We start from the raw sequence: 43,222 nt of genomic DNA, 5'->3' as shown, positions 1-43,222 counted from the left end.
GCGGGTCGCGGAGGCGCGGGCACCGCCTCCGGCGCCGGCGGGACGGAGGGCGGCACGCTCGGTGGCGGCGGCGCCTGGGTCAGGGGCGGCGCGGGCGGCGGCGGGAGAGGCAGGGCCTCGGCCGGGGGCCGTGCGACCGGCGGCGGTGCCGGCGGCGAGGCGGGGGTTGGCGGCGCACCGGGCGGCGGCACGGCCTCGACGCTCGGCGGCGCCGGCGGGACGGGGATGCCCTCGGCGGCCTCGCCGACGGGGCGCTCGGGCTGGCCCCCCTCGAACACCACGTCGAAGGCGGGCGGCGGGAGCTCGCGCGGCTCCTCGAACCACCGCATGCTCCAGAGCACGGCGGCTGCGATGACCGCGGCATGCACCAGCAGCGAGGCGACCACCCAGGGCCGGCGCGCCTTTGGCGGCGGGCCTGGCGGGCCGAGCCTCTCCCGCGGCGGCGAGGGACGGGGCGCGAGGATCGGCTCGCGCCGCGTCGTCACGCGCCGGCGTGCCTGGCGCGCGCCGGTCCGGAGTCGGCGGAGGGGGCGGGAGCGGTCCGACAAGGCCGGCCCGGGATAGACGATCCGCGCCTGCGCCGCGAGACGCCGGCGGTTACGGAATGTTCCCGCCGGTCGTCACGATGATTCGCCGGGCAGCGGCGGCGTGCCGTGGGTTTGGAAGCTCTCGATCGTCTTCAGGCCCCAGGCTTGGCCCTTTCGGCGCTCCGCCTCGGTCCAGGTGATGGTCCTCCAGTCCGGCGCCAGGATCAGCCGCGCGCCGGCATGCGCGACCTCCACCCGGTTGCCGCCGGGCTCCCAGACATAGAGGAAGAAGGTCTGCTGCACCGCGTGCTTGTGGGGCCCCGTCTCGATGTGCACGCCCGCCTCCAGGAAGGTGTCCGCGGCCTGCAGGATCGCCTCGCGGCTGTCGAGCGCGAAGGTGACGTGGTGGAAGCGGCCGGGGACGCCATGCGCCTCCTTCGTGAAGGCGAAGTCGTAGCTCTTGTTGTTGGAGGTGAGCCACATCCCGGCCTCCTCGCCGCTGTCGAGCTCGATGCGCTCGGTGCAGCGCAGGCCGAGGTTGCGCTGGAAGAACTCGCGGCAGGCGCGCACATCGACGGCCAGGCAGTTGAAATGGTCGATGCGTCGCACGTTCACGCCGCGCGCGGGGTAGCGCTCGGCCTGGTTCTTCAGCGACGGCCGGCGGTCTTCCGGCGCCTGGTACCACTGCGTGTCGTAGTAGAGCTCGAACACATGCCCGTCCGGGTCGCGGAAGCGCCAGCCTGTGCCGTGGCCGAAGCTGTCGCTTTGCTCCCACACCTCGGTCTCCGCGCGCAGCGCGGCGAGGCGGCGTTGCAGCGCCTGGGGGCTGCGGGTGCGGAAAGCGGCGTGGCCGAGGCCGGAGCTGTGCGAGGCCGACAATTGCAGCGAGTAGGTCTCGTAGTCGTCCCAGCCGCGCAGGAAGACGCTGTCGCCCTTCCGGCCGCTGACCGTCATGCCCATGACGTCGCGGAAGAAGGCGAGCGACTCCTCCGGCTTCGGCGTCAGCAGCTCGACATGGCCGAGATGCGCGATGTCCATGATCGGCTCGGGCGCTTCCACGTCGTGTCCTCCGTTGTCCATCCCTAACCTCGCTGCGCGCGCCGCGTCGTATCGCGCTTTCCGCGCGAGCTGTCGGCTTTGCGCATATCACCGAAATCCCGCGCCGCGATGTCGGCGACATGCGCGCGCAGCGCCGCGACGAAGGCGGCGGCGGCCGGCGAGGGCGGCGGGTCGGCCGCGCGGATGATGCCCGCCGGCCGTGGTGGTGCGGGCACCGGCAGCGGCACGACCCGCAAGGCACCGCGCAGCAGGTCGCCCACCATCATGGAGCGCGGCATGATGGAGATCGCATCGGAGGCGAGCAGCGTCTCCCGGATGAAGCCGTAGCTCGACGACCGCAGCGCGACGTCGCGCGGCAGGCCGAGCAGCGCGACGAGCTGGTCGATCTCCTGCCCGACGCGCTGGCTGACGGTCGGCAGCACCAGCTCCTGCCCGGCGAGCTTATCGGCCGTCACGGGCTTCTTCAGCAGGGGGTGGCCGGCGCGGGCGAGGACGCTGATCGGCTCCTCCCACAGCGGCTCGCGCAGGAAGCCGTCGGGCACGGCCGGGGCGTAGAGGCGGCCGACAATCAGGTCGATCTCGCGCGCCGCCAACAGCGGCAGCAGCTCCTCCGTGCGGCCTTCCTGCAGGCGCAGGCGCAGCGTGGGGTGCGTGCGCCGCAGGCGGATCAGCGCGCCCGGCAGCACGCCGACCGACGCGACGGGCAGCACGCCGACCGCGACCGACCCGCCATCCGCCGCGCCGACGGCGTCGAGCTCCTCCTCCGCGCGGCGGAGTTCCGCCAGCAGGCGGCGCGCCAGGCGGATGACGACGACGCCGGCCTCGGTCGGGCGCACGCCGCGGGCATGGCGTTCGAAGAGCGGCGCGCCGGCGATGTCCTCGAGCTCCCGCAAGCTGCGCGACAGCGCGGGCTGGCTGAGGCCGAGCGCGGCGCCGGCCTTCAGCAGGCTGCCATGCGTGTCCAGCGCATCAGCGAGCCGGAGCAGCGAAAGCTTGAGCCTGCGGTCCAGCCAGCGCCGCGGCACGCGCTACGTGTCCACGACCAGCAGCTCCTGGAAGCCGTTGGTCAGCTTCTCGCCGCCGTTGGGGCGGGCGACGATCACGTCCTCGACGCGCGCGCTGAACGACCGATCCTGCAGGATGGAGGGCTCGACGGTGAACATCATGCCTTCGCGCAGGACGGCGTGGTCGGACTTCGTGAGGAAGGGCGGCTCGTGCACGTCCCAGCCGATGCCGTGGCCGAGGCGGTGGCGGAAATTGGGGCCGTAGCCCGCATCCTCCACGACCTTGCGCGCGGTCGCGTCCACCTGCGCCGCCGTCGTGCCGACCTTGAGCGCGGCGATGCCGGCGGCCTGCGCCTGCATCACCACGCGATGCACCTTGATCTGCTCGGCGGAAGGTTCTCCGAAGCTGACGGTGCGGCCGTAGTCGTAGCAGAGCCCGTCGAAGGACGCGCCGAAGTCGAAGAGCACGGAACAGGGCGGGTGGATCGGCCGCTTCCAGGATTCCAGGCGGCGCCCCATCAGCAGGGGATGGTCCGGCCCGGTGTTGTAGAGCGAGGTCGTGAAGGTCTGGCCGAGGCTGCCCTGGCGCTGCATCTGGTGGTTGATCTCGGCGATGGCGTCGAGCTCGGTCATGCCGAAGCGCAGATGCTTCAGGGTCTCGGCGAAGGCGGCCTCCGTCCGGCGGCCGGCTTCGCGCATCGTCTCGATCTCCTCGGCCGACTTGATGACGCGTAGCTCGCGCAGGATGTCGGTGGCGGAGAGGAAGACCGCGTCGGGCAGGATCGCCTGGAGGGCGACGAGGCTCTCGCCATGCGCGCGGTCGCTGACCGCGACGCGCGGCTTCGCCGGCAGGCCGAAGCCCGCCAGGATGTCGCGGCAGAGCGCGGCGGGATCGTCATGGTCTCCGAGGACGCGGATGCCGATGCCCTTGCTTTCGCCGCGGCCCTTGAACTCCGCGGTCATGCGGGGAAGGGCGAGGACCGGCGCGTGGCGCGGCGTGAGCCAGGCGCCTTCCAGCCAGCCGCCGGGATGCAGCGTCGCGCCGTAGTTCGGGATGTCGCGCGGGATGCCCGCGAGATAGTGCAGGTCGGTGCCAAGCGGGATGAAGGCGAGGTCCGCGCGTCCTTCCAGCAGGCGCTGGAAGGCGGGCAGGCGATCGGCGGCGGTGGGGGCGGGGTGCATCAATCCACCGTGGCGCCCGAGGCGATCACCAGGGGCCGCCAGGTCTCGACCTCCTGCGCGACGAAGGCCTGGAACTCGTCCATGAAGCGGTCGCCGACATCCTGGGCGAGCTCCCGGTAGCGCGCCTGCACCGCCGGCAAGGCCAGCACCGCCTTCGTCTCGTCGGCGAAGCGCTGCTGGATCGGGCGCGGCGTCGCGGCGGGGAAGGAGAAGCCGGCCCAGCCTTCCGCCACCAGCTGCGGGAAGCCGGCCTCGACGAAGGTCGGCATGTCCGGGAAATCCGGGTGGCGCGCCGGGCCGGTCAGGCCGATCCCGCGGATCTGGCCCTGGCGGAGGAAGCCGACCGAGGCCGCGATGCCGTCCAGCGTCACCGGCACCGTGCCGTTGATGGTGTCCTGCACCGCCTGCATGCCGCCGCGATAGGGGATGTGCTGCATCTCGATCCCCGCGATCTGGCAGAAGCGCAGCATGACGAGATGCGGCAGCGATCCCACGCCGGAGGTCGCGTAGTTCAGTCCCGGCCGCCGCTTCGCCTCCGCTGCCAGTTCCGCGGGGTTGGCGAAGGGGGAGCGCGCATTGGCCATCAGCGCGTAGTAGCCGCGCTGGATCATCGCGACATGCGCGAAGCTGCGCACGGGATCCCAGTTGATGCGGCCGCGATAGAGCGTCGCACCGACGTTGAAGGCAGAGACCGGCGACAGCAGCACCGTGTAGCCATCCGCCGGCGCGTCGGCGACCAGGCCGGTGCCGAGCGTCGCCCCGGCGCCGCCGCGGTTGTCCACTACGATGGGCTGGCCGAGGCGCTGCGAGAGCTGGTCCGACAGCAGCCGCCCGATCACGTCGGTGGAGCCGCCGGGGGCGAAGGGGATCACCAGCCGGATCGGCCGGTTCGGCCAGGGGGCGAGGTTCTGGGATTGCGCGAAGGCGGGCGCGGCCAGCAGCGAGGCGGCGCCGGCCAGCAGGGTGCGGCGGGTGGTCATGGTTCTCTCCCGATCGTGGGTTGCCGGGATGTCATCATGCGCCGGGGCCAGGGGCAAGGCGCCCGTCAGCCCGTGGTCTTCCAGTGTCGCGGGTCGCCGCCGGCCCGTTTGAGCAGGAGGAAGAGGCAGCGCAGCACCGCGGGATGCCGGTAGCTCCCCTCCTTTACGATTTTAGGCATCAGATCCGCGAGCCCTTCGGACAAAGTCGTGCTCGGCAGGAAGGCGGGGTGGCTCGGCAGGGCCGATTCCAGGCCGAGCTGCGTCGGCAGCGCGAAGGGGGAGGCCATGACGCGGAAGGCGCGGCGGAAGGCGCGGGCGATGAACCAGGCGATGCCGAGCAGCGGCTCGTCCGGCCGCGCAGTCGCCGGCCCGATGCGGGCGAGCATGGCATGCAGCTGGCGTGCGGCGGCGGCGCGGCGCAGCGCACGGTGGGCGCTGTCGGCACGCCCGAATTCGGCCGGCATCCCGCGCCAGGGGCCCTTGGAGCACGCGACCCAGAAGATGCCGTCCCAGCGGCGCCTGGCATCCGCGGGCGGGCGGCCGGTGGCGGCGCGCAGGATGGACGCCAGCGCGCGCCATTCGGCATCGGTCAGCGGGCGCCAGGGGATGGCGGGGGTCGGACGGAGGCGGAAGCGCGGAAGGGCGGGGATGCTCATGCCTGAGTGTGCAGGAATATTGTCCTTGATTGCAAGGATGGAATGCCGGCTCACTCCGCGACCGAGCGGTTGAAGACCAGCGCGCCGAGGGCGCGGGCGGTCGCCTCGGTGCAGGACGCGGGGCCGAGCAGCCCGGCCTCGGCCAGGCGCGGCGCGGCGGCGGCGAGCGCGGCCATGTCGGTGATCTCCGGCACGCGGGCATGGGCGACGCAGGCCGCGCCATCGGGCGTCCAGCCCGCTTCGAAGGGCATGCCGGCCTCGTTCTCGGGGTCGTTCACCCCGGCGAAGTCGAAGATCTCGATCCGCATGCCGTTGCGGGTGTGGAAGCGGCCGTCGCCGGCGTATTCCGCGGGCAGCATGCGCAGGCAGGCCTGGTGGAAGGGCGCGAGCGCGCGGCCATCCGGCGCGCTGCGCCAGGGCGCGTAGCCCATGCGGATGCATTTCGCGGTGTTGACGTTGGCGCAATGCGGCTCGAGCGCGCCGGGCGACGCTTCGAGGAAGATGACGGCGCGGACGCCGTCATGCGCGGGCTCGCAGGCCGGGACGGTCCAGGCGCCGGTCGGATCCTGGCGGCGGAGGTCGTAGAGCCAGGTTTCGCCGGTGCGGTCGAGGCGATCGGGCCGTGCCTCGGCGATGCGGAGCAGGCCGTAGCGCGGGCCCAGATCGAGCGTGGCGCCGGCAAGGTCGGCGCCGCGGCGCATGGTGCCGTCGGGCAGCGCCGCCACCAGCTCGCCCCCCGGGGCATGGAGGCCCATGGGGAGCCCCGGTGCCGGCTGCCCCTGGGCGGGCAGCGCGGCGAGCAGGGCGAGCAGGAGGACGAGGCGGCGCATCGGCTCAGCGCGCGGGCTGGAGGCGGGTGCCGTTGCCGTCTTCGAGGATCAGCGACCGGATCAGCGGCTGGCCGGGCTGCACGGCGCCCTGGGGCTCGACGCCGTTGGCGATGGGCAGGCCGTTCGGGCTCTGCATGCCGTTCTCCGTGCCGAAGCCGTTGGCCGCGGGAATGCCGTTCATGTTTCCAGCGCCGTTGACGCCATTGAGGCCGTTCCTGCTGTCGATACCGTTCCTGCTGTCGATACCGTTCGAGGCACCGACGCCGTTGCTGTTGCCGAGGCCGTTGGACGTGTTGAGGCCGTTGCCGACTTCGAAGGCGGCGTGGGCGGGCATGGCGGCCAGGCCGAAGGCCAGGGCGGCTGCGATGACGACGGGGCGGATCATGGTAGTCTCTCCTGGGTGCGGGATGGCATCGGCGCCTTCCGTGACCCGGACGATGCCCGCGCCGTGTTTCACCGCGACGTCGCGGGGCCGTTACGTTGCTTCGCGCGTCGTTTCGATTGCTTCACGCCGCCCGCGCGCGCCGCGGGGCGACGCGGGCGACGCTCTCCCGCGTCGGCGCGTCGCTGACGAGGGCGCGGCCGAGTCCCGCGGCTTCCAGCGCCGCGGCGACCAGCGCCTCGGGCGAGGCCAGCTGGCGGGTGCCGTCCCGCCAATACGGCACGTGGTCGCCGACCTGGTTCAGGCAGGTCACGCCGAGGGTCGCGGCGATGCGAACGCCGGCCGCCTGGGCGAGGTCGGCGTGGATGGTGCGGGCCAGCAGGTCGAGGTCGAGCCAGCCGAAGCGGAGCGTCCCCTGCCAGGGATTCGGGCGGTTGGTCGCGTCGGCGAAGGCGAGGCCCGGTTTCTCCCGCGGGAAGGGGCCGGCGCCGTGGCGGGTGAGGTAGGCACGGGTGGCGTAGGTGACCTCCAGCCGGTCGATACCGGCTTCGCGCGCCAGGGTCAGCACGTTCGTCAGGCCGGTGCGGCTGCGCGTGACGTGGGGGAAGAACTCGTGCCGCTCGTCGAGCAGCAGGCCCTGGGCGCCTTCGAAGACGAGGCCGCGCGAAGGGGGCAGCGCGCCGAGGCGGGGCAGCAGCGTCGCCTCGCCGGCGTCGAGGAACCACTCGATGGTGGCGGGATCGGCGATGCGACGGCGCCAGGTCTCGTCGGGGATGACGTTCAGGGCCGCGAGTCGGGCGGGCAGGTATTCGTCGCGGATTGCGACGATCTGCCGCCGCAGCGCGTCGCGGTAGGCCAGGTCGCCGGCGCGCGTCGCGAAGCGCGTCGCCATGCGCGTCACGGTCTCGTTGATGCCGAGGCCGGTCGAGCCGTGGCGCGCGGCGCCGCGGGCTTCCTCGGCCATCTGGTTCGCCATCATGTCGAAGGGCGTGGTCAGCGGCGCGGCGGGATCGAGCGCGATCGCCGGCGCGACGCCGAGCCCGGCCAGCGCCTGCAGCTCGCGCTCCAGCACCAGCGGGTTGGCGATGAAGAAGCGCGAGAGGAAGGTCCCGGCGCCGGCGAAGGCGCCGGCGCCGACATGGTGGAAGACGTGGCGCCGGCCATCGGCGAGCGTCACGGTGTGGCCGGCCTGCGCGCCGCCATTGAAGCGGATCACCGTCGTGCCCGCGCCGAGCCGCGCGGCGTGGAAGTCGGTGAAGAGGCCCTTGCCCTCGTCGCCGAAATTCGCGCCGATCACGACCTCCGCGGTGCGGGGCGTGGTCACAGCCAGATGCTCCTGCCCGCGGGAATGACGGCCTGCGAAGGGGCGCGCATGGCCTGCCTGCCCTCGATGGTGGCGAGCACGATCTCGCCCAGGCGGGCGACGTCGTGGACGGGGATCAGCCGCTCGCCCAGCAGGAATTCCCAGCGGTCGGTGGGGTAGCTGCCGGGGTTGACCAACAGATGAAAGACCTCCCAGTCCTGCTGCACGCGCGCCAGGATCTCCCGGGACGACAGGTCGCGTGGTGCGGGGTCGCCGAAGACGCGGCCGATGGCGCGGGCGGGCAGGACCTCGTGCGGTGGCTCGTCGCCGATGGTGAAGAGCCAGCCCTTGGCCCGCTTCTTCGCGATCGCGTCGGCGCGGACATGCATCGCCGCGAAGTACCAGGCGGCGTTGTAGGACTCGCCGCCATTGCCGCCGCCGCCGCCTTCCAGGAACAGGCGCTGGGTCTGCTCGACCAGGCGCATGTCGGCCTCGAACTGGGTGACCTGCAGCGGGGCCTGGTCGCAGAAGACGTCGCCGGTGGCGCCGACCAGGACATGGGGGTCGGTGACGGGGCGGCGGTCGTAGATGCCCTGCATGATGACGCCGAGGCCCTGCTTCACGATGACCTCGGCCGTGACGCCCATGGATCCCGTGACGTCGCAGGTGACGACGATCGGGGTGGATTGCGGGTTCTCCGCGGAGTCCACGGATTCGCGGACGCCGCCGGTCATGAACTTCGGATCGAGGCCGGGATCCATCGCGCGGGCGCCGAATATCTCGGCGCGCGAGCGTCCCGCGGCGTGGCGCGCGTGGCGGTCCCAGTCCGCGCTGTTCCAGTTGCCGTGGCCCATGGAATGTCTCCTTCGTTCCGGCCTGCGGACAGGATGGGCGCGCGCGGGCCGGTCCGCCAGTTATTTTTCGCTACACGCGATAAAATAATTGCGGCTGGACGCCGCCTCTGCCATGCTGCAATGGGGACGTCGCTGCCACTCATGCGCGGGGTGCGATGAGATTGGAGTTCGCCTCGCCGATCGCGACCGTGGACGTCGTGCTGCTGACGCTGGCCGGTGGCGTGCTGTCGGTGGCGCTGTTCCGCCGCGACAAGCCGCCCTTCGAGGGCAGCCTCGCGCTCCCCGGCGGCTTCGTGCATGTCGAGGAGGATGAGGACCTCGTCGCCGCCGCGCGGCGCGTGCTGCGCGACAAGGCCGGGCTGGCGGCGCCCTATCTCGAGCAGCTCGCGACCTTCGGCGGGCGCAACAGGGACGAGAGGGGCTGGTCGATCTCGGTGGCCTATATCGCGCTGGTGCCGGGGATCGATCCCGCACCGGGGCGCGAGGTCATCGCGGTGGACGACCTGCCGCATCTGCCCTTCGACCACAGCCGCATCGTGGAGGCGGCGGTCGCGCGGGTGCGGAACAAGGCGAGCTATTCGTCCCTGCCGGCCTTCCTGCTGGGGGACGCCTTCACGCTGGACGAGCTGCAGGAGACCTACGAACGCGTGCTGGGCCATGCGCTGGACCGCGGGAGCTTCCGGCGCCAGGTGGAATTCCAGGGCTTCGCGGAGCCGATCCCCGGCGCGCTGCGGCACCCGCCGGGGAGGGGGCGGCCGGCGCAGCTCTATCGGCTCGCGGGGAAGCGGCTGAAGGAGTTCGGGCGGCGGATGCTGGCATGAACCCTTGCGCGTTTCGTCGCCTTGGCGGATCAACGTTGCCGGAGACTCACCGGGAAGGAGCCTCGCCTTGGCCTATGCGCTGCAGCAGCTGATCAACGGGGTCAGCCTCGGCATGATCTACGGCCTGATCGCCGTGGGCTACACCATGGTCTACGGCATCATCGGCATGATCAACTTCGCCCATGGCGACATCTTCATGGTGGGCGCCTTCGTCGCGCTGATCTCGATCGTCATGCTGGTCTCGGGCGGGCTGATGGACGGGCCGGCGGCGATCGTGATGGTGCTCGCGATCTCCATGTGCTTCACCGCGCTCTATGGCTGGACGGTGGAGCGCGTGGCCTATCGCCCGCTGCGCGGGTCCTTCCGCCTGGCGCCGCTGATCTCGGCGATCGGCATGTCCATCGTGCTGCAGAACTTCGTGCAGGTCAGCCAGGGCGCGCGGCCGAAGCCGATCAACCCGCTCGTCACCGGCGGCTTCGAGATCATGCGCGAGGGCAATTTCGCGGTGCAGCTGTCCAACATCCAGCTGCTGATCATCCTGACGACGCTCTTCGTCCTCGTCGTCTTCACCTGGCTGGTGACGCGGACGCCGCTGGGACGGGCGATGCGCGCCTGCGAGCAGGACCGCAGGATGGCGAGCCTGCTCGGCATCAACACCGACCGCACGATCAGCCTGACCTTCGTCATCGGCGCGGCGCTGGCCTCCGTCGCGGCGACGCTCTACCTCCTGCGCTACGGCGTCGCTGATTTCTTCATGGGCTTCATCGTCGGCGTGAAGGCTTTCACGGCCGCGGTGCTCGGCGGCATCGGGTCGCTGCCCGGCGCGGTGCTCGGGGGGCTGCTGATCGGGCTGATCGAGACCTTCTGGTCCGCCTATTTCAGCGTGCAGTACAAGGACGTCGCGGCCTTCAGCATCCTGGCGCTGACGCTGATCTTCCTGCCGACCGGGCTGCTCGGGCGGCAGGAGGTCGAGAAGGTATGACGGCGCTGCCCCCACCCCACCGCTCCCCCGCAAGCGGGGGAAGGAGAGTAGTGGCGGCCATACGCGACGCGGCGGTCGCGACGCTCGTCGCCTTCGGGCTCTTCGTCGTGATGGTCGGCCTGCGCAGCGACGTCGCGCCGAACGGCGCGCTCTATCTCCGCCAGCGCTGGGCGGATGTCGCGATCCTCTGCGCGCTGGTCTTCGCGGGCCGGCTGGTCGTCTCGGTCTGGGGGCTCAGGCCGCAGTCGCTGGCGCCCTCGCCGCGGCGGGCGGCGGCGATGGCGACGGCGGGCCGGCTCTTCGCGCCGGTGATGCTGCTGCTCGCGCTCGCGCTGCCCTTCTTCCCCGGCATCGGCCGGTCGCAGCTCGACCTCGGCATCCTCGTGCTGACCTATGTCATGCTGGGCTGGGGGCTCAACATCGTCGTCGGCCTGGCGGGGCTGCTCGACCTCGGCTACGTCGCGTTCTACGCGATCGGGGCCTATTCCTACGCGCTGCTCGCCAAGGAATTCGGGCTCAGCTTCTGGCTCTGCCTGCCGCTGTCCGGCATCCTCGCGGCCTTCTGGGGCATCCTGCTGGGGTTCCCGGTGCTGCGGCTGCGCGGCGACTACCTCGCGATCGTGACGCTCGCCTTCGGCGAGATCATCCGTATCGTGCTGCTGAACTGGACCAGCCTGACCGGCGGGCCGAACGGCATCACCGGCATCCCGCGCCCGTCCTTCTTCGGCCTGCCCTTCGACAGCTCCGGCGGGCCGGGCAGCTTCGCGCATTTCTTCGGGATCGAGCCGAGCCCGGTCCAGCGCATCATCTTCCTCTACTACCTGATCCTGGCTCTGGCGCTGCTGACGAACTGGGTGACGATCCGCATCCGCCGCCAGCCCATCGGCCGCGCCTGGGAAGCGCTGCGCGAGGACGAGATCGCCTGCCGCGCGCTCGGCATCAACATCACCGCGACGAAGCTCACGGCCTTCGCGCTGGGGGCGATGTTCGGCGGCTTCGCCGGCGCCTTTTTCGCGACGCGGCAGGGCTTCATCTCGCCGGAATCCTTCACCTTCATCGAATCCGCGATCATCCTCGCGATCGTCGTCCTCGGCGGCATGGGCAGCCAGGTCGGCGTGGTCGTCGCGGCGCTGGTGATGATCGGCGGGTTCGAGCTGTTCCGCGACCTCGAGGAATGGCGGATGCTGGTCTTCGGCGGCGCGATGGTGGTGATCATGGTGCTGCGCCCGCGCGGCCTGGTGGGCACGCGCACGCCGACCATCGCGCTCGGCGAGCGGAGAGCCATCGGCGCCGAGCACGTCGCGGAGGGCCGCGGCTAATGGGCGAGACCCTGGCGCACAACGCGATCCTCGAGGTCGAGGACCTGACGATGCGCTTCGGTGGCCTGGTCGCGGTGGACGGCGTCGGCTTCGCCGCGCGGCGCGGCGACATCACCGCGCTGATCGGGCCGAACGGCGCGGGCAAGACCACCGTCTTCAACTGCATCACCGGCTTCTACCGTCCGACCGCCGGCGTGCTGCGGCTGAACCGCGGCGGCGGCGACGTGGCGGAGCTGCAGGTGCTGAAGGACCACAACATCGCGCGCGCCGGCGTCGCGCGGACCTTCCAGAACATCCGCCTCTTCCCCGGCATGACGCTGCTGGAGAACCTGCTCGTCGCGCAGCACGTGAAGCTGAACGCGCAGACCGGCTATGGCGTGCTGGCGCTGCTGGGCCTCGGCGCCTATCGCCGGGCGGAGGCCGAGGCCATCGCGCGCGCCACCGCCTGGCTGCGCGCGACAGGGCTGATTGAGCGCGCGGACGATCCCGCCGGCGCGCTTCCCTACGGCGCGCAGCGCCGGCTCGAGATCGCGCGGGCGATGTGCACCCAGCCCTCGCTGCTCTGCCTCGACGAGCCCGCGGCGGGGCTGAACCCCCGGGAATCCGAGGAGCTCGCCGCGCTGCTGCGCGCGATCCGCGACGGCACCGCGGCGGAGGGCGCGGCGGCGACCTCGATCCTGCTGATCGAGCACGACATGGGCATCGTGATGAGCATCTCCGACCACGTCGTCGTGCTGGACCACGGCCGCAAGATCGCCGACGGCACGCCGGCCGAGGTCCGCGCCGACCCGCATGTCATCGCGGCCTATCTCGGCGAGGGGGAAGATGAATGACCGCGCTCCTCCGGAGTGACGCGTGAGCATCCTGACGGTCCAGGACCTCGTCGCCGCCTATGGCGCCGTACAGGCGCTGAAGGGCGTGTCGCTGCATGTCGAGAAGGGCGAGATCGTCACCCTCATCGGCGCCAACGGCGCGGGCAAGTCCACGCTGCTGATGACGCTCTGCGGCGATCCCCGCGCGCGCTCGGGCCGCGTTGTCTTCGACGGGCAGGACATCACCGACCTGCCGACGCATGAGATCATGCGCCTCGGCATTGCGCAGTCGCCGGAAGGCCGCCGCGTCTTCCCGCGGATGTCGGTGATGGAGAACCTGCTGATGGGCGCGCAGGCGCTCGGCCACGATCCCGGACCCGAGCTCGCCAAGGTCTTCGCGCTGTTCCCCCGCCTGCAGGAACGCGAGGCGCAGCGGGCGGGGACCCTCTCGGGCGGGGAGCAGCAGATGCTGGCGATCGGCCGCGCGCTGATGTCGCGCCCGCGCCTGCTGATGCTGGACGAGCCGTCGCTGGGTCTCGCGCCGCTGATCGTGCGCCAGATCTTCGCCGCGATCCGCGCGCTGAACGAGAAGGAGGGGCTTACGGTGCTGCTGGTCGAGCAGAACGCCAACCAGGCGCTGCGTCTCGCGCATCGCGGCTACGTCCTGGTGAACGGGCGGATCACGATGGAGGGCAGCGGCGCGGAACTGCTCGCGCGGCCCGAGATCCGCGACGCCTATCTCGGCGGCGGGCACTGACCAGCGCATGCAGTCCCGCGCGGCGACCACTCTACTCGCGCTTTCGTGAGTAGCCGCGTCAGCCAGCACATGACGAGGTTGGCGTGAAGCTGCGGTGTCGCGCGCGTCCTGGTTGCAGCGACGCCAGGACGCTTGTCGGGACTGCACGCGGGACCAGAGAAAGGGGGATCAAGGCATGGCGGCGGATCACGACAGCGGCCGGCTGAACCGGCGCGCCATGCTTCTGGGCAGCGTGAGCGGCCTGGCTGCTGGGCTCGCCGCCCCGGCGGTCGCGCAGCAGGCGCAGCCCGCACAGGCCCAGCAGCCGGCGCCGGCCACCGGCCAGCAGCAGCGGCCGAACATCCTGGTGATCTTCGGCGACGACATCGGCATCTCGAACATCAGCTTCAACAGCCGCGGCCTGATGGGCTACCGGACGCCGAACATCGATCGCATCCACAACGAAGGCATGACCTTCACCGACTACTACGCCGAGCAGTCCTGCACGGCGGGCCGCTCCGCCTTCATCACGGGCCAGTCGCCCGTCCGCACCGGGCTGACCAAGGTCGGCGTGCCCGGCGCCGATCTCGGCCTGCGGCCGGAGGACCCGACCATCGCCGCGCTGCTGAAGCCGCTGGGCTACGCGACCGGGCAGTTCGGCAAGAACCACCTCGGCGACAAGGACGAGTTCCTGCCGACCGCGCACGGCTTCGACGAGTTCTTCGGCAACCTCTATCACCTGAACGCGGAGGAGGAGCCGGAGAACCCGGACTACCCGCGCGACCCCGAGTTCCGCCGCCGCTTCGGCCCGCGCGGCGTGATCCGCAGCTTTGCCAATCCCGACGGCACGCAGCGCATCGAGGACACGGGACCGCTGACGCGCAAGCGCATGGAGACGGTGGACGACGAGACGGTCGCCGCCGCCGCCGACTTCATCGAGCGACAGCAGCGTGCCGGCCGGCCCTTCTTCTGCTGGTACAATGCGACGCGGATGCATTTCCGCACCCATGTGCCGGAGAGCTACCGCGGGCGCACGGGCCTGAACTTCTACGCCGACGGGATGGTGCAGCACGACGACACCGTCGGCGTGCTGCTGAGGAAGCTCGACGAACTCGGCATCGCCGACAACACCATCGTCCTCTACACCACCGACAACGGACCGCACTTCAATGCCTGGCCGGACGGCGCGATCACGCCCTTCCGCAGCGAGAAGAACACGAACTGGGAGGGCGCCTACCGCGTCCCCTGCGCGATCCGCTGGCCAGGCCGCATCCGGCCGGGCAGCATCACCAACGAGATCGTCGCCTCGAACGACTGGATGCCGACGCTCTTGGCCGCCGCCGGCGTGCCGGACATCAAGGAGCGGCTGCTCCGCGGGCACCAGGCCGGCAGCCGGACCTACCGGGTGCATCTCGACGGCTACGACGTCCTGCCGCTGCTGACCGGGCAGACGCAGGAGAGCCCGCGCAAGGAGTTCTTCTACTTCGATGACGACGGCGAGCTCGTCGCCATCCGCAACGGCCGCTTCAAGATCCTCTACATGGAGCAGCGGGCGCACGGGATGGCGGTGTGGCGCGATCCCCTGGTCCGCCTGCGCGGCCCGCTGATCTTCGACCTGCGCATGGACCCCTTCGAGCGCGCCAGCGTGGACAGCAACACCTACAACGACTGGGTGCTCGACCGCGCCTTCCTGATCACGCCGACGCAGGTGACCGCGATGCGGTTCCTGCAGACCTTCCGCGACTTCCCGCCGCGGCAGCGGCCGGCGTCCTTCAACCTCGACGAGGTGATGCGCCGCGTGCAGGAGCCTGCGAACCGGTGACACGCCGAGGGCGGACGTGGCCGCGACAGCGGGGACGCTGAGCGGGCGTTGCGGGGTCCGGCGCGCTACAGATCCAGCGCCCAGTACTGCCCGACCAGATCCTTGCCGAAGCTGTGGTGGCGTTCCTCCCGCACCAGCGCGAAGCCCTGGGCGATGTAGATCCGCCGCGCCGCCACCAGCACGTCGTTGGTCCAAAGCGTGAGCTGCCGGTAGCGCAGGGCGCGCGCGGTCGCGACGCATTCCGCGACGAGGCGCGCCCCGATGCCGAGACCCCGCGCGGAGGGCTCGACATAGAGCAGCCGCAGCTTCGCGACCTCCGGCGCGTCGCCCTTCACCAGGAAGACCGAGCCGGCCACCGCGCCGTCCCGCTCGGCGATCCAGCAGCGCTCGCGCGCGGGGTCGAGGTTCCGGATGAAGGCGGCGGCGATCTCGGCCAGCAGCGCCTCGAACTCCGCGTTCCAGCCGTATTCCTCGGCATAGAGCACGGCCTGGCGGTGCACGACCCAGCCCATGTCGCCGACGCGGTGCGGGCGGAGCAGCCAGGGCGAGCGCGGCGCCTCGGGCCCGGCGAGCAGGCGCTCGGCCTCGCCGAGCGCGGCGACGAGCCGGCGCGCGCCTTCCGAACCGAGCGTTGCGAGCAGGGCGCCGACCTCCTCCCGCGAGCGTGCGTCGAGCGCCGCGAAGACGGCGCGTCCCTCCGGCGAGAGGGAGAGCAGGCTCTGCCGTCCGTCCGCCTCGCTGGCGCGGCGGGCGAGCAGGGCGCGGGCCTCGAGCGCGCGCAGCACGCGGCTGAGATAGCCGGCGTCGAGGCCGAGCGTCGCGGCGAGGCGGGTTGACGTGGTCTCGCCGCGGGAGAGCTCGAAGACGACGCGGCCTTCGGTGAGGGACAGGCCGGATTGCAGCAGGCTGTCCTGCAGGACGCCGATGCGGCTGGTGTAGAGGCGGCTGAAGCGGCGGACGGCTTCGATGCGCGGGTCGGGGTCGTGCATGGGGGCATGGAAGCGCCGATGCTTGCCTTTGGCAAGCATATCGATGCCTAAGGCAAGCTTCCGGCAAAAGAAACCCGGCCAGCGGCGGGCCGGCCGGGCACAAGGTCGGGGAGGAAGCGCACGGGGCAGAACCTGCCGTGCCAGGGACCTGCCGTCTGGGACCCGGGAGCCCCGATGCAGTGTCAAGCCATGCTTACAGCTTCCGTCTGTCGTATGTCAAGCCGCATTGACAATCCGCGCCAGCCCGCCCGTTTACGCCTTTTCCACCGCTGCCGGCGCAAGGTCGCGCGATACAGGCCGCCGGAGCGGGCATGGACGACCTCATCGCGGATTTCCTGACCGAGACGCATGAAGGACTGGCGGCGCTCGACGTCGCGCTGGTCCGGCTGGAGCGGCAGCCCGACGACAGGCCGACCCTGTCGGAGATCTTCCGGGTCGTCCACACCATCAAGGGCACCTGCGGCTTCCTCGGGCTGTCGCGGCTGGAGAAGGTCGCGCATGCCGGGGAGAACGTGCTCGGCCGCTGGCGCGACGGCACGCTCGCCGTCACGCCGGACGGGATCACGCTGATCCTGCAGGCGCTGGACCGCATCAAGGCGATCGTGACGGGGATCGAGCAGGGCGGCGCGGAGCCCGCGGGCGACGACGCCGCGCTGATCGCGGCGCTCGATGCCGCGGCGGAAGGCGAGGCACCGGCCGCCGCCCCGGCGCCGGTACGGGCCGCGCCCGATCCCGTGGTTGCCGCCGAGCACGAGGCGCCGGCCGAGGCCGCCGCTCCTGTCGCCGCCACTGCCGCCACTGGCGCCGCGCCGCAGTCCATCCGCGTCAGCGTGGAGGTGCTGGAGGACCTGATGATGCTGGTCAGCGAGCTCGTGCTGACCCGCAACCAGCTCATGCAGCTCGCGCGCACGCGCAACGACCAGGCCTTTTCGGTGCCGCTGCAGCGCCTGTCCCACATCACGTCGGACCTGCAGGACGGCGTGATGAAGACGCGCATGCAGCCCATCGGCAATGCCTGGGCGAAGCTGCCGCGGCTGGTGCGCGACCTCGGGCGGGAGCTCGGCAAGCGGATCGAGCTCGAGATGCGCGGTGCGGAGACAGAGCTGGATCGCCAGGTGCTCGAGCTCATCAAGGACCCGCTGACGCACATGGTCCGCAACAGCGCCGACCACGGGCTGGAGAGCACTGAGGAACGGCGCCGCGCCGGCAAGCCCGAGACGGGGCGGATCCTGCTGAACGCCTTTCACGAGGGCGGGCATATCCTGATCGAGATCGCCGACGACGGTAAGGGGCTCAACACCGCCCGCATCCGCGAGAAGGCGCTGGCCCAGGGCCTGGCGACGGAAGGCGAGCTCGCGGGGATGAGCGAGCAGGATGTGCACCGCTTCATCTTCCGCGCGGGCTTCTCGACCGCCGCCGCGGTGACCGCGGTGTCGGGGCGCGGCGTCGGGATGGATGTCGTGAAGACGAATGTGGAGCGGATCGGCGGCACGATCGACGTCAGCTCCTCAGCGGGGAAGGGCACGCGCTTCATCATCAAGATCCCGCTGACGCTGGCGATCGTCTCGGCGCTGGTGGTGGAGGTGTCGAACGAGCGCTTCGCCATCCCGCAGATCGGCGTGCTGGAGCTGGTGCGCGTCGGCGGGACGTCGGGGGCGAAGGTCGAATGGATCAAGGACGCGCCGGTGCTGCGGTTGCGCGACCGGCTGCTGCCGCTGGTGCGGCTGGCGCGCGTGCTGGGGCTGGATGAAGCCGATGCCGCCGGACGGGACGTCGGCTTCGTCGTGGTGACGCAGGTCGGCTCCGCGCTGTTCGGCATCGTGGTGGACCGCGTCCACGACACCGAGGAGATCGTGGTCAAGCCGGTGCCGCCGATCCTGCGCCACATCGGCGTCTTCAGCGGCAACACCATCCTCGGCGACGGCAGCGTGATCATGATCCTCGATCCCAACGGGATCGCGCGCGCGGCGTCGGTCGGCGCGGAGGGCGGCGCGGCGCGGGCCGCGGAGACGGCGCCGGGCTTCCGCTCCTCGGACCGGGCGGCGCTGCTGCTGTTCCGCGCAGGCGATGCGACGCCGAAGGCGGTCCCCCTCGGCCTCGTCGCGCGGCTCGACGACCTGCCGATCGACCAGATCGAGCATTCCGGCGGCACGGCGGTGGTGCAGTATCGCGGCCAGCTCATGCCGCTCGTGCCGATGGGCGGCGTCGGGCTTTCGCCGGATGCGGAGACGCGCGGGCGGCAGACCGTGCTGGTCTTCAGCGAGAACGGCGGCAGCCTCGGGCTGATGGTGGATGCCATCCTCGACGTGGTGGAGGAGCGGCTGGAGGTGCAGCCCGGCGCGGAACGGCCGGGCTTCCTGGGCTCGGCGGTGGTGGCGGGGAAGGTGACGGATGTCATCGACACCGCCTGGTGGCTGCGCCAGGCCGGGGGCGACTGGTTCCGCCCGTCCGCGGCGGCGGCCGCGCGCCGGCTGCTGGTGGTGGAGGACAGCGGCTTCTTCCGCGACCTCGTCGTGCCATCGCTGTCGGCGGCGGGCTACGACGTGACGGCGGTCGCCTCGCCGGCCGAGGCGCTGGGCCTGCGCGAACGCGGCGCGGGGTTCGACGCGATCGTCTCCGACATCGAGATGCCGGGCATGGACGGCTTCGCCTTCGCGCGCGCGGTGCGCGACGGCGGCGCCTGGGCGGGGCTGCCGCTGGTGGCGTTGTCCGGGCGCAGCGATCCCGCGGCGCTGGCCGAGGCGCGGGAGGCCGGCTTCACCGACTTCGTCGCGAAGTACGACCGCGACGCGCTGGTCGGCAGCCTGGCCGCCTGCCTCGGCGCCGTCGCCGGCTAGGAGAGCGTGATGGGCATGACCGAGAACCACCGGAGCCTCGGCGCGACGGAGCTGGTGCTGACCTTCACCGTCGGCGGCCAGGCCTGCGGCGTCCCGGTGCTCGCCGTGCGTGACGTGCTGGGGCCGCAGAGCATCACGCCCATCCCGCTGGCGCCGCCGGAAATCGAGGGCGCGATGAACCTGCGCGGGCGGATCGTGACGGCGGTGGATCTGCGGCGGCGGCTCGGCCTGCCGGCGCGGCCCGGCGGGTCGGCGCCGATGAGCATCGTCGTCGAGCAGGGCAGCGAGCTCTACGCGATGCTCGCCGACGAGGTCGGCGAGGTGCTGCCGCTGTCGCCCTCGGATTGCGAGCCGAACCCGCCGACGCTCGACCTGACCTGGCGCGAGGTGTCGCGCGGGGTGCAGCGGCGCGACGGGCAGCTGCTGATCCAGCTGGAGGTGGACCGGCTGCTGGCGATCGGGGAGGACCGATGAGCTTCGAGATCCTGGAAGGCCAGGGGCGCGACTGCCTGGTGGTGGATGACAGCCGCGTGGTGCGCAAGGCCGCGCGCCGCCTGCTGGAAGGCTTCGGCTTCGCCGTGCGCGAGGCCGAGGACGGCCGGAAGGCGCTCGAGGCCTGCCGCGACACGGTGCCGGACCTCGTGCTGCTGGACTGGAACATGCCGGTGATGGACGGGCTCGCGTTCCTGCGCGCGGCGCGGGCCGAGATCGGTGAGCGCAGGCCGGTGGTGATGCTCTGCACGACCGAGAACACGCAGGAGAGGATCCTGCAGGCGCTCGAAGCGGGCGCGCAGGAATACGTGATGAAGCCCTTCGACGCGGAGATCCTCGGCGGCAAGCTGGCGCAGCTCGGCCTGCTCAGGGAAGCCGCGTGACCGCCCTGCCGGCGGAGCGGCCGGACGCGGCGGCGGACGCGATCCGGGTGATGCTGTGCGACGACAGCGCGGTGGCGCGCGGCGCGCTGCGGCGGCTGCTCGCCGCCCCGCCCGGCATCGCGGTCGCGCATGAGGCGCGCAACGGGCAGCAGGCGGTGGAGATGCTCGCGGCCATGGCGCCGGCGCAGCGGCCGGAAGTCGTGCTGCTCGACCTCGAGATGCCGGTGATGGACGGGCTTACGGCGCTGCCGCTGATCCTTCGCGCGGCACCCGGCGTGCAGGTGATCGTCGCCAGCGCGCTGAGCCAGAAGGGCGCGGACGCCACGATGCGGGCGCTGCGCGCGGGCGCGGTGGACTATGTCCCGAAGCCCTCCGCAGCGGCGGGCGGCGTGTCCGACCCGCGCTTCGCCGAGGACCTGCGCGCCAAGGTCGCGGGCTGGGCGCGGATGCGCCGCCGGCCGCGTCCCGCGCCCCTCGCGTCGCGGCCCGTGACGTCCGCGCCCGCGGCGCGGCTGCCGGCGGCGCCGATGCTGCGCGCGGCACTCCGGCCGGGCAGGCCGCGCGCGCTCGCGATCGGGAGTTCCACGGGCGGGCCGCAGGCGCTGGCCTCGCTCATCGGCGCGCTGCGCCATCCGCCATCGGTGCCCGTCCTTGTCGTGCAGCACATGCCGGCGGGCTTCACCGCGCTGCTCGCCGACCACCTGGACCGGCTCAAGCGCCTGCCCTGCGCCGAGGCGAAGGAAGGCGAGGTGCTGCATCCCGGCCGGCTCTACCTCGCGCCGGGGGACCGGCACCTGCTGGTGCAGGCGGCCGACGACAAGCTCGTCGCCAGGCTGTCCGACGGGCCGGCGGAGAATTTCTGCCGCCCCGCGGTGGACCCGATGCTGCGCAGCCTGGTGGCGGCCTGCGGCGGGCGCGTCGTCGCCGCGATCCTGACCGGCATGGGCCAGGACGGGCTGGAAGGCGGCCGCGCGCTGGTCGCCGCCGGCGGGACGGTGATGGCGCAGGACGAGGCGAGCTCGGTGGTCTGGGGCATGCCGGGCGCGGTGGCCAGGGCCGGCGTCGCGAGCCTTCTCGCGCCGCCCGAGGAAATCGCGGCGCGACTGCTCGCCGCCTGCGAAGGAGCTTCGTGATGCAGCCGGGTTTCGCCGAGGTGGCGGCGCTGGTGCGCAGGCGCGCCGGCATCGTGCTGACCGACGACAAGGCCTATCTGCTGGAGACGCGACTCGGGCCCGTGCTGCAGCGCTTCGCGCTGGGCTCGATCGCGGCGCTGGGGCAGAAGCTGCGCGCCGCGCCGGAGGAGGCGCTGGAGCGCGCGGTGACGGAGGCGCTCTGCACGCATGAGAGCAGCTTCTTCCGCGACGGCCGCCCCTTCGACCACCTCAGGACGATCCTGCCGGGGCTGCTCGCCGGCCGGCCCGACCGCGTGCGGATCTGGTCGGCGGCCTGCTCCTCGGGGCAGGAGGCGTATTCCGTGGCGATGCTGGTCTCCGACACGCTGGGCGCCTCGGCCGGGCGGGTGGAGATCGTCGGCACCGACATCTCGCGCGAGGTGGTGAGCCGCGCGCGCGACGGCCTGTTCAGCCAGTTCGAGGTGCAGCGCGGGCTGCCGATCCGCGCGCTGATGGCGCATTTCGCGCAGGAAGGCGGCGGCTGGCGGGTGAAGCCGGCGCTGCGCGGCATGGTGCGCTTCCAGGAAGGCAACCTGCTGGCGGATTGCGCGGGGCTCGGCCGCTTCGACGTGATCTTCTGCCGCAACGTGCTGATCTATTTCGACACGCCGACCAAGACGCGCGTGCTGGAGATGATGGCGAGGCAGCTGGCGCCGGGCGGCGTGCTCTATCTCGGCGCGGCGGAGACGGTGATCGGGCTGACCGAGAAGCTGGTGCCGGTGCCGGGCGAGCGCGGGGTCTATGGCCTGGCGGCGAAGCGGATGGCGGCGTAGCCCGACCCCTTCAGTTCGCGGACGCGAAGCGCACGCGCCGCGCGCCCTCGGCGCCGCCGAATTCCAGCGTGCCGCCCGCGACAATCCATCGCGTGCCGCGGCCGAGGCTCTCCCGCGCGACGCCGAGCTGCGCGCGCCAGGCGCGGTCGGGATAGCGCGCCTCAAAGCCGGCGACGCGGCCGTCCTTCAACGTGAGCACGAGCTCCGTGCAGGCGCCGGCGCCGCGGCCCTGCGGCGCGTCGGTTTCGGCATCGGGGCAGAGGCCGCGGGGCAGGGGTCGGAAGCGGCAGGACACGGCGTCGCAGCGCGTACCGGGGATCTCGGCCTGCAGCGCCGCGGCCGGCATGCCGCGGGGGAAGGCCATGCCGTTCGGCAGGCCGCCGCCCGGCCAGTCCGACCGCGCGGTGCAGCGATGCACCTCCGCGCCGATCACGCCTCTGCGGCCGTGGCAGAGCCCGAAGCGGACGATCTCATCGGCCAGCGCGTCGCGGCGGGCGCAGGCTTCGCGCTGGGCGGGGCTGGCGGGCGCGCCGCAGGCGGCCTGGGCGGCCTGCAGCTCGGCCCTCATGCGTCCCTCCTCCTCGGGTTGCGCGAGCGCGGCGGCGGGGAGGAGAAGCAGGAGGAGCGGCAGCAGGCGCGGCATGGCGCGATGATCACGCCGGCGCGCGGGGCGCGGCAAGAGAGCGTGACGCCGGCCGGCGCTTCTGCCAGCCTGCCGGCATGAACGCGCCCTTCGATCCGCATGCCATCACCACGCCCGAGGCGCTGGAGGCGCTCTATGGCGAAGCCAGCGAGGTCGCGCGTGCCAAGGAGGGGCGGCTGATCGGCCCGGCGACGCGCGCCTTCATCGCCGCGAGCCCCTTCTTGCTGCTCGGCACGAACGGGCCGCAGGGCCTGCACGTCACGCCGCGCGGAGACGCGCCTGGCTTCGTGGAGGTCGCGGACGAGCGGACGCTGGTGCTGCCGGACCGGCGCGGCAACAACCGCCTCGACGCGCTGCGCGACATCCTGCACGACCCGTGCGTCGCGCTGCTGTTCCTGGTCCCCGGCGCGAGCGAGACGCTGCGGGTGCATGGCCGCGCGCGGATCACCACCGACCCTGCCTTGCGCGAACGCCACGCCGCCGACGGCAAGCCGCCGACGACGCTGCTGGTGGTCGCGGTGGACAGCCTCTTCATGCAATGCGGCAAGGCGCTGATCCGGTCCCGCCTGTGGGAGGGCCGGCCGAAGGCCGCCGTGCCGACGCTCGGAAAGCTGATCGCGGAGCACACGGCGGGGCGCACCGATGCCGCCGCGCTGGATGCGCGGATGCCAGAGGTCTACCGGAAGATGCTGTACTGACGGATCACGCTGCGTAGCGGGCGATCGCCGCCTCGTCCCATTCGAGGCCGATGCCAGGCGCGCTGCCCGGCACCGCGCAGCCCTCCGCCAGCGCCGGGCTGCCCGCCGCCAGCACCGGGCGGGCCAGGTCCAGCCATTCCAGGCGGTCGCGGCCCGGCGTCGCCGCCAGCAGATGCGCGCTGGTCTCGATGAAGAGATGGCTGCTCATCGGCACGCCGGCCGCCTTGCAGAGCGCGCCCGCCTCCATCCAGCCGGTGACGCCGCCGACCTTCATCACGTCGGGCATCAGCAGGTCCGACGCGCCGGCGGCGAGCGAGGCGGCGATGCCCTCCGGCCCCCAGTCGTTCTCGCCGCGCTGGACGGGCAGGGACGGCACGGCGCGGCGGATCGCGGCGTGGCCCGCCAGGTCGCCGGCGCGCACGGGCTCCTCGAGCCAGGCGATGCCCCATTCCGCATAGTGCCGCGCGCGACGGATCGCCTCCGGCACGGTGAAGGCCTGGTTCGGGTCCACGAGGATCTCGACCGCATCCCCGACCGCGGCGCGCACGGCGCGGCAGGTCTCGCGCTCGGCCTCCAGCGTGGGGTGGCCGAATTTCAGCTTCACCGCGCGGAAGCCGGCGGCGACCGCCCGGCCCGCTTCGTCCGCGAGCGCCGCCGCGTCCCAGGCGCGCAGGCTGCAATAGGCGGGGATGCGTTCCTCGCCGGTCGCGCCGAGCAGGCGCGCGAGCGGCAGGCCGGCGGCGCGCGCCACGGCGTCCCAAGCCGACATGTCGAACAGCGCCAGCGCCATGCCGACCAGCCCCTCCGTGCCGAGCAGGCGGAAGCGCTGCGCGAGCTCGCGCGTCAGGGCAGCGGGGGCGAGGCGGCGGCCGGCGACCAGCGGCGCGAGGTTCGCGGCCATCGCCGCGGTCGGGCCGAGGGCGGCCGGCGTATAGGCGAAGACATAGGCGCGGCCCGTGACGCCTTCGTCCGTATGGAGGTCGAGAAGCACCAGCGGCGCCGCGGCGAGCGTGCCGGCCGATGTTCGGACCGGCGGGTCGATCGGCGGGTTGACCGTGCGGACCGCGAGGCCGCGGATGGTCAGCGGCGGGGCGTCGTTCGGCATGGGCGTCTCCTCGCCCGCAGCCTCGGCCTTCGGCGGCGTCGCGTGCAAGCGGCTTGCGGCGGCGCGTGCGTCAGTGACGCAGCATCGGCAGGAGCGAGGCCACCAGCAGCGCGGCCATCGCCAGGTTGAAGGCGCGCAGCGCGCGGCGGGTGCGGAGCAGCCTGGCGGCGCCAATGCCGACCATCGTCCAGCCCGCGGTGATCGGCAGGGTCACCACCAGGAAGATCGCGCCGAGCAGCGCGACCTGGCCGACCAGCGCCAGCCCCGTCGTGGTGGTGTAGGCCGCGATGGCGCCGAGCGCGACGACCCAGGCCTTGGGGTTCACCCACTGGAACAGCGCGGCCTGGAGAAAGGTCAGCGGGCGCGATCCGCGACTGCCGTTCGCGCCGGCGGGTTCGGGATCGGCGGTGGCGATCTTCCACGCCAGCCAGATCATGTAGGCCGCCCCGGCCCAGCGCATGGCGTCGTGCAGCCAGGGGGCGGCGTGCAGCACCTCGCCCAGGCCGAGTGCGAGCGCCAGCAGCATCACGGGCAGGCCGACGGCGATGCCGGCCATATGGGGGACGGTCGGGCGGAAGCCCCATGTCGCGCCGGAGGCGGTGAGCATGGTGTTGTTCGGGCCGGGGCTGCCGGACATGGAGACGGCGAAGGCGGTCGCCGAGGCGAACCAGGCGAGGCCGTCATCCACGGCGGCGATCCCTCCGCTGATCGGACAGGGTTTCTTCCCTGTCCGGCGGGGGATCGCAAGGGTGGGCGGTTCGGGGCTGGGTTGCGCCGCGCGCGGTCAGGCGACCGCGGCGACGGCGCGGGCCAGGTCGGGCGGGGCGATGGTGATGCGGCCCTGGCCGCTGGGGTCGCGCAGCACGTAGCCGCGGCCCCAGACCGTGCCGATCAACTCCCCGGCGCCGGCCTGGGCGAGCTTCTTGCGGAGCTTGCAGATGAAGACGTCGATGATCTTCACCTCGGGCTCGTCCATGCCGCCATAGAGGTGGTTCAGGAAGGCCTCCTTCGTGAGCACCACGCCCTTGCGGAGCGTCAGCAGTTCGAGGACGGCGTATTCCTTGCCGGTGAGGTGGACGTTGCGGCCTTCGACCTGGACCTCGCGCGAGCCGAGGTTGAGGGTCAGCGGGCCGACGCTCAGCGTCGGCTGGCTGAAGCCCTTGGCGCGGCGGACGATGGCCTGGATGCGGGCCACCAGCTCCTGCTGGTCGAAGGGCTTGGTGATGTAGTCGTCGGCGCCCATGCCGAAGCCGCGGACCTTTGCCTGGGGACGGGTGAGGCCGGAGAGGATCAGGACGGGCGTCTCGATCCGGGCGGCGCGGAGGCGGCGGACGACCTCGTAGCCCTCCATGTCCGGGAGCATGAGGTCGAGGACGATGATGTCGTAATCGTAGAGCCGGGCGAGTTCCAAAGATTCTTCACCCGTATCAGCCGTGTCGACAATCATCGCGGCTTGCTTCAGCGCCAGGGAGACGCCCCGGGCGACAATCGTATCGTCTTCAACCAAAAGGACACGCATTGACGGTACCTCCACATCCCAGGCGTGCAAACTGAGCCGCCTGAACACGAAATGAAAGCCCTTTTTTTAAGAAAAAACGGAAACTGAAGGTTAAAAAGTCCAAAAAATGCGATTCGTATGAACAAACAAAACGTTTCGACTTTCCTGGCAAGGCAGTCCCTCGCCCAAGCCCTGCTCGCGCAGGTTGAAATCGCTGCCGCCGAGGCCAGGCTCCGCGCCGTCAGCGCCCTCGCCCTCGAGACCGAGGGGTTCCGGCCGCCGCCGGCGCTCGGCGATCGCCTGCTCGTCGGCGACACGCTCGCCGAGATCGTCGCCACCGGACCCGACGGCGCCAGAGCCCTGCCGCTCGGCCGCAGCCGCGCCCGCGCCGGGGAAGTCGCGCGCCTGCTCGGCCCGCCGCGGCTATCCCCCTCCGACGCCTGGCTCGGGCGCGTGCTCGATCCCCTCGGCGCGCCGCTCGACGGGCTTCCCGCCCCGGCGCCGGGGCCGCGGCCGCGCGCGCTGGAGGCGCCACCGCCCGCCCCGGGACGACGCGCCAGGCTCGGGCCGCGCGCCGCGCTCGGCGTGCGCGCCCTCGACCTCTTCGCGACGATGCGCGAGGGCCAGCGGCTTGGGCTCTTCGCGGCATCCGGCATCGGCAAGTCCACGCTGCTCTCCATGCTGGCCGCCGCGCCGGGCTTCGACGTCGCGGTGCTCGGCCTGGTCGGCGAGCGCGGGCGCGAGCTGCGCGAATTCGTGGAGGACGACCTCGGCCTCGCGGGGCTCGCGCGCAGCGTCGTGGTCTGCGCGACCTCCGACGCGGCCGCGCCGCTGCGGCGGGAGGCCGCGCTGGCGGCGATGACCGTCGCCGAGCATTTCCGCGACGAGGGGAAGCGCGTGTTGCTGCTGCTCGACAGCGTCACGCGCTTCGCGCTGGCCTGCCGCGAGATCGGGCTGGCGGCCGGCGAGCCGCCGGCCACGCGCGGGCATCCCCCGAGTGTCTTCGCCGAACTGCCGCGCCTGCTGGAACGCGCCGGGCCGGGGGAGGAAGGCGCGGGGGAGAAGACGGGCTCGATCACGCTGCTGGCCACCGTGCTGGTCGAGGGCGACGACCACGACGAGCCCATCGCCGACGCCGTGCGCGGCATCCTGGACGGGCATGTCGTGCTGGACCGCGCCATTGCCGAGCGCGGGCGCTATCCCGCGGTGGACGTGCTGCGCAGCCTGTCGCGCACCGTCCCCGGCTGCCTCGAGCCGGAGGAAGCGGCGCTGCTGCGGAGCGCGCGCGCGATCCTGGCGCTGGCGGCCGACATGGCGGACATGGTGCGGCTCGGCGCCTACCGCGCGGGGACCGATCCGGCGGTGGACGAGGCGCTGCGCCTCGCCCCGCGCATCGAGGCGCTGATCGCGCAGCGCCGCGACGAGACGCGGGAGGATGTCGCCGCCGCCTTTGCGCGCCTCGCGGAGGCGATGGAGGATCCGCGCGATGCCGCGTGATCCGCTGGCGGTGCTGGCGCGGCTGCGCCGGCTGGAGGTCGAGCAGGCGCGGCGGATTCTGGCGTCCCAGCAGGAAGCGCTGTCGGCGGCGGCGGCGCGCGCGGCGGCGGCGGATGCCGCGCTGGATGCGGAGCGGCACGGCGCGCCGGCGGATTACGCGGCCTTCCTGCCGAAGGGCCTGGCGGAACGCGAACGCGCGGCGCAGGCGCTGCGCCGGGCGCAGGGCTCGCTCGAGCTCGCGCGCATGGCGCTGGCGGATCGCCGCACGCGGCAGCGCGCGGTGGAGATGCTGGCGGAGGGCCGCGCCAATGCCGCGCGCCGGGACGCGGCGCGGCGCGAGCAGCTCGGCCTCGACGAGCACGTCGCCGCGCGGCGATGAAACCGGCGCGCCGCCAGACGCATTTCGTCCGGTTTCCCCCACGTATCACGGGCGTGATGATTGCCATTCCGTGTCGCACGCATGTGTGACTCCGACCACCGGCGCCGCGCTGTTATCCCGCTCACGGGCCGCAGCGACCGTCGCGGACCGCAGAGACAGCCGCCGCGAAGGCGGGCTTTCCGACAGCACAGGGGGTGCGCGCGTGGGGCCGCAGGGTGCCGACAACCTGACCGCGATGCTGCTCGACGCCGCCGCGCGGTGGCCGCGCCGCACCGCGCTCTTCGTGCAGGGAACGGCGATCGCCTATGACGAGCTGTTCGACCGCGCCGCGCGCCTGTCCGGCGCGATCGCGGCGACGGCGGGGCCGGCGCGGCGCTGCGCCATCCTCGGCGCGCGCAGCCTGACGGCGTTCACCGGCGTGCTCGGCGCGCTGCTCGCGCGATGCGCCTATGTCCCGCTCAACCCGCGCCATCCGCCCGACCGCATCGCCGGCGTGCTGCGCCAGGCCGGCGCCGCGGTGGTGGTGGTGGACGAGGCCGCGATGCCCGCCGCGCGCGCGCTGGCCGAGGCCTCACCGCGGCAGCCGCTGACGCTGGTGATGCCGGACGCGACCGCCGCGCCGGACTGGGCGGCGCGGCTGCCGCATCGCGTGCTGACGCGGGCCGACCTGTCCGCGCCCGGGGCGCCGCTCGCCGCCGCGCCCAGCGACGCGGCCTATCTGCTCTTCACCTCGGGCAGCACCGGCGAGCCCAAGGGGGTGGAGGTGCGGCACCGCAACCTCGTCGCCTATCTCCGCGCCGCCGCCGCGCGCTACGCGCCCGGGCCGGAGGACCGCTTCAGCCAGTTCTTCGAGCTCGGCTTCGACCTCTCGGCACACGACATGTTCCTGTGCTGGACCGCGGGCGCGGCGCTGCATTGCCCGCCGGCCGAGGTGCTGATGGCGCCGCGCGACTTCGCTCGCCGGCACGAGCTGAGCTTCTGGTTCTCCGTCCCCTCCACCGCGAGCTTCATGGAAAGGCTGCGCCTGCTGCGCCCGGGCGACTTCCCCGCGCTGCGCTGGGCGCTGTTCTGCGGCGAGGCGCTGCCGACGCGGCTCGCCCATCGCTTCGCCGAGGCCGCGCCGAACGCGACGGTGGAGAACCTGTATGGCCCGACCGAGGCGACGATCGCGATCACGGCCTGGCGCCTGCCGCGCGACCCCGCCGGGTTGCCCGGGGGACTGCCCGACATCGCCCCGATCGGAGAGCCGCTGCCGGGCGCGCGCGCGGTCGTGCTCGGCCCCGATGGACGGGAGGCCGCGCCGGGCGAGGCGGGCGAGCTCTGCCTCGGCGGCGCGCAGGTCACAGACGGCTATCTCGCGCGGCCCGCGCTGACGGCCGAACGCTTCGCGCCGCCCGCCGTCGCGGACGCCGCCGGAACGCGCTGGTACCGCACCGGCGACCGCGCGCGGCGCGATCCCGTCCACGGGCTGGTCTTCCTCGGCCGGATGGACCGGCAGGTGAAGATCGCGGGGCACCGGATCGAGCTGCAGGAGATCGAGGCCGCGCTGCGCCGCGCGACGGGCAGCGACCTCGCCGCCGCCATCGCCTGGCCGGTGGATGCGGACGGGCTCGCGCGCGGGGTCGTCGGCTTCATTCCCGACGGCTTCGCGACCGACGAGGAGGTGCTGGCGGCCTGCCGGCGCATCCTGCCGCCGACGGCGCTGCCGTCGCGGCTGCACCGCGTGGCCGCCTGGCCGGTGAACGACAACGGCAAGACCGACCTCGGCCGCCTGCGCGGCATGCTGGAGGGACATTGATGCTGGACGACCGCGCCTCGCGCCGCGGCCGGGTGCTGGATCTGCTGGTCGGGGCCTTGCGGCGCCATCCTGCCGCGGCCTCGGCGGCGGTTGCGGAAGGGACGCGGCTGCTGGAGACCGGCGTGATCGATTCCACGGGGCTGCTCGACGTCATCCTGGAGGTGGAGGCGGAAACCGGCCTGTCCTTCGATCCGCTGCGGCTCGACCTCGAGGGCGGGCTGACGCTCGGCATGCTTGCCGACGCCTTCCTGCCGGCCGATGCCGAGGCCGCGTCGGGATGACGCCGGCATGACGCTGAGCCTGCGGCCGCTGGATGCCTCGGCGTATCCCGCCTTCGAGGCGCTGCTGGCCGAGGCCTGGGCGCGGAACTGGGATGCGGGGCTGCAGCGGGACCTCGCGGCCTGGCGCTACCGCGCGCGGCAGGACGATGGCGGCACCTGGCTCGCCTTCGACGGGGATCGCTGCGTCGCGCTGCTCGACAGCTTCGTCAGGCCCTGGCTGCTGGACGGCAGGCCGGTGACGCTGCGCGAGACCTGCGACTGGTATTGCGCGCCGAGCCACCGGCCCGCGGGGCTCGGCATCGCGCTGATGCGCCGGATGATGCAGCAGAGCGAGCCGATGCTGTCCATCGGCGGCACGGCGGCGACGCTGTCGCTGCTGCCGCGGCTGCGCTGGGCGGCGCTGCCGCCGATGCGTGCCTTCGTGCTGCCGGTGAAGGCGCGCGGACTGGCGGGGGGGCTGCTGCGGCGGCGCTGGCCGGCGCAGGAAGGGCTGGCGCGCGCCATCCCGGGCTTCCTGCCGCTACGCCCGCCGCGCGCCGCCGCGCCGCCGGGCGACGCCGCGCGGATCGAGCCTTGGGATCCCGCGGAGGAGGCGCCCGTGCCGCAGGCACCGGGTCTGGTCCAGCTGCTGTCGCGCCCGGCGCATGAATGGCTCTGCCGCGTGCCGGCCACGCTGGCGCGGCCGGTGGCGCTGCTGTTCCGGCTGGGCGGCGTCGCGGTCGGCGCGTCCTTCTCGCTGCTCGCGCCCGCCGTGGCGGGGCAGGAGGCGACAATCGTCCGCCTGCAGATCGCCGAGGCGTCGCAGGCCATCGTGGACTGGGTGGTGGCGGAGACCGCGCTGGCGCTGGCCTCCCTGGGCGCGGGGCTGATCCGCTGCCTCGCCGGCGCGCCGGCCACGGTCGCAGCGCTGGAACGCGCGGGCTTCCTGGCCGCGACGCCGCGCCCGGTCTTCTGGTGGTCGCGCGACCTCGCGCCGCCTTCCGCGCTGGATGCGGGGTTCCTGCGCGCCGACGACGCCGTGCCGCTCGATGCGCTGCGCGGCCGGCGCCTGGCCGCGATTGCCTGAGGAGAAGCACGCGATGTTCGGCGACGCGATCGAGGTCTTCACGACCTGCCCGCAGTCCAAGGACCACGCGCCGCGGGACTATCCCGGCCGCGTGCTGGAGGTCGCGTCCTGGTCCGACGCGGCTGGCTGCGCGGGGATGCTGGTCTATACCGACAACGCGATCGTGGACCCCTGGACCGTCGCGCAGGAGGTGATCCGCGGCACGAGGCGGCTCGCGCCGCTGGTCGCGGTGCAGCCGGTCTACATGCATCCTTACGCCGCGGCGAAGAAGGTCGCCTCGCTCGCTTTCCTGACGGGGCGGCGTGTCTGCCTGAACATGCTGGCGGGCGGCTTCCGCAACGACCTTCTCGCGCTCGGCGACACCACGCCGCATGACGAGCGCTACGCCCGCACGGTGGAGTATTCGCGGGTGATGCAGGGGCTTCTGGCCGGCGAGGCGGTGAGCCTCGAGGGCCGGTACTATGCCGTGAAGGGGCTGCGGCTGGCGCCCGCCCTGCCGCCGGAGCTCGCGCCGGGCTGGCTGATCAGCGGATCGTCGGAGGCCGGGCGCGCCGCGGCGCTCGCGATCGGCGCGGTCGCGGTGGAATACCCGGAGCCGCCAGCCAAGGCCGCCGCCGCGCCGGTGCCGCCGGGGCTGCGGCGTGGCGTGCGCGTCGGCATCGTCGCGCGGCCCGACCGGGAGGCAGCCTGGCGCGTCGCCTGGTCGCGCTTTCCCGCGGACCGCCGCGGGCAGATCGCCGCGCAGCTCGCGATGAAGACGAGCGATTCCGTCTGGCACCGCCAGCTCTCCGGCCTGGCGCAACAGGCCGGCGCGGAGGAGGTCTACTGGCTCTGGCCCTTCGAGAACTACAAGACCTTCTGCCCCTACCTCGTCGGCGACGACGCCAGCGTGGCGGCCGAGATCGCGCGCTACGTCGCGATGGGGGCGAGGAGCTTCATCCTCGACATCCCGCGGGAGGAACGCGACCTCGAAGATGCCGCGCGCGTCTTCGCGCTGGCCGGACGGATGGCCGCGCGCGTCCCGGCCTGAGCGTGGCGTCCTTCCTCGTAGTCGGCGAGGGCTTCGCGGCGGCGCAGCTGTCGCGCGCCATCGCGGCGATGCCCGGCGCGCGGCTCGCGGGCCATGCAAGCACGCAGCCCAGCGAGGGCGGGATTGAGGCGGCGTCGCTGGCGCGCGCGGACGGAATCGCGGCGGTGCGCGCGCTGGCGCCGGACTGGCTGGTCTCGATGAACTCCACGCTGGTGCTGCCGGCGGCGCTGCTCGACCTGTTCGACGGGCGTGCGCTGAATGCGCATCCCGGCCCGCTGCCGGAGTATGGCGGGCTGCACGCGCATCAATGGGCGATCCGCCACGGCGCGCGCGACTTCGGCGCGACGCTGCATGTGATGGAGACGCGCGTGGATGCCGGCCCGATCGTCGCGGCGTCGCGCTTCCCGATCCGCGACGACGACACCGGCCTCACGCTGTTCCGCCGCGCGCTGGGCGAGGCCGCGCGGCTGGCGGCGGAGGCGGCGGCGCGCATCGCGGAGGGCGGGACGCTGCCGCGCATGCCGCAGGACCTGTCGCGCCGGCGCATCTTCCGCCATCGCGATGCGCTGGACGGGCGTATCGACTGGACCTTGCCCGCGCGCGCGGTCGCCGATTTCGTGCGCGCGGGCAACTACGAGCCCTTCCGCTCGCCGAGCTATGTCGCGGCGATGCAGGCGCCAGGCGGTGAGGTGGAGGTGCTGCGGACGGCGCCGGCGGGCAGGACGGACGCGGCGCCGGGCGCCGTGGCGGCGCTGGACGAGGCAGGGCCGGCCATGGCCTGCGGCGACGGCCAGGCGCTGCGCGTCACGCGGGCGCGGCACGCGGGAAGGCTGCTCGACGAGGCGGGCTGGCGACGGCTGCTGGGCCGGCCGGGCGGCGGCCGACGCCCTCCCGGCCCTGGCTCCGACGCGTGCCCGATCCTCTCGGCGCGGCATGGCGGTGTCGCGGAGAGCGGCGCCTGCCGCACCGCGCCGACGGAGCAAGCGCCGAAGGGCGGGTGACCGCTGACGGTGTCGGCGGATTCGAGGTGAGATGTCGGCGTTGCCAAAAGTAAATAACGTCGACAAAACGATCGGCGACACCCGCTGATTTCCGGAAGATGACGTGGAGTAAAGACGTGTCGCGTGCTTTTGCGTGCGGCGGCGACATAGCACGCGTGTGTGACTCGGGCAGCGCCGTGCAGGTCTGTTATTCGGCACGAGCGAGAATCGTTCGGATCACTACGTCGAAGGACCGCAGGATGTCCGCGGTCTTGCGGATATCTGTGCCGTGTCATTGCTGGCCCGGCCAGCATCGGGGGTGCGTCTTGGGGCCGTCGGATTATTCCTGCCTGATCGCGACACCGCGTCATGCCGCCGTGCGATGGGCGCGGCGGGCCGCGCGCCAGGTCGAGCGCGCCGTCATCATCCCTGCGGAAATCCTGGAGTGACGCGCATGCTCGACGAGGGCCTGTCAGGCCGGAGAGAGCGGATCCTCGACATGCTGACCCTGGCGGTGCGGCAGCATCCCGGCGCCGCCGGCGTGCCGCTGACGCCGGAGACGCGCCTGCTGGAAGCCGGCGTCGTCGATTCCGCCGCGCTGCTCGACGTGATCCTGGACGTCGAGGCGGCCTGCGGGCTGAGCTTCGATCCGCTGCTGCTCGACCTGGAAGGCGGGCTCACGCTCGGCATGGTCGCGGACGCCTTCCTGTTGGACGCAGATGCGGAGGCCGGCTGAGGTGACCCCGCGATGCCGCTGAGCCTGAGGCCGCTCGAGCCCGCCACGCGCCCCGCATTCGAGGCGCTGCTGCGGGAATCCTGGGAGCCGAGCTGGGACGACGCCATCCAGCGCGAGATCGTGGCCTGGCGCTATCGCGAGCGGCCTTCGGATGGGCGCACCTGGCTTGCCTTCGACGGTGAGCGCTGCGTGGCGATGATCGACAGCTTCGTCAGGCCCTGGCTGCTGGACGGCAGGCCAGTGATGCTGCGCGAGCATTGCGACTGGTACTGCGCGCCGAGCCATCGCCCGGCCGGCATCGGCGTCGTGCTGATGCGCAAGCTGATGCAGCAGAAGGAGCCGATCGTGTCGGTGGGCGGAACGCCGCCGACGCTTGCGTTGCTGCCGAAGCTGCGCTGGGCGGCGATGCCGTCGCTCGATGTCCGCTACCTCCCGATCAAGGCGCGCGGCCTGGCGGCGGGGCTGCTGCGCCGTCGCTGGCCGGAGCAGGAGGCGCTGGCGCGCGCCATCCCCGGCTTCGTGCCGCTGCGTCGCCCGCGCCCCGCGCCGCCACCCGGACCCGATGCGCGCATCGAGCCATGGGATCCCGCGGAGGAGGCGCCGACGCCGCGCGCGGCGGGGCTGGTGGAGCTGCTGCCGCGGGCCGAGCATGACTGGATGCGGCGCATCCCGCCGACGCTCGGGCGCCCGCTCAGCCTGGCCTTCCGGGTCGCCGGCGCGCTGGTCGGCGTGTCCTTCTCGCTGCTCGCGCCGGCAGCGGCGGGGCTCGAGGGCTTCATCGTCCACCTCCAGCTCGCCGATGGCACGCAGGCCACCGCGGACTGGGTGGTGGCCGAGACGGCGCGCGCGCTGGCGCGTGACGGGGCGGGGCTGATCCGCTGCCTGGCGGGCGATCCGGCCAAGACCGCGGCGCTGGAGCGCGCCGGCTTCCTCGGCGCGCCGCCGCGGCCGGCCTTCTGGTGGTCGCGCGACGTGCCGGCGCCGGCCTCGATCGACGGCGGGTTCCTGCGCGCGGACGACTTCGTGCCGCTCGCGCTGCTGCGGGGCCGACGGCTTTCGGCGCGCGCCATGCCGGAGCGCGCGATCGCATGACCACGGGAAGGGACAGGACGATGGGCAAGGCCGCAACGCTGGAGGTCTTCACGACCTGCCCGCATTCCCGGGATTTCGAGGCGCGCGACTACCTGCGCCGCACGCTGGAGATCGCGTCCTGGAGCGACGAGGCGGGCTGCGCGGGGATCCTGGTCTATGCCGAGAACAGCATCGTGGATCCCTGGCTCGTCGCGCAGGCCGTGCTGTGCAACACGCGGCAGCTCGCCCCGCTGGTCGCGGTGCAGCCGATCTACATGAACCCCTATTCCGCGGCGAAGATGGTGGCGTCGCTGGCCTTCCTGCATGGCCGGCGGATCTGGCTCAACATGCTGGCCGGCGGGTTCAAGAACGACCTGCTCGCGCTCGGCGACACCACGCCGCATGACGAGCGCTACGCGCGTACGGTGGAATACGCGAAGGTCATGCAGGGGCTGCTCGGCGAGACCGCCGCCTTCAGCTTCGCGGGCAGCTACTACGGCGTGCGCGGCCTGCGCATGACGCCGCCCGTGCCGGAGGAATTGCTGCCGGGCTGGCTGATCTCCGGCTCGTCCGAGGCCGGGCGCGCCGCCGCGCTGGCGATCGGGGCGACGGCGGTGGAGTATCCGCAGCCACCCTCCGTCGCCGCGGCCGCGCCGGTGCCGCACGGCCTGCGGCGCGGCGTTCGCGTCGGCATCATCGCGCGCCCTGACCGGGAGGAGGCCTGGCGGATCGCCTGGTCGCGCTTCCCCGAGGACCGGCGGGGCAAGGTCGCCGCCGCGCTTGCGATGAAGACAAGCGATTCCGTCTGGCACCACCAGCTCTCGAACCTGGCGCGGCAATCGGCGGCGACGGGCGACGTGTACTGGCTATGGCCCTTCGAGAACTACGCGACCTTCTGCCCCTATCTCGTCGGCGACGACGACAGCGTGGCGGAGGAGCTGGCGCGCTACATCGCGATGGGCGCGCGCACCTTCATTCTCGATATCCCGCGCGAGGCCGCCGACATCGAGGATGCGGCGCGGGTGCTTGCGCTGGCGGAGCGGAAGGCCGCGTCGCTGGCCGCGGAGCCGCCGGAGGTCCGGGCGCGGCTGGCCGTCTGAGCGCGACAGGTTTGGCGCGCCGCGGCGAACGGCGCTAGGCTCGCATCGGAGGGACAATCCGATGCGCCCGCGCCTCGTCGCCTGCCTCATGCTGATCGCCGCGCCAGCCGCGGCGCAATTGCTGCCGACCGCGCGCGACGAGCGCGAGCCCGATGCCGCTGTGGTGCGCGAACGCGAGGCCGCGGCGGGGGTGCGGCCCGATGCGCAGCAGAATGCGGCGCAGGGGGCGGCGGTGAACCAGCTCTTCCAGGGGCTGACCGGCACCAGCCCGAACGCGCCGGCGGCGCCGGTCGCGCCATCCGGCCCTCCGATGTCGCAGGAAGGCCCCGCGGTGAACCAGCTCCTGCGGGAGCTGACGGCGCCGAACGCGGCGCCGTCGCGCTGAGGGTTCCTCCGCGGCCGGCTTGAGCGCGGACGGGGGCGCGCTTCCGGACGCGTCGGGCTGGCGCATGCTGTCGGGCTGACGGCTCGACCGCGCCACAATGTTTCGAAACGGACGCCAGGGCGCGTGGGGCGCACCACAATCGTTACGCGCCACGCCACGCCGCGAAGTCCGCCCGCAATGCGACGCGGGCATGGTCCCTCCACCGCGCCGATCCCGGCGCAGGATCCGAAGGAGAGACCGACATGACCAAGCTCTACAACCTGCTCGACGGCCAGAACGACGTGTTCAGCGTGTCCGCAGAGACCGATGCCACGGCGATCAACGGCCTCGGCGGCGACGACAACATCGGCGGCGGCCTCGGCAACGATACGATCAACGGCGGCCTTGGCAACGACACGCTTTACGGCGGGTCGAACGGCGCCGACCTCGTGATCGGCGGCGCGGGCAATGACCGGCTGACCGCGACCTCCTCGATGAACGGGGGGCAGAGCACGCTGCAGGGCGGCACGGGCGACGACACCTACGTCGTCGGCGCCGGGCAGACCTTCGTGATCCAGGAGAACGCGAACGAGGGTACCGACACCGTCCGCCTCGGCATCCGCACTCTCGAGCAGTCCTACGCGCTCGCGGAGAACGTCGAGAACCTGATCATCGACAACGTGGTGCTCAGCGATCCGGGCGGCCCCTATGACGGGTACAAGCTGCCCTCCTGGGTGAGCGGCAACTCGCTGAACAACGTCATGCACGCCGATGCCGGGTCGCAGATCGGGATGTCCGGCGAGGGCGGCAACGACACGATGTACGGTGGCAACGGGGCCGACGGCCTGTACGGCGACGGCGGGCACGACAAACTCCTCGGCGGCACCGGCAACGACTACCTGCGCGGCGACAACGAAGCGGACACGACGACCTTCGGCAACGACACGATCGACGGTGGCGAAGGAGCCGACACGATGATGGGTGCCAGAGGCAACGACACCTATTACGTGGACAATGCCGGCGACAAGGTGGTCGAGAGCGCCGGCCAGGGCGTGGACTCGGTGATCACCACGCTCACCACCTACACCCTGGCGGCCAACGTCGAGAACCTGACCTTCCAGGGCCTCGTCGCCGTCAACGGCACGGGCAACGCGCTCGCCAACCAGATCGTCGGCAGCATGGCCGGTGACGTGCTGCTCGGCATGGACGGCCACGACCGGATGTTCGGCGGATCGGGCTTCGATGCGATGTATGGCGGCAACGGGAACGACCTGGTGCAAGGCGACGGCGGGAACGACCTGCTCTACGGCGATGCCGGGGCCGACACGCTGTCGGGCGGGGTCGGCAACGACCGCGCCTATGGCGGCGTGGGCAACGACAGCGTGGATGGCGGCGCGGGCGACGACAAGGTCTATGGCGGCGCGGGCAACGACATCCTAAAGGGCGGCGACGGCAAGGACCTGCTGGCCGGCGGTGGCGGCCTGGATCACATGTATGGCGGCGCGGGGGCCGACACCTTCCGCTTCGAGGCGGTGACCGACAGCCCCTATGGCGGCGCGCTCGACGGCGTCTGGGACTTCGAGAAGGGCGTGGACAAGATCGACGTCTCGGCCATCGACGCCAACCAGATGGCGGGGATGACCGGCAACCAGGCCTTCAGCTTCAACGCTGCGATGCCGATGTTCATCGACGCGGGCACGCTGTGGCTGCAGGAGCAGAACGGCAGCACCACGGTCTATGCCGACGTGAACGGCGATGGCGGGGCGGATTTCGGGATCTTCGTCTTCGGCGTCACCGGCCTGACGGCATCCGACTTCATCCTCTGACGAGCTGCCGGGGGAGGAGGGGGCCGGTCCCGGAGGCCGGCCCCTTCGCGCGTCAGGCCGCCGCCGGCTTGAGAACGCCTCGGCGGATCTGGTCGAGCTCGATGGATTCGAAGAGGGCGCGGAAATTGCCCTCGCCGAAGCCCTGGTCGCCCTTGCGCTGGATCAGCTCGAAGAAGATCGGGCCGATCAGCGTGCCGGTGAAGATCTGCAGCAGCCGCCCGCCTTCCGGCGTCGGCGCGCCGTCGGTCAGGATGCGGTTGGCGGCGAGGCGCGCGAGCTCATCCTTGCCGAGGTCCGGCATGCGCGTCGGCAGCAGCTCGTAATAGGTGTCGGGCGTGTCCATGAAGGCGACGCCCTGCGCGCGCATGCCCTCGACCGACGCGAAGATGTCGGTGGTGCCGAGCGCGACATGCTGGATGCCCTCGCCGTTATAGGCGCGGAGGTATTCCTCGATCTGGCTCTTGTCATCGGAGCTTTCGTTGATCGGGATGCGGATCTGGCCGCAGGGGCTGGTCAGCGCGCGGGACTTGAGGCCCGTCAGCTTCCCCTCGATGTCGAAGTAGCGGATCTCGCGGAAATTGAAGAGCCGCTCGTAGAACTGCCACCATACATCCATGCGGCCGCGATGGACGTTGTGGGTGAGGTGGTCGATGACCGTCAGGCCGTTGCCGGCGGGCCGCGGATCGCGTTCGCCGGTCCAGCGGAAGTCCACGTCGTAGATGCTGCCCTTCTCGCCGTAGCGGTCCACGAAATAGAGCAGGGACCCGCCGATGCCCTCGATGGCGGGGATGTTGAGCTCCATCGGGCCAACCTTGCCGGTGACGGGCTTCGCGCCGAGCGCGATGGCGCGGGCATAGGCCTGCGCGGCGTCGGCGACGCGGAAGGCCATGGCGCAGGCGGAGGCGCCGTGCACGCGCTGGAAGGATTGCGCGAAGCTCTCGGGCTCGGCGTTGACGACGAAGTTGATGTCGCCCTGGCGCCAGAGCGTGACGCGCTTCGAGCGGTGGCGCGCGACGGGCGCGAAGCCAAGGGAGGCGAAGGTCGACTCGAGATGCGCGGTGTCGGGGCCCGTGAACTCCACGAATTCGAAGCCGTCGGTGCCCATCGGGTTGAGGTCGGAGACGGCGCCGGCGACGGCGGTGCGGTCGGGGGGGATGTCCATGGACGCGGTTCCTTCGGGGGTGGGAGAGAAGTAGCGCAGGAGCGAAAGCGAAAAGCGGCGGAATGGGCGGCGTTGCTGGCGATCTCCGCAGGAATCCGCCAGGATGGGTCATGTCCAGGGTGAAATCCGCCACCGAGCTCGATGCCGCCGACCGACGCATCCTGCGCGTCCTGCAGCGCGACGGCCGCATCGCGGTGACCCAGCTGGCCGAGGAGGTGGGCCTTTCCGCCACGCCCTGCCTGCGCCGGATCAGGCGACTGGAGGAGGAGGGCGTGATCGCACGCTATGCCGCGCAGGTGGATCCGCGCCGCGTCGGCCTGCCGATCCAGGCCTTCGTGCAGGTCGCGCTGTCCAGCCACGCCGAGGAAGTGGCCGAGGCCTTCCACAAGGCGATCGCCTCGCGCGAGGAGGTGCTCGCGGCCTGGGCGATGAGCGGCGACATGGACTACATGCTGCATGTCGTCGCCGCCGATTTCGACGCCTATGCCGAATTCGCGCTGAAGGCGCTGCTGCGCATGCCCGGCGTCAAGGAGACGCGGAGCAGCTTCGTGCTGACCGCGCTGAAGCCGCCGGGCGCCGTGCCGGTCTGACGGCGCCGCGGCGGGTCGCCGAATCCACTTGCGCGCGGTGCCATGCCTGCCGCCTGATGGCCGGCACTCTCCGCCACGGGACAAGGCCATGCTCGGGCTTTCATTCGCCGCCTTCACCGCGCTGCATGTCGCCATCAGCCTCGCCGGGATCGGCGCGGGGCTGGTGGCGCTCGGTGCGATGCTCGCGGATCGCTGGCTCGGCGGTTGGACGGCGCTGTTCCTGGCCTGCACCTTCCTGACCTCGGCGAGCGGCTACCTCTTCCCGGCAAGCGCGGTGACGCCGGCCCATGTCGTCGGCGCCGTCTCGATCGTGGCGCTCGCCGTCGCTGCCTTCGCGCTCTATGCGCGGCAACTCGAGGGGCGCTGGCGTACGGCCTATATCCTCGCGGCGGTCGCGGCGCTCTACCTCAACAGCTTCGTCGGGCTGGTGCAGACCTTCCAGAAGCAGCCGGCGCTGGTCGAGCTCGCGCCGACGCAGACCGAGGCGTCCTTCCTCCTGGCGCAAGTGGTGGTGCTTTCGGTCTTCCTCTGGATCGGCCTTCTGCTGCTGCGGCGTTTCCCGCGCTCGGCGCTGTCGCGGCCATGATGCCGGCGACCATGCCCAGCGCCGACGCGGCAAGCCCGTCACCCCTGCGCGTCGGCATCCTCGGCGCCGCGAACATCGCGCGCGCCTTCGCCCGCGGCGTCGCGGGATCGGCGCTGGCCTCGGTCGAGGCTGTGGCGAGCCGCGGCGCGGCGAAGGCGGAGGCCTTCGCGGCCGAACTCGGCATTCCGCGCGCGCTGCCGTCCTACGAGGCGCTGCTGGCGGATCCCGCGATCGAGGCGGTCTACATCCCGCTGCCCAACGACCTCCACGCCGAATGGGCGATCAGGGCCTGCGCGGCGGGGAAGCACGTGCTCTGCGAGAAGCCGATCGCGATCGGGGAGGCCGATGCGCGCGCCATGTTCGACGCGGCGCGCCGGCACGGCGTGGTGCTGCGCGAGGCCTATCCCTACATGGCGCAGCCGCAGACCGTCGAGCTGCGGCGCCTGCTGGCCGAGGGCGCGGTCGGGCGCGTGCAGATGATCACGGCGGCGTTCGGCTTCCGGCTGGTGACGACGGACGGCGCGCCGGTCGGCGATCCCGCGAATATCCGCCTGCTGCCCGACCGCGGCGGCGGCGCGCTGCTCGATGCCGGCACCTATGCCGTCAGCCTCGCGCGCATCGCCGCGGGAGAGCGCCCGGCGCGGGTGCAGGCGACGCGGCGCCTGGCAACGACGGGGGTGGATGCCGCGGTGGCGGCGACGCTGGAATTCCCCTCCGGTGCGATCGCGCAGGTGAATTGCAGCATGGCGGTCGCGGCGCATCGGCACGCACTGGTCGTCGGCGACGCCGGCGTGATCGAGACCGGCTATTCCAACCATGCCCTGCCGGGTGCTTCGACGCTGCCGCTGCGCGTGCGTCGCGGCATCCAGGGCACGCTGCCGATGGAGACGATCGACCTGCCCGCCGGCGACGGCTTCCGCCTCGAGGCCGAGAGCTTCGCCTCGCTGGTCCGCGGCGGCGGCGAATGGCATGGCGCGAGCGAGGCGGAATCGCTCGACATCGCGGCGACGCTGGCGGCGATTGCGCGCAGCGCGCCGGACGGCGAATGGGCGCAGGTCTAGACACCTATCGGGCTGACTGTCGTCAGCCCGATACGGGTCCAGCTTTCCTTGGCCCGGCGATTCACGGCTTGGCGTGCCCACCTTCGGTGAGCACATTCCGGCCGATCGCGGGCTAGCCGATCAGCGTATCGCCGGCTGCGGCCGTGGCCGACAGGCCGGCGACGCCGGGCATCCAGACGAGCTCCGCGGGCGCGTCGAGGAAGCGCACGGAGGTGCCGGCAGCGGTCTCGTCCAGCGTCACGCGGTCGGGGGCGATGCCCTGTAGCACCAGCTGGTCCTGGCCGGGCGTGAATCGCTCGATCGTGTCGACGTCGTCGCCGGGTGCGTGCAGGAAGCGGTCCTGCCCCGCGCCGGCGCGCAGCACGTCGCCGCCGAGCACGCCGTAGCCGTCGCCCTTCTGGACTAGCCGGATGCCGTCGAGCAGCATGTCGTTGGAATCGGTGGACGTCTTGTCCGGCTGGAAGCCGATGATGCGGATCTCGTCGAAGGACTTGATGCCGAGGGCGGCGGCATCCAGCGTGACATGGCCGGTGCCGGCATTGATCGGCGCGCCGATGTCGGCGAGCCGCGCCGCCGCGCCGGTCGGGTCCTCCGAGGTGAAGTCGCGCCGCAGAAGCCGGTGGCCGTGGTCGTAAATGGCGATGCGCACGACCTCGCCGAGGCCCGGGCCGCGCTCGTCGCTGAAGAAGGCGGAGAGGTCGAGGCGCGCGGCGATCGCCTCCGCCCCGAAGCGAACGGCCAGTACGTCGTGGCCGTGCACCAAGCCGGTCTCGGGCGTCCAGAGCTGGTACTCGCCGATCTCGAGATTGCGGATGTCGCGGCTGTAGGTGACGAAGCCCGGCCCCTGCGCGACGCCGAGGCCGTTGAACCAGGAGATCGCGTAGGGGGTGAACGTGCTGCCGAGCAGCGGCTCGGGGTAGGGATCGCGCGGCGCGCCCGCGGCATTGCCGGAGAAGAACTGGGCGCCCGCGATGTCGTCGGGGCTGTCCACAACCGAGGATCGCGCGGCGGCGGTGCCGGCGCCGATCGTGGCCTTCAGCCGGAAGCCGGTGAGACCCGCGGCGGCCGCATCGTCCAACCAATCCGCGAGCAGGGCGTCGGTGGTTGTGGGCGTCAGGCCGAGGTTGAAGACCGGCCCGTCGCCGTAGCCCAGCGAGACGACCCGCGCATCCGCGTAGAAGCGTCCCGCATCGGGCCCGCCCGCGACCTCGGTCGCGGCCAGGCTCGCGCCGGCGTCGAAGACGTCGTCGCCCGCGCCGAGCGCGGCCGTGACCAGCGTGCCGGCGCCGTCCGTCTGCAACCCCATTGCCGTGTTGGTTCCAGGCGAAAGGAGAACGCGGTCCGGCAATGGTGAGCCCAGCACGGCGAAGCTCGTCTGCCCGGTGCCGTCGGATGCCTGGGCGAGATGCAGGTCCACGCCGCGCAGGCTGCCGCGCGCATCCACCTCCCCGGACTGGGTGTTGTCGAGGTAGAGCCGCAGCGGCGCGACGACCTCGCGTGCACCGGCGGGGCTGTCGGTCCTGATCCGCACATCCGGGAAGTTGCCGAGCAGCAGCGCGTAATCCCCGGCATCGCCGTCGAAGCTCAGTTCCACCGAGGCGATGGCGCCACGGTCGGCGTCGCGCAGGTGCAGGTCGTAGAGATGCGAACTGTCCTCGAAGCCGCCGGTGCGCGGGTAGACCGGGATGCGGTCGAGCAGCGCGGAAGGGAAGCCCTCCAGCGGGAAGCCCAGCGCCACCGGCGGGTTGTCCGGCCCGGGCGGGCCGCCAAGCAGCACGTAGCCCATGTTCTGCCAGAAGACGGCAAGCGGCACCGGCGGGCTTATGGGGGGCACGA

44 protein-coding genes and 1 pseudogene (1 of these 45 running past the window's edge) are annotated in these 43,222 nt (G+C 72.4%); 28 read left to right on the top strand and 17 right to left on the bottom strand.

The window, feature by feature from the left end:
* The 10 genes and pseudogenes from ACLF3M_RS06955 to ACLF3M_RS06910 form a co-directional block, all read right to left on the bottom strand.
* A pseudogene (locus ACLF3M_RS06955) lies at positions 1-485 on the bottom strand (hypothetical protein); the annotation flags it as partial.
* Positions 486-620: 135 nt separating this feature from the next.
* Complete coding sequence (locus ACLF3M_RS06950; protein ID WP_430656144.1) at positions 621-1,586, bottom strand: VOC family protein; 966 nt, start codon at positions 1,584-1,586, stop codon at positions 621-623.
* A gap of 23 nt (positions 1,587-1,609) precedes the next feature.
* The gene (locus ACLF3M_RS06945) at positions 1,610-2,611 is read right to left on the bottom strand and encodes a LysR substrate-binding domain-containing protein (RefSeq protein ID WP_430656143.1); all 1,002 of its coding nucleotides are present in this window, start codon (positions 2,609-2,611) and stop codon (positions 1,610-1,612) included.
* Positions 2,612-2,614: 3 nt separating this feature from the next.
* Positions 2,615-3,772, bottom strand: a complete 1,158-nt coding sequence (locus ACLF3M_RS06940) for a M24 family metallopeptidase (RefSeq protein WP_430656142.1) — start codon at positions 3,770-3,772, stop codon at positions 2,615-2,617.
* Positions 3,772-4,752: a Bug family tripartite tricarboxylate transporter substrate binding protein gene (locus ACLF3M_RS06935; RefSeq protein ID WP_430656141.1), complete on the bottom strand. Its 981-nt coding sequence runs from the start codon at positions 4,750-4,752 to the stop codon at positions 3,772-3,774. Before ACLF3M_RS06935 ends, ACLF3M_RS06940 begins: the two co-directional genes overlap by 1 nt.
* A gap of 65 nt (positions 4,753-4,817) precedes the next feature.
* Complete coding sequence (locus ACLF3M_RS06930) at positions 4,818-5,408, bottom strand: transposase (RefSeq protein WP_430656140.1); 591 nt, start codon at positions 5,406-5,408, stop codon at positions 4,818-4,820.
* A gap of 50 nt (positions 5,409-5,458) precedes the next feature.
* Positions 5,459-6,238, bottom strand: a complete 780-nt coding sequence (locus ACLF3M_RS06925; RefSeq protein WP_430656139.1) for an ADYC domain-containing protein — start codon at positions 6,236-6,238, stop codon at positions 5,459-5,461.
* Positions 6,239-6,242: 4 nt separating this feature from the next.
* Positions 6,243-6,623, bottom strand: a complete 381-nt coding sequence (locus tag ACLF3M_RS06920; protein ID WP_430656138.1) for a hypothetical protein — start codon at positions 6,621-6,623, stop codon at positions 6,243-6,245.
* 121 nt (positions 6,624-6,744) lie between these two features.
* The gene (locus tag ACLF3M_RS06915) at positions 6,745-7,944 is read right to left on the bottom strand and encodes an adenylosuccinate synthetase (RefSeq protein WP_430656137.1); all 1,200 of its coding nucleotides are present in this window, start codon (positions 7,942-7,944) and stop codon (positions 6,745-6,747) included.
* Positions 7,941-8,777, bottom strand: a complete 837-nt coding sequence (locus tag ACLF3M_RS06910; protein WP_430656136.1) for a hypothetical protein — start codon at positions 8,775-8,777, stop codon at positions 7,941-7,943. Before ACLF3M_RS06910 ends, ACLF3M_RS06915 begins: the two co-directional genes overlap by 4 nt.
* A 155-nt stretch (positions 8,778-8,932) precedes the next feature.
* Between ACLF3M_RS06910 and ACLF3M_RS06905 the strand changes: the two genes are divergently transcribed.
* The 6 genes from ACLF3M_RS06905 (at position 8,933) to ACLF3M_RS06880 (ending at position 15,269) form a co-directional block, all read left to right on the top strand.
* Positions 8,933-9,598, top strand: coding sequence for an NUDIX hydrolase (locus ACLF3M_RS06905; RefSeq protein ID WP_430656135.1), 666 nt, complete (start codon positions 8,933-8,935; stop codon positions 9,596-9,598).
* A gap of 67 nt (positions 9,599-9,665) precedes the next feature.
* On the top strand, positions 9,666-10,580 hold the full coding sequence (locus tag ACLF3M_RS06900; RefSeq protein WP_430656134.1) for a branched-chain amino acid ABC transporter permease: 915 nt from the start codon (positions 9,666-9,668) through the stop codon (positions 10,578-10,580).
* Positions 10,581-10,630: 50 nt separating this feature from the next.
* Positions 10,631-11,899 carry a high-affinity branched-chain amino acid ABC transporter permease LivM gene (gene livM / locus ACLF3M_RS06895; protein WP_430656133.1) on the top strand — a complete coding sequence of 423 codons (1,269 nt, stop codon included), beginning with the start codon at positions 10,631-10,633 and terminating at the stop codon, positions 11,897-11,899.
* A complete protein-coding gene (locus tag ACLF3M_RS06890) occupies positions 11,899-12,732 on the top strand; it encodes an ABC transporter ATP-binding protein (RefSeq protein WP_430656131.1) in 834 nt (277 codons plus the stop codon). The genes livM and ACLF3M_RS06890 overlap by 1 nt, the downstream gene beginning before the upstream one ends.
* Before the next feature lie 22 nt (positions 12,733-12,754).
* Positions 12,755-13,468 (top strand): ABC transporter ATP-binding protein, encoded by a 714-nt coding sequence (locus ACLF3M_RS06885; protein WP_430656130.1) that lies wholly within the window; start codon positions 12,755-12,757, stop codon positions 13,466-13,468.
* Between the two features lie 175 nt (positions 13,469-13,643).
* A complete protein-coding gene (locus ACLF3M_RS06880) occupies positions 13,644-15,269 on the top strand; it encodes an arylsulfatase (RefSeq protein ID WP_430656129.1) in 1,626 nt (541 codons plus the stop codon).
* Between the two features lie 65 nt (positions 15,270-15,334).
* Here ACLF3M_RS06880 and ACLF3M_RS06875 read toward each other — a convergent pair whose 3' ends face one another.
* Entirely contained in the window at positions 15,335-16,258 is a 924-nt protein-coding gene (locus ACLF3M_RS06875) for a bifunctional helix-turn-helix transcriptional regulator/GNAT family N-acetyltransferase (protein ID WP_430656128.1), read from the bottom strand.
* Between the two features lie 311 nt (positions 16,259-16,569).
* Between ACLF3M_RS06875 and ACLF3M_RS06870 the strand changes: the two genes are divergently transcribed.
* Genes ACLF3M_RS06870 through ACLF3M_RS06850 form a run of 5 tightly spaced genes read left to right on the top strand, consistent with a single transcriptional unit; the run spans position 16,570 to position 21,915 of the window.
* Positions 16,570-19,095 (top strand): chemotaxis protein CheW, encoded by a 2,526-nt coding sequence (locus ACLF3M_RS06870; protein WP_430656127.1) that lies wholly within the window; start codon positions 16,570-16,572, stop codon positions 19,093-19,095.
* Positions 19,096-19,110: 15 nt separating this feature from the next.
* Complete coding sequence (locus tag ACLF3M_RS06865; RefSeq protein WP_430656126.1) at positions 19,111-19,569, top strand: chemotaxis protein CheW; 459 nt, start codon at positions 19,111-19,113, stop codon at positions 19,567-19,569.
* The gene (locus ACLF3M_RS06860; RefSeq protein WP_430656125.1) at positions 19,566-19,970 is read left to right on the top strand and encodes a response regulator; all 405 of its coding nucleotides are present in this window, start codon (positions 19,566-19,568) and stop codon (positions 19,968-19,970) included. Before ACLF3M_RS06865 ends, ACLF3M_RS06860 begins: the two co-directional genes overlap by 4 nt.
* Positions 19,967-21,103: a chemotaxis-specific protein-glutamate methyltransferase CheB gene (gene cheB, locus ACLF3M_RS06855; protein ID WP_430656124.1), complete on the top strand. Its 1,137-nt coding sequence runs from the start codon at positions 19,967-19,969 to the stop codon at positions 21,101-21,103. The genes ACLF3M_RS06860 and cheB overlap by 4 nt, the downstream gene beginning before the upstream one ends.
* Complete coding sequence (locus tag ACLF3M_RS06850; RefSeq protein ID WP_430656123.1) at positions 21,103-21,915, top strand: CheR family methyltransferase; 813 nt, start codon at positions 21,103-21,105, stop codon at positions 21,913-21,915. Before cheB ends, ACLF3M_RS06850 begins: the two co-directional genes overlap by 1 nt.
* A gap of 10 nt (positions 21,916-21,925) precedes the next feature.
* On the opposite strand, the gene ACLF3M_RS06845 is transcribed toward ACLF3M_RS06850, so the two are convergent.
* Positions 21,926-22,483 carry a hypothetical protein gene (locus ACLF3M_RS06845; RefSeq protein ID WP_430656122.1) on the bottom strand — a complete coding sequence of 186 codons (558 nt, stop codon included), beginning with the start codon at positions 22,481-22,483 and terminating at the stop codon, positions 21,926-21,928.
* Positions 22,484-22,501: 18 nt separating this feature from the next.
* Here ACLF3M_RS06845 and ACLF3M_RS06840 point away from each other — a divergent pair, with 18 nt between their 5' ends.
* Together ACLF3M_RS06840 and ACLF3M_RS06835 are read left to right on the top strand one after the other, a co-directional pair.
* On the top strand, positions 22,502-22,639 hold the full coding sequence (locus ACLF3M_RS06840; protein ID WP_430656121.1) for a hypothetical protein: 138 nt from the start codon (positions 22,502-22,504) through the stop codon (positions 22,637-22,639).
* Positions 22,636-23,256 (top strand): MSMEG_1061 family FMN-dependent PPOX-type flavoprotein, encoded by a 621-nt coding sequence (locus ACLF3M_RS06835; protein ID WP_430656120.1) that lies wholly within the window; start codon positions 22,636-22,638, stop codon positions 23,254-23,256. Before ACLF3M_RS06840 ends, ACLF3M_RS06835 begins: the two co-directional genes overlap by 4 nt.
* A gap of 4 nt (positions 23,257-23,260) precedes the next feature.
* Here the strand turns inward: ACLF3M_RS06835 and ACLF3M_RS06830 are convergent, their stop codons facing one another.
* From ACLF3M_RS06830 to ctrA, 3 genes are all read right to left on the bottom strand, one after another.
* Positions 23,261-24,361 (bottom strand): enolase C-terminal domain-like protein, encoded by a 1,101-nt coding sequence (locus ACLF3M_RS06830; RefSeq protein ID WP_430656119.1) that lies wholly within the window; start codon positions 24,359-24,361, stop codon positions 23,261-23,263.
* A gap of 70 nt (positions 24,362-24,431) precedes the next feature.
* Complete coding sequence (locus ACLF3M_RS06825) at positions 24,432-25,049, bottom strand: LysE family translocator (RefSeq protein ID WP_430656118.1); 618 nt, start codon at positions 25,047-25,049, stop codon at positions 24,432-24,434.
* A 96-nt stretch (positions 25,050-25,145) separates the two neighbouring features.
* On the bottom strand, positions 25,146-25,880 hold the full coding sequence (ctrA, locus tag ACLF3M_RS06820; protein WP_430656151.1) for a response regulator transcription factor CtrA: 735 nt from the start codon (positions 25,878-25,880) through the stop codon (positions 25,146-25,148).
* Between the two features lie 117 nt (positions 25,881-25,997).
* On the opposite strand from ctrA, the gene ACLF3M_RS06815 reads away from it, so the two are divergent.
* The 12 genes from ACLF3M_RS06815 to ACLF3M_RS06760 all read left to right on the top strand — a co-directional run bounded on the left by ACLF3M_RS06815 (position 25,998) and on the right by ACLF3M_RS06760 (position 37,987).
* A complete protein-coding gene (locus ACLF3M_RS06815; protein WP_430656117.1) occupies positions 25,998-27,356 on the top strand; it encodes a FliI/YscN family ATPase in 1,359 nt (452 codons plus the stop codon).
* Positions 27,346-27,735, top strand: a complete 390-nt coding sequence (locus ACLF3M_RS06810; protein WP_430656116.1) for a flagellar FliJ family protein — start codon at positions 27,346-27,348, stop codon at positions 27,733-27,735. The genes ACLF3M_RS06815 and ACLF3M_RS06810 overlap by 11 nt, the downstream gene beginning before the upstream one ends.
* Positions 27,736-27,937: 202 nt before the next feature.
* A complete protein-coding gene (locus ACLF3M_RS06805; protein ID WP_430656115.1) occupies positions 27,938-29,533 on the top strand; it encodes an amino acid adenylation domain-containing protein in 1,596 nt (531 codons plus the stop codon).
* The gene (locus ACLF3M_RS06800; RefSeq protein WP_430656114.1) at positions 29,533-29,814 is read left to right on the top strand and encodes a hypothetical protein; all 282 of its coding nucleotides are present in this window, start codon (positions 29,533-29,535) and stop codon (positions 29,812-29,814) included. Before ACLF3M_RS06805 ends, ACLF3M_RS06800 begins: the two co-directional genes overlap by 1 nt.
* A 7-nt stretch (positions 29,815-29,821) precedes the next feature.
* Positions 29,822-30,880 carry a GNAT family N-acetyltransferase gene (locus tag ACLF3M_RS06795; protein WP_430656113.1) on the top strand — a complete coding sequence of 353 codons (1,059 nt, stop codon included), beginning with the start codon at positions 29,822-29,824 and terminating at the stop codon, positions 30,878-30,880.
* Between the two features lie 13 nt (positions 30,881-30,893).
* Positions 30,894-31,910 carry an LLM class flavin-dependent oxidoreductase gene (locus ACLF3M_RS06790; protein WP_430656112.1) on the top strand — a complete coding sequence of 339 codons (1,017 nt, stop codon included), beginning with the start codon at positions 30,894-30,896 and terminating at the stop codon, positions 31,908-31,910.
* 2 nt (positions 31,911-31,912) lie between these two features.
* Positions 31,913-32,911 carry a methionyl-tRNA formyltransferase gene (locus tag ACLF3M_RS06785; protein ID WP_430656111.1) on the top strand — a complete coding sequence of 333 codons (999 nt, stop codon included), beginning with the start codon at positions 31,913-31,915 and terminating at the stop codon, positions 32,909-32,911.
* Between the two features lie 433 nt (positions 32,912-33,344).
* Positions 33,345-33,626, top strand: coding sequence for a hypothetical protein (locus ACLF3M_RS06780; protein WP_430656110.1), 282 nt, complete (start codon positions 33,345-33,347; stop codon positions 33,624-33,626).
* Between the two features lie 12 nt (positions 33,627-33,638).
* Positions 33,639-34,718, top strand: coding sequence for a GNAT family N-acetyltransferase (locus ACLF3M_RS06775; RefSeq protein ID WP_430656109.1), 1,080 nt, complete (start codon positions 33,639-33,641; stop codon positions 34,716-34,718).
* Positions 34,715-35,797: an LLM class flavin-dependent oxidoreductase gene (locus ACLF3M_RS06770; RefSeq protein WP_430656108.1), complete on the top strand. Its 1,083-nt coding sequence runs from the start codon at positions 34,715-34,717 to the stop codon at positions 35,795-35,797. Before ACLF3M_RS06775 ends, ACLF3M_RS06770 begins: the two co-directional genes overlap by 4 nt.
* Positions 35,798-35,858: 61 nt before the next feature.
* Complete coding sequence (locus ACLF3M_RS06765; protein WP_430656107.1) at positions 35,859-36,182, top strand: hypothetical protein; 324 nt, start codon at positions 35,859-35,861, stop codon at positions 36,180-36,182.
* A 242-nt stretch (positions 36,183-36,424) separates the two neighbouring features.
* Entirely contained in the window at positions 36,425-37,987 is a 1,563-nt protein-coding gene (locus ACLF3M_RS06760) for a calcium-binding protein (protein ID WP_430656105.1), read from the top strand.
* 52 nt (positions 37,988-38,039) lie between these two features.
* Here the strand turns inward: ACLF3M_RS06760 and hppD are convergent, their stop codons facing one another.
* Complete coding sequence (gene hppD, locus ACLF3M_RS06755; protein ID WP_430656104.1) at positions 38,040-39,149, bottom strand: 4-hydroxyphenylpyruvate dioxygenase; 1,110 nt, start codon at positions 39,147-39,149, stop codon at positions 38,040-38,042.
* Between the two features lie 110 nt (positions 39,150-39,259).
* On the opposite strand from hppD, the gene ACLF3M_RS06750 reads away from it, so the two are divergent.
* The 3 genes from ACLF3M_RS06750 to ACLF3M_RS06740 all read left to right on the top strand — a co-directional run bounded on the left by ACLF3M_RS06750 (position 39,260) and on the right by ACLF3M_RS06740 (position 41,386).
* Positions 39,260-39,739 (top strand): Lrp/AsnC family transcriptional regulator, encoded by a 480-nt coding sequence (locus ACLF3M_RS06750; protein WP_430656103.1) that lies wholly within the window; start codon positions 39,260-39,262, stop codon positions 39,737-39,739.
* Between the two features lie 88 nt (positions 39,740-39,827).
* The gene (locus ACLF3M_RS06745) at positions 39,828-40,325 is read left to right on the top strand and encodes a hypothetical protein (protein WP_430656102.1); all 498 of its coding nucleotides are present in this window, start codon (positions 39,828-39,830) and stop codon (positions 40,323-40,325) included.
* Positions 40,326-40,336: 11 nt separating this feature from the next.
* Positions 40,337-41,386, top strand: a complete 1,050-nt coding sequence (locus ACLF3M_RS06740; protein WP_430656101.1) for a Gfo/Idh/MocA family protein — start codon at positions 40,337-40,339, stop codon at positions 41,384-41,386.
* Between the two features lie 112 nt (positions 41,387-41,498).
* Here the strand turns inward: ACLF3M_RS06740 and ACLF3M_RS06735 are convergent, their stop codons facing one another.
* On the bottom strand, positions 41,499-43,222 hold the 3' portion of the coding sequence (locus tag ACLF3M_RS06735; protein WP_430656100.1) for a hypothetical protein. The gene runs 193 nt beyond the window's last position; only the last 1,724 of its 1,917 coding nucleotides appear in the window; its start codon lies off the right edge, out of view; the stop codon is at positions 41,499-41,501.

It is taken from the genome of Falsiroseomonas sp. HW251 (genome assembly GCF_050563545.1).
Taxonomy (GTDB): domain Bacteria; phylum Pseudomonadota; class Alphaproteobacteria; order Acetobacterales; family Acetobacteraceae; genus Falsiroseomonas.
The sequence above is the reverse complement of the archived record's forward strand: the minus strand, read 5'-3'. Positions and strand labels throughout refer to the sequence as shown.

What these genes read in the sequence shown, in the direction of transcription:
- ACLF3M_RS06765 (WP_430656107.1), top strand. Translation starts at nt 35,859, where the DNA reads ATGCGCCCGCGCCTCGTCGCCTGCCTCATGCTGATCGCCGCGCCAGCC.
- ACLF3M_RS06740 (WP_430656101.1), top strand. Translation starts at nt 40,337, where the DNA reads ATGCCCAGCGCCGACGCGGCAAGCCCGTCACCCCTGCGCGTCGGCATC.
- ACLF3M_RS06940 (WP_430656142.1), bottom strand. Translation starts at nt 3,772, where the DNA reads ATGCACCCCGCCCCCACCGCCGCCGATCGCCTGCCCGCCTTCCAGCGC.
- ACLF3M_RS06745 (WP_430656102.1), top strand. Translation starts at nt 39,828, where the DNA reads ATGCTCGGGCTTTCATTCGCCGCCTTCACCGCGCTGCATGTCGCCATC.
- ACLF3M_RS06795 (WP_430656113.1), top strand. Translation starts at nt 29,822, where the DNA reads ATGACGCTGAGCCTGCGGCCGCTGGATGCCTCGGCGTATCCCGCCTTC.
- ACLF3M_RS06870 (WP_430656127.1), top strand. Translation starts at nt 16,570, where the DNA reads ATGGACGACCTCATCGCGGATTTCCTGACCGAGACGCATGAAGGACTG.
- ACLF3M_RS06880 (WP_430656129.1), top strand. Translation starts at nt 13,644, where the DNA reads ATGGCGGCGGATCACGACAGCGGCCGGCTGAACCGGCGCGCCATGCTT.
- ACLF3M_RS06890 (WP_430656131.1), top strand. Translation starts at nt 11,899, where the DNA reads ATGGGCGAGACCCTGGCGCACAACGCGATCCTCGAGGTCGAGGACCTG.
- ctrA (WP_430656151.1), bottom strand. Translation starts at nt 25,880, where the DNA reads ATGCGTGTCCTTTTGGTTGAAGACGATACGATTGTCGCCCGGGGCGTC.
- ACLF3M_RS06935 (WP_430656141.1), bottom strand. Translation starts at nt 4,752, where the DNA reads ATGACCACCCGCCGCACCCTGCTGGCCGGCGCCGCCTCGCTGCTGGCC.
- hppD (WP_430656104.1), bottom strand. Translation starts at nt 39,149, where the DNA reads ATGGACATCCCCCCCGACCGCACCGCCGTCGCCGGCGCCGTCTCCGAC.
- ACLF3M_RS06930 (WP_430656140.1), bottom strand. Translation starts at nt 5,408, where the DNA reads ATGAGCATCCCCGCCCTTCCGCGCTTCCGCCTCCGTCCGACCCCCGCC.
- ACLF3M_RS06815 (WP_430656117.1), top strand. Translation starts at nt 25,998, where the DNA reads ATGAACAAACAAAACGTTTCGACTTTCCTGGCAAGGCAGTCCCTCGCC.
- ACLF3M_RS06780 (WP_430656110.1), top strand. Translation starts at nt 33,345, where the DNA reads ATGCTCGACGAGGGCCTGTCAGGCCGGAGAGAGCGGATCCTCGACATG.
- ACLF3M_RS06905 (WP_430656135.1), top strand. Translation starts at nt 8,933, where the DNA reads ATGAGATTGGAGTTCGCCTCGCCGATCGCGACCGTGGACGTCGTGCTG.
- ACLF3M_RS06865 (WP_430656126.1), top strand. Translation starts at nt 19,111, where the DNA reads ATGACCGAGAACCACCGGAGCCTCGGCGCGACGGAGCTGGTGCTGACC.
- ACLF3M_RS06810 (WP_430656116.1), top strand. Translation starts at nt 27,346, where the DNA reads ATGCCGCGTGATCCGCTGGCGGTGCTGGCGCGGCTGCGCCGGCTGGAG.
- ACLF3M_RS06770 (WP_430656108.1), top strand. Translation starts at nt 34,715, where the DNA reads ATGACCACGGGAAGGGACAGGACGATGGGCAAGGCCGCAACGCTGGAG.
- ACLF3M_RS06750 (WP_430656103.1), top strand. Translation starts at nt 39,260, where the DNA reads ATGTCCAGGGTGAAATCCGCCACCGAGCTCGATGCCGCCGACCGACGC.
- ACLF3M_RS06830 (WP_430656119.1), bottom strand. Translation starts at nt 24,361, where the DNA reads ATGCCGAACGACGCCCCGCCGCTGACCATCCGCGGCCTCGCGGTCCGC.
- ACLF3M_RS06850 (WP_430656123.1), top strand. Translation starts at nt 21,103, where the DNA reads ATGCAGCCGGGTTTCGCCGAGGTGGCGGCGCTGGTGCGCAGGCGCGCC.
- ACLF3M_RS06845 (WP_430656122.1), bottom strand. Translation starts at nt 22,483, where the DNA reads ATGAGGGCCGAGCTGCAGGCCGCCCAGGCCGCCTGCGGCGCGCCCGCC.
- ACLF3M_RS06760 (WP_430656105.1), top strand. Translation starts at nt 36,425, where the DNA reads ATGACCAAGCTCTACAACCTGCTCGACGGCCAGAACGACGTGTTCAGC.
- ACLF3M_RS06920 (WP_430656138.1), bottom strand. Translation starts at nt 6,623, where the DNA reads ATGATCCGCCCCGTCGTCATCGCAGCCGCCCTGGCCTTCGGCCTGGCC.
- ACLF3M_RS06800 (WP_430656114.1), top strand. Translation starts at nt 29,533, where the DNA reads ATGCTGGACGACCGCGCCTCGCGCCGCGGCCGGGTGCTGGATCTGCTG.
- ACLF3M_RS06925 (WP_430656139.1), bottom strand. Translation starts at nt 6,238, where the DNA reads ATGCGCCGCCTCGTCCTCCTGCTCGCCCTGCTCGCCGCGCTGCCCGCC.
- ACLF3M_RS06835 (WP_430656120.1), top strand. Translation starts at nt 22,636, where the DNA reads ATGAACGCGCCCTTCGATCCGCATGCCATCACCACGCCCGAGGCGCTG.
- ACLF3M_RS06875 (WP_430656128.1), bottom strand. Translation starts at nt 16,258, where the DNA reads ATGCACGACCCCGACCCGCGCATCGAAGCCGTCCGCCGCTTCAGCCGC.
- ACLF3M_RS06860 (WP_430656125.1), top strand. Translation starts at nt 19,566, where the DNA reads ATGAGCTTCGAGATCCTGGAAGGCCAGGGGCGCGACTGCCTGGTGGTG.
- ACLF3M_RS06790 (WP_430656112.1), top strand. Translation starts at nt 30,894, where the DNA reads ATGTTCGGCGACGCGATCGAGGTCTTCACGACCTGCCCGCAGTCCAAG.
- ACLF3M_RS06775 (WP_430656109.1), top strand. Translation starts at nt 33,639, where the DNA reads ATGCCGCTGAGCCTGAGGCCGCTCGAGCCCGCCACGCGCCCCGCATTC.
- ACLF3M_RS06910 (WP_430656136.1), bottom strand. Translation starts at nt 8,777, where the DNA reads ATGGGCCACGGCAACTGGAACAGCGCGGACTGGGACCGCCACGCGCGC.